The 50553-nt window shown below is 57.0% G+C and carries 53 protein-coding genes and 5 pseudogenes; 6 read left to right on the forward strand and 52 right to left on the reverse strand.

Features of this window, described 5'->3' with window-relative positions; all coding sequences use genetic code 11:
• Positions 1-415, forward strand: a 415-nt coding sequence (locus tag ACP39K_RS23480; RefSeq protein WP_497008924.1) for a DUF4113 domain-containing protein, incomplete at its 5' end; no start/stop codon positions are given.
• A 71-nt stretch (positions 416-486) separates the two neighbouring features.
• Positions 487-831 carry a YebF family protein gene (locus tag ACP39K_RS23485; protein ID WP_411262078.1) on the forward strand — a complete coding sequence of 115 codons (345 nt, stop codon included), beginning with the start codon at positions 487-489 and terminating at the stop codon, positions 829-831.
• A 16-nt stretch (positions 832-847) separates the two neighbouring features.
• Here the strand turns inward: ACP39K_RS23485 and ACP39K_RS23490 are convergent, their stop codons facing one another.
• The 34 genes and pseudogenes from ACP39K_RS23490 to traA all read right to left on the reverse strand — a co-directional run bounded on the left by ACP39K_RS23490 (position 848) and on the right by traA (position 34082).
• Positions 848-1657, reverse strand: coding sequence for a lipid II-degrading bacteriocin (locus tag ACP39K_RS23490; RefSeq protein WP_411262077.1), 810 nt, complete (start codon positions 1655-1657; stop codon positions 848-850).
• 415 nt (positions 1658-2072) lie between these two features.
• Positions 2073-2186 (reverse strand): replication-associated protein RepA4, encoded by a 114-nt coding sequence (locus ACP39K_RS23495; RefSeq protein ID WP_497008947.1) that lies wholly within the window; start codon positions 2184-2186, stop codon positions 2073-2075.
• A gap of 471 nt (positions 2187-2657) precedes the next feature.
• Positions 2658-3605: a Replication protein gene (locus ACP39K_RS23500; RefSeq protein ID WP_310657579.1), complete on the reverse strand. Its 948-nt coding sequence runs from the start codon at positions 3603-3605 to the stop codon at positions 2658-2660.
• Between the two features lie 434 nt (positions 3606-4039).
• Positions 4040-4291 (reverse strand): replication regulatory protein RepA, encoded by a 252-nt coding sequence (repA, locus tag ACP39K_RS23505; RefSeq protein WP_071532852.1) that lies wholly within the window; start codon positions 4289-4291, stop codon positions 4040-4042.
• Positions 4292-4449: 158 nt separating this feature from the next.
• Complete coding sequence (locus tag ACP39K_RS23510; protein WP_048797471.1) at positions 4450-5232, reverse strand: TraX family protein; 783 nt, start codon at positions 5230-5232, stop codon at positions 4450-4452.
• Positions 5233-5245: 13 nt separating this feature from the next.
• Positions 5246-5774, reverse strand: a pseudogene (locus ACP39K_RS23515) (phospholipase D family nuclease).
• A complete protein-coding gene (locus ACP39K_RS23520; protein ID WP_497008925.1) occupies positions 5767-5985 on the reverse strand; it encodes a hypothetical protein in 219 nt (72 codons plus the stop codon). Before ACP39K_RS23520 ends, ACP39K_RS23515 begins: the two are co-directional and overlap by 8 nt.
• 78 nt (positions 5986-6063) lie before the next feature.
• The gene (traI, locus tag ACP39K_RS23525; RefSeq protein WP_497008926.1) at positions 6064-11346 is read right to left on the reverse strand and encodes a conjugative transfer relaxase/helicase TraI; all 5283 of its coding nucleotides are present in this window, start codon (positions 11344-11346) and stop codon (positions 6064-6066) included.
• Positions 11346-13547: a type IV conjugative transfer system coupling protein TraD gene (traD, locus tag ACP39K_RS23530; protein WP_497008927.1), complete on the reverse strand. Its 2202-nt coding sequence runs from the start codon at positions 13545-13547 to the stop codon at positions 11346-11348. Before traD ends, traI begins: the two co-directional genes overlap by 1 nt.
• Positions 13537-13746, reverse strand: coding sequence for a hypothetical protein (locus ACP39K_RS23535; RefSeq protein WP_055313819.1), 210 nt, complete (start codon positions 13744-13746; stop codon positions 13537-13539). Before ACP39K_RS23535 ends, traD begins: the two co-directional genes overlap by 11 nt.
• 2 nt (positions 13747-13748) lie before the next feature.
• The gene (locus ACP39K_RS23540; protein WP_097103260.1) at positions 13749-14282 is read right to left on the reverse strand and encodes a hypothetical protein; all 534 of its coding nucleotides are present in this window, start codon (positions 14280-14282) and stop codon (positions 13749-13751) included.
• Entirely contained in the window at positions 14279-17113 is a 2835-nt protein-coding gene (traG, locus tag ACP39K_RS23545) for a conjugal transfer mating-pair stabilization protein TraG (RefSeq protein ID WP_497008928.1), read from the reverse strand. The genes ACP39K_RS23540 and traG overlap by 4 nt, the downstream gene beginning before the upstream one ends.
• A complete protein-coding gene (gene traH / locus ACP39K_RS23550; protein WP_097103264.1) occupies positions 17113-18483 on the reverse strand; it encodes a conjugal transfer pilus assembly protein TraH in 1371 nt (456 codons plus the stop codon). Before traH ends, traG begins: the two co-directional genes overlap by 1 nt.
• The gene (gene trbB / locus ACP39K_RS23555) at positions 18480-19034 is read right to left on the reverse strand and encodes a type-F conjugative transfer system pilin assembly thiol-disulfide isomerase TrbB (RefSeq protein ID WP_497008929.1); all 555 of its coding nucleotides are present in this window, start codon (positions 19032-19034) and stop codon (positions 18480-18482) included. Before trbB ends, traH begins: the two co-directional genes overlap by 4 nt.
• Positions 19018-19332, reverse strand: coding sequence for a hypothetical protein (locus ACP39K_RS23560; protein ID WP_110147672.1), 315 nt, complete (start codon positions 19330-19332; stop codon positions 19018-19020). The genes trbB and ACP39K_RS23560 overlap by 17 nt, the downstream gene beginning before the upstream one ends.
• Before the next feature lie 10 nt (positions 19333-19342).
• Positions 19343-20092, reverse strand: coding sequence for a type-F conjugative transfer system pilin assembly protein TraF (gene traF / locus ACP39K_RS23565; RefSeq protein WP_497008948.1), 750 nt, complete (start codon positions 20090-20092; stop codon positions 19343-19345).
• Between the two features lie 41 nt (positions 20093-20133).
• Positions 20134-22038 (reverse strand): type-F conjugative transfer system mating-pair stabilization protein TraN, encoded by a 1905-nt coding sequence (traN, locus tag ACP39K_RS23570; RefSeq protein ID WP_497008930.1) that lies wholly within the window; start codon positions 22036-22038, stop codon positions 20134-20136.
• A complete protein-coding gene (gene trbC / locus ACP39K_RS23575; RefSeq protein WP_497008931.1) occupies positions 22035-22709 on the reverse strand; it encodes a type-F conjugative transfer system pilin assembly protein TrbC in 675 nt (224 codons plus the stop codon). The genes traN and trbC overlap by 4 nt, the downstream gene beginning before the upstream one ends.
• 10 nt (positions 22710-22719) lie before the next feature.
• Positions 22720-23718 carry a conjugal transfer pilus assembly protein TraU gene (gene traU, locus ACP39K_RS23580; protein ID WP_497008932.1) on the reverse strand — a complete coding sequence of 333 codons (999 nt, stop codon included), beginning with the start codon at positions 23716-23718 and terminating at the stop codon, positions 22720-22722.
• Positions 23715-24092, reverse strand: coding sequence for a hypothetical protein (locus tag ACP39K_RS23585; protein ID WP_497008933.1), 378 nt, complete (start codon positions 24090-24092; stop codon positions 23715-23717). Before ACP39K_RS23585 ends, traU begins: the two co-directional genes overlap by 4 nt.
• 11 nt (positions 24093-24103) lie before the next feature.
• A complete protein-coding gene (traW, locus tag ACP39K_RS23590; RefSeq protein WP_094141464.1) occupies positions 24104-24739 on the reverse strand; it encodes a type-F conjugative transfer system protein TraW in 636 nt (211 codons plus the stop codon).
• Positions 24739-25455 carry a DsbA family protein gene (locus tag ACP39K_RS23595; RefSeq protein ID WP_497008934.1) on the reverse strand — a complete coding sequence of 239 codons (717 nt, stop codon included), beginning with the start codon at positions 25453-25455 and terminating at the stop codon, positions 24739-24741. The genes traW and ACP39K_RS23595 overlap by 1 nt, the downstream gene beginning before the upstream one ends.
• A 218-nt stretch (positions 25456-25673) precedes the next feature.
• Positions 25674-25907: a hypothetical protein gene (locus ACP39K_RS23600; RefSeq protein WP_172906402.1), complete on the reverse strand. Its 234-nt coding sequence runs from the start codon at positions 25905-25907 to the stop codon at positions 25674-25676.
• A complete protein-coding gene (trbI, locus tag ACP39K_RS23605; RefSeq protein ID WP_142106065.1) occupies positions 25904-26332 on the reverse strand; it encodes a type-F conjugative transfer system protein TrbI in 429 nt (142 codons plus the stop codon). Before trbI ends, ACP39K_RS23600 begins: the two co-directional genes overlap by 4 nt.
• Positions 26329-28959 carry a type IV secretion system protein TraC gene (traC, locus tag ACP39K_RS23610; protein WP_172906404.1) on the reverse strand — a complete coding sequence of 877 codons (2631 nt, stop codon included), beginning with the start codon at positions 28957-28959 and terminating at the stop codon, positions 26329-26331. The genes trbI and traC overlap by 4 nt, the downstream gene beginning before the upstream one ends.
• Before the next feature lie 12 nt (positions 28960-28971).
• A complete protein-coding gene (gene traV / locus ACP39K_RS23615) occupies positions 28972-29511 on the reverse strand; it encodes a type IV conjugative transfer system lipoprotein TraV (protein ID WP_126502376.1) in 540 nt (179 codons plus the stop codon).
• Positions 29512-29535: 24 nt separating this feature from the next.
• The gene (locus ACP39K_RS23620) at positions 29536-29922 is read right to left on the reverse strand and encodes a hypothetical protein (RefSeq protein WP_497008935.1); all 387 of its coding nucleotides are present in this window, start codon (positions 29920-29922) and stop codon (positions 29536-29538) included.
• Positions 29919-30140 carry a hypothetical protein gene (locus tag ACP39K_RS23625; protein ID WP_197790225.1) on the reverse strand — a complete coding sequence of 74 codons (222 nt, stop codon included), beginning with the start codon at positions 30138-30140 and terminating at the stop codon, positions 29919-29921. Before ACP39K_RS23625 ends, ACP39K_RS23620 begins: the two co-directional genes overlap by 4 nt.
• Positions 30137-30709 (reverse strand): hypothetical protein, encoded by a 573-nt coding sequence (locus tag ACP39K_RS23630; RefSeq protein ID WP_342135275.1) that lies wholly within the window; start codon positions 30707-30709, stop codon positions 30137-30139. Before ACP39K_RS23630 ends, ACP39K_RS23625 begins: the two co-directional genes overlap by 4 nt.
• Positions 30709-32106, reverse strand: coding sequence for an F-type conjugal transfer pilus assembly protein TraB (gene traB / locus ACP39K_RS23635; RefSeq protein WP_497008936.1), 1398 nt, complete (start codon positions 32104-32106; stop codon positions 30709-30711). Before traB ends, ACP39K_RS23630 begins: the two co-directional genes overlap by 1 nt.
• Complete coding sequence (traK, locus tag ACP39K_RS23640; RefSeq protein WP_497008937.1) at positions 32093-32839, reverse strand: type-F conjugative transfer system secretin TraK; 747 nt, start codon at positions 32837-32839, stop codon at positions 32093-32095. Before traK ends, traB begins: the two co-directional genes overlap by 14 nt.
• A complete protein-coding gene (gene traE, locus ACP39K_RS23645) occupies positions 32826-33392 on the reverse strand; it encodes a type IV conjugative transfer system protein TraE (RefSeq protein ID WP_342135272.1) in 567 nt (188 codons plus the stop codon). The genes traK and traE overlap by 14 nt, the downstream gene beginning before the upstream one ends.
• A 9-nt stretch (positions 33393-33401) precedes the next feature.
• Positions 33402-33707, reverse strand: coding sequence for a type IV conjugative transfer system protein TraL (traL, locus tag ACP39K_RS23650; RefSeq protein WP_038883523.1), 306 nt, complete (start codon positions 33705-33707; stop codon positions 33402-33404).
• Between the two features lie 9 nt (positions 33708-33716).
• Positions 33717-34082, reverse strand: a complete 366-nt coding sequence (traA, locus tag ACP39K_RS23655; RefSeq protein WP_142106047.1) for a type IV conjugative transfer system pilin TraA — start codon at positions 34080-34082, stop codon at positions 33717-33719.
• A gap of 382 nt (positions 34083-34464) precedes the next feature.
• On the opposite strand from traA, the gene queC reads away from it, so the two are divergent.
• Positions 34465-35166 (forward strand): 7-cyano-7-deazaguanine synthase QueC, encoded by a 702-nt coding sequence (gene queC, locus ACP39K_RS23660; RefSeq protein ID WP_497008938.1) that lies wholly within the window; start codon positions 34465-34467, stop codon positions 35164-35166.
• A gap of 11 nt (positions 35167-35177) precedes the next feature.
• Here the strand turns inward: queC and ACP39K_RS23665 are convergent, their stop codons facing one another.
• Positions 35178-36035 (reverse strand): queuosine precursor transporter, encoded by an 858-nt coding sequence (locus tag ACP39K_RS23665; RefSeq protein WP_387445623.1) that lies wholly within the window; start codon positions 36033-36035, stop codon positions 35178-35180.
• A complete protein-coding gene (locus tag ACP39K_RS23670) occupies positions 36013-36609 on the reverse strand; it encodes a helix-turn-helix domain-containing protein (protein ID WP_042785942.1) in 597 nt (198 codons plus the stop codon). Before ACP39K_RS23670 ends, ACP39K_RS23665 begins: the two co-directional genes overlap by 23 nt.
• Positions 36610-36780: 171 nt before the next feature.
• Here ACP39K_RS23670 and ACP39K_RS23675 point away from each other — a divergent pair, with 171 nt between their 5' ends.
• Positions 36781-37143, forward strand: coding sequence for a helix-turn-helix domain-containing protein (locus ACP39K_RS23675; protein WP_142106045.1), 363 nt, complete (start codon positions 36781-36783; stop codon positions 37141-37143).
• 66 nt (positions 37144-37209) lie between these two features.
• Here ACP39K_RS23675 and traM read toward each other — a convergent pair whose 3' ends face one another.
• Positions 37210-37608 (reverse strand): conjugal transfer relaxosome DNA-binding protein TraM, encoded by a 399-nt coding sequence (traM, locus tag ACP39K_RS23680; RefSeq protein WP_497008939.1) that lies wholly within the window; start codon positions 37606-37608, stop codon positions 37210-37212.
• Positions 37609-38028: 420 nt separating this feature from the next.
• On the opposite strand from traM, the gene ACP39K_RS23685 reads away from it, so the two are divergent.
• Positions 38029-38499, forward strand: a complete 471-nt coding sequence (locus ACP39K_RS23685; RefSeq protein WP_497008940.1) for a transglycosylase SLT domain-containing protein — start codon at positions 38029-38031, stop codon at positions 38497-38499.
• Between the two features lie 287 nt (positions 38500-38786).
• Here ACP39K_RS23685 and ACP39K_RS23690 read toward each other — a convergent pair whose 3' ends face one another.
• From ACP39K_RS23690 to ACP39K_RS23760, 15 genes and pseudogenes are all read right to left on the reverse strand, one after another.
• Complete coding sequence (locus tag ACP39K_RS23690) at positions 38787-39083, reverse strand: DUF5983 family protein (RefSeq protein WP_308326197.1); 297 nt, start codon at positions 39081-39083, stop codon at positions 38787-38789.
• Between the two features lie 101 nt (positions 39084-39184).
• Positions 39185-40009: pseudogene (locus ACP39K_RS23695) on the reverse strand (DUF932 domain-containing protein).
• 56 nt (positions 40010-40065) lie between these two features.
• Positions 40066-40437: a dehydrogenase gene (locus ACP39K_RS23700; RefSeq protein ID WP_126502351.1), complete on the reverse strand. Its 372-nt coding sequence runs from the start codon at positions 40435-40437 to the stop codon at positions 40066-40068.
• A 574-nt stretch (positions 40438-41011) separates the two neighbouring features.
• Entirely contained in the window at positions 41012-41137 is a 126-nt protein-coding gene (locus tag ACP39K_RS23705; protein WP_342135268.1) for a hypothetical protein, read from the reverse strand.
• A gap of 37 nt (positions 41138-41174) precedes the next feature.
• A complete protein-coding gene (locus ACP39K_RS23710; protein WP_342135267.1) occupies positions 41175-41810 on the reverse strand; it encodes an N-6 DNA methylase in 636 nt (211 codons plus the stop codon).
• A 215-nt stretch (positions 41811-42025) separates the two neighbouring features.
• The gene (locus ACP39K_RS23715; RefSeq protein ID WP_497008941.1) at positions 42026-42289 is read right to left on the reverse strand and encodes a hypothetical protein; all 264 of its coding nucleotides are present in this window, start codon (positions 42287-42289) and stop codon (positions 42026-42028) included.
• Positions 42290-42379: 90 nt separating this feature from the next.
• Positions 42380-42727, reverse strand: coding sequence for a hypothetical protein (locus tag ACP39K_RS23720; protein ID WP_497008942.1), 348 nt, complete (start codon positions 42725-42727; stop codon positions 42380-42382).
• A 37-nt stretch (positions 42728-42764) separates the two neighbouring features.
• Positions 42765-43229 carry a protein TraE gene (locus ACP39K_RS23725; protein ID WP_497008943.1) on the reverse strand — a complete coding sequence of 155 codons (465 nt, stop codon included), beginning with the start codon at positions 43227-43229 and terminating at the stop codon, positions 42765-42767.
• 558 nt (positions 43230-43787) lie between these two features.
• Positions 43788-44512: pseudogene (locus tag ACP39K_RS23730) on the reverse strand (plasmid SOS inhibition protein A).
• Entirely contained in the window at positions 44509-44949 is a 441-nt protein-coding gene (psiB, locus tag ACP39K_RS23735) for a conjugation system SOS inhibitor PsiB (RefSeq protein WP_497008944.1), read from the reverse strand. The pseudogene ACP39K_RS23730 and the gene psiB overlap by 4 nt, the downstream one beginning before the upstream one ends.
• A gap of 41 nt (positions 44950-44990) precedes the next feature.
• Complete coding sequence (locus ACP39K_RS23740; protein WP_497008945.1) at positions 44991-47045, reverse strand: ParB/RepB/Spo0J family partition protein; 2055 nt, start codon at positions 47043-47045, stop codon at positions 44991-44993.
• A gap of 92 nt (positions 47046-47137) precedes the next feature.
• Complete coding sequence (locus ACP39K_RS23745; RefSeq protein ID WP_497008946.1) at positions 47138-47428, reverse strand: ribulokinase; 291 nt, start codon at positions 47426-47428, stop codon at positions 47138-47140.
• 839 nt (positions 47429-48267) lie between these two features.
• Positions 48268-48510 (reverse strand): plasmid partition protein ParG, encoded by a 243-nt coding sequence (locus ACP39K_RS23750; protein WP_261169203.1) that lies wholly within the window; start codon positions 48508-48510, stop codon positions 48268-48270.
• Between the two features lie 2 nt (positions 48511-48512).
• The gene (gene parA / locus ACP39K_RS23755) at positions 48513-49136 is read right to left on the reverse strand and encodes a ParA family partition ATPase (protein WP_060441996.1); all 624 of its coding nucleotides are present in this window, start codon (positions 49134-49136) and stop codon (positions 48513-48515) included.
• Between the two features lie 171 nt (positions 49137-49307).
• A pseudogene (locus ACP39K_RS23760) lies at positions 49308-49918 on the reverse strand (tyrosine-type recombinase/integrase).
• Between the two features lie 360 nt (positions 49919-50278).
• Here ACP39K_RS23760 and ACP39K_RS23765 point away from each other — a divergent pair.
• Positions 50279-50383: pseudogene (locus tag ACP39K_RS23765) on the forward strand (helix-turn-helix domain-containing protein); the annotation flags it as partial.
• Positions 50384-50553 lie beyond the last annotated feature (170 nt).

Here is a 50553-nt window from a genome sequence, read left to right on the forward strand (position 1 = left end):
CTACCCCCCCGCCATCTGGGAGTATGCCACGCTACGATCTATGGTTAGGGATCTCAAAAATGGTCGATCCAATCTCCTAACCATGGACAGCCGTGACATCATTCAGGCCGCACGGCGGGCACTCGAACGGATCTTTATCGCTGGCCACCGCTATCACCGCTGCGGCGTGATGCTGGGCGATTTCACCAGCGAACGCGTGGCGCAGTTCGGCCTGTTTGACGACGTACCGCCGCGCAAAAACAGCGATCGGCTGATGCAGCTGATCGACAGCCTCAATCAGGACGGCCGGGCGCCGGTGTGGTTTGCCGGGCAGGGTATTCCCGATCGGGCCGATAGCTGGAAGATGAAACGACAGCGGCTGTCGCCGGCCTGGACCACGCGGCTGAACGATGTGCCTGTCGTGCGTCTGAAATAACGCTCTACTTCACCGTCAGCACACAAAACGGTGCTACTCTTAGCGAGTATCGACATTACTGAGGTCAGATCATGACACTTAACAGGAAGTTTTCCATCTTTATTGTAGCAATAGCCGTACTTATTCTTGGCGTGTTATTTTACCCGAAGAAAAAGTGCAGCGATTACACGCAGGAAGCTGTGATTGAGGCGATCAAGAGCGATTTCATCAACAATAGAATGGCACGTTGGACGGCAGACCCTGAATATTTGGGCACCCGAAAACCTGATATTCTGATAGACCGTAAGGAAGTATCGGTATCGGATGTCTACCAGATTCCCTTTACCGCCAGGGGTCCCGCTCACGAGAAAAAATATTTTGCCATTTACGCCTGCAAAAACGGCAGCATTGAGTATTCCACCAATGAGGGCGGCTAACCGCCCCCATCGAGACTTAACGGAACCCGTTGCCCTGAACGGCAATTTCACCGGGAAGGGCGATCTGATACTCAGTCCCCTTCATTTTATTAAGGACGACTGTTGACGCTTCAGCGATTGGCCCACGGTAATTACTCGGGTTTGCATCGTAAGTATCATTATATCCGCGCACAACCCCGTTATAATTCCAGGCTCCGCTGGTTTCAATTGTTAATGTACCTTCTGTCTTAAGCGTCACGTTCCCGAGATAAGCGGCAGGGATAATACCATCAAGCATCGTGTCTCTATTAAAGCGCTCCGAAATATTGAATGTTCCAACAGCACCGCTATTCACAATTTTCATTACGGGATCGATCTGATTTGGTTGAATGCGGAACCCTACATCCTGCATGTTGACGAATCTTTCACGTCCATTCCCCCATAGATAATGCGCCCAGGCAGTAATAGGTGTGGTTACATCGCCGGTTAGCTGACTGGATGCGTTTTTTACATAATCAAACTCACCTAATGGATGATTATTATACGCTGCCCATACACCTGCTTCACGATTATTTAAAAGGTGATTATCAGCCGCACACATATTCCTGATATTGTTTAATACGACCTGCATCGTCAGTGGGTCATTAAGATCATGCTCATTCATGTACTTTACAAGAAAATTAGCATAATCGACGCAGAATTTAGGGGTGCTAAAATAAGGCATAACAACCTGAATTAATACCTGCTGATTAGTCACTGTGGGGGTGCTTGGAACAAACAAAATTCCACCACCATAACCAGCAGCAGGGGCTGGAGGAGTCGTTGTTACTGTGATTGTATCGCTCATGGTTAATTCCTCTTTTGATTAAACAAGGTGCGTAACTGTATGCACAACCAGTAATTTATCCTGTCGATACCGTTATAGCGATTGAGCCGTGTTGTGCCCTTGCTCTCACAACAGCAGTGGGGTATGCGCGTTAGCGCATGGAGGCGACAGCTGAGCGGCAAGAGAACGCCATCAGGTCAGGGTCGCCGGTAGCGCGGCGAAGCCGCCCTGCTTTGATAGATTTCACCTATCCCATCCCTTGCCCTGTAAGACTAGTACTGCTAAACGCGACGTTAATCGTTGTGTGCGCGGTCGGAGTGGCCATGGCAAGGCGTAGCCGCCGCCGGGGCGTATCTCCGCGTTGGCGGGCCATAAGGGCCGCCTACGGGCGTGTACGATAGAACTTACAGCGATGCTACTCAAAGCGACTCAACTCCTAGTTACAACATCCATCATTTAAAGCGACACTGTTCCGGCCCTTTGGGCCGGGGCGGGGCCGCTTTTCAGCGGTGGTGAGAGGGTTTGTAGGGCTGAGGTTGGTGAGTTTGATTTGCTGATAATTTTCTTCGGTTTAGGCTTAGGGACAGGGTTTTTCGTCTGCAGCTGTTGCTGCAGGAGCTACTTCAGGTTTTGCCGAGTAAGATGGGGATGTTAAGGGTGATGTTGATTTTTGCCCGAGCGAAGTGAGGGAGGCACTCAACAGCAACGGCCCAAGCCGATGCGTTGAGTTACTCCCTTTTTAAAGGGCTTAGTTTGTTCAGAAACAACCTTCGAAATTAAGCATATTACTGAGTACTTTTTCGAAGTTAATGCAGATTACGAAGTTAATGTCGAAATTAAAGGGTTATTCCTCGTCGATCGCTATTGTCTGCGTCTCCGATCGACGCCGGCGGTCGCGAAAATCATGCCGGCATCTGCCGAAACAGGCCGGATCAATGGCCAACCAGGCATCAGCGGCGGGAAACAGGCAGCACAAAATCCCCGCGGGTAAGGCAGGGTAAAGCAAGCTATGTTCGGAAAATTAGGTTGGAATGGCGCCAGCACGCTCCAGCAGCAACCGGTAGAAAGCCTCCGGATCACTGTTCAGCAGTCCAGGCTGTTCACGTTTGAGCGTATTCTCCAGCTGCATCGCCTTCAGCGGCGAGCTGCCCATTGTCCACTGCACCCAGGCCTGATAAAAACCGTTCTGCTTCTGGCGACGGGCGGCGGCCAGCTTTTTGATGCCGGCGGCGGTGTCATCCAGCAGCGTATCCAGCCGCTGCGTGTCCTGTTGCCGCCTGGCCAGTTCGTTGTCAATCACCAGCTCCGCGTTGCGCTTGATGTTTTGCAGATCGGGACTCACCACCCAGCGGCGGATTTTTTTCAGCCGGTTTTTCAGCGAGTGCTTGCGCTCAATGTCGATCCCCAAATGCGCAATGCGCACTAGGTGACGCTCGTATTTCTTGCGCAGGCTTTCCGTCAGTCCGTTTTTGATGGCCCACAGCCGGTACTGGTTCAGCCATTGGCGAATTTCGTCCACCTGGATGCCGCGGCTGGTGAAGAAGTTCTCTGTCAGCCAGATACGCAGTGGTTTGTTCTGGCCGGTATCGGTATCCTGCCCGCGCGACACGATGAGATAGTCCAACTGCTCGAGCACCGACAGCGCGTGCAACGCCACATCATAGGCTTTGCGGCCGCTTTCGTAGACGTGCAGTACCCCCATGGCCTTGGCCACGTCTTCAAACGGCAGCATGATCTCAAATGGGTAGTCGCTGTCCGGGTTATAGTCGCAGTTGGCGCCCAGCACGAGGGAAAGCACTGTCAGCGCCTCACGGCTCTCCGACCGCGCGGCAATACGCATCGGTTTGGGACGGTAGTCGGGGTTGTTTCGCTGTGTGTATGGGATGTAGCCCTGCCGGCGCAGCTCGATCAGATCATCATTACGCCGCCAGTCGTGACTGCTCATGCGAGCAACTACTTTGCTTGCCATGCCCTTCGGCACCCGGCAGCACAGATTGGGCGTATAGCGACGATGAATTTTTTGTTGCCCACGCCGAAGCGCATTAGCCTCGCCACGCCGGGAGCCACGGGATTCATTGATGTGGTGCTCAACATTCGCAAATTGGCTATTCAAGTAGCCCTGCGCTTATGTTGCGCCGAAGGAGTTGACCTTTAAAAGGCATAAAACTATACTCCCTGCATAGAGCAACAGCTTCTATACAGTTTTAGTTAGGGCCCCGATTCTCTTCTCGTTCCGCCAAGATTGAGGAAGATTATCGGGGTTTTTGCTTTCTAGTGTTCCGGCAACAGCTCCCGGAACCACTTCCCTGCCACCTTGCGGCGTGGCCAACCAAAAATTCTGCTAAACGATCAGTAATCTAGCACTCACTGCTACAACGATCAAGAATGTGATGTCGTTGCATTTTAAATGTGTCGTGTTGACTCCATCTCAATCAAGCGCTCAATCATTTCTGCCTGTGTAATGCCTTCTCGTTCACACATGCTTTGAAGTTGATGTTTGAGTGAGTCTCTAACAAAAACACGGACTTCTTTGTGTGTGCTTTTCTTCCGTTCCAGAGAGATTTGCTGCCGTTCAGCGGCGCTCAACGGACTCCCCTTACGATAGGAACGTTTCGTTCTCGATGAGGAAGTTACTACGCTTGCGGCTTGTGTCATTTCAGCCTCCCCAAGGATCTAAAAAGGATCATTTAGCAGAGACTACTACAAAAACCTTGGCTTAGCAGCTTCAAAGCGATCTTTTCTGTCCAGAACATATGATATTGGCGGATATTGCCCTACATACTGAGCTCTGCATCATCGATTTTTTTACCGTCTTATCGAACCAACCAGGCGAGCAACGCCAGCAACAACAAGTGCCCTACATAGCCGTACAAGAAAAACCCCCGCGGCAACAGTCGCCGTTGATTGAACGGCGTCGCCAGAGGCAGCGTCCCCAGGATGAGCACTGCCGGCAGCAGCAGGCCGGCCAGCATCATCGTGCCGCCCAGCTCGGCATTGAGCATCAGCACCAAGAGCGGCCAGGCCACGATCGCCAGACCGCGCACCGGCCAGACGGCCGTCACGTACCCCGGCAGGGAAACGCACAGCCCATAACTGGCCAACAGCAACAGAACGCCGGCAGTACCGTAACTGCCGTCTGTGGCGCCATACGCCCACCACAGCGCCAGCAAAACGCCGCCGGCCAATACCGGGTTAGGTGCGCCCTTGCGCATCGGCAACGACGCCACGGCCAGCGCCTGTGTCACGGCAGCGAACAGGAACAAAATATTCGGATCGGTAAATGCCAGCCCGTCATGACGCATCACCAGCCAATAGCCCGGCTGCGCAACCACAGCCCATATCCACAGCCGAGTCGCCTGCGTCTGCCGGACAGGCCGCGACGCCAGGTTGTACCCCCACAACAAGGCGAACAGCGGAAATGCTCCCCGCCCCAGCAGCAGCAGAACCGGCTCATTTAGCCCCAGCGCGCGGTTGGCGTGATCGACAACCATCAACACCAATGCCAAAAATTTCAGTACGTCCTGCTGCAGGGGGGTGAAGCGCACCACCTCGCGCACCTGCTGCAGTTTTCCGCTGTGCGGATCAAACATCGCCATCCGATTTCCTTTCTCAATAAGTCGACTGCCAGTCCTGGCCCTGCGCCCAGCGGGATTGCCAGTGCGCCAGGTACTGTTTGGCCACCTCCGGCATGTCGCGCAGCACCACCACATTTTCTGAGTTGGCGCGGTGTGCCGATCGGCTGAAATTAAAGCTTCCCGTTTCGGTCGTCACGCCATCCACGACGATCACCTTGTCGTGCAAAATTTTATAGCTGTTCACCGTCCTGACGTTCACGCCGGCGTTGGCCAGCAGGTTCATTGCTGCCCGGCCGGCGCCGCTCTGGTTGGCCTGCGCATCGACCACCACCCAGACAGCCACCCCGCGCCACCTCCGGCGAAGTAAAGGCGTACCCCATCAGGCGAATATCGCGCTGCGCCTCCCCGATAACGCTCAGTACCAGCTGCTGCGCCGACCCTTCCGGCGAAAACCCCACCTGTACCGCCGGCACCGCCAACAGGGGCGATGCCGGCAGCCAGCCGCTGAGCACCAGGGCGGCAACGCCAAACACCCGAGCGGGGAGTCGCGGTGCCTTATTCATGCGGGGCCGCCCTGTTCAGCCGCGCCTGCAGGTGCTTCATGCCCATGTAGACCAACAGCGGCAACGGGATGAGCGCATTGCGCCAATACAGCGGCAGGTCGCTCAGAGTGTCCCACTGCACATATCCCCAGAGCATCACGGCCCCGGACAGCAAGACCGCAGTGGTTAACAAGACGCCCTGCGTCGTTGATACGTTTTGAGTTGTGTTCATCCGTTCTTCCTTTAGGTAATGCCGTGCGGGACAGGGGCTCGTCACCTGTCTCGCACGGCGTTGGACAAGCGCAGCGCGTCAGTCGCCGCCCAGGGTTTTCTCTTTGTTCAGTTCCCGCTCCGCATGGGTATCCCGCACCAGGTTCTGTTCATCCTGCTGCAGCCGGCTGCGTGTCGATACCGGCTCGCGCGCCACCTGGCGGACAGCGGCATCGACCCGCTGTGCCGCATCCTGCCCCATCACCTCCCGCATGACCGCCTCCGGCAGACGCGCTTTCACGTCCTCGGCGCGCAGTTCGCCACGCGCGAACAACGCACGCAGCTGCTCATCGTTAAGCCCAGCCAGCAGCTGCGGGTCAGGGGCGTTCGGTTCACGGCCCAGTTTTTCGGCCTGCGTCTGCAGTTCACGCTGCAGGCGTTCTTCCGGGCTCTCCGGCAATGTGATGGCACTGTCGGACGCGCCGCTCTCCCGTGCAGTGGCCTTGAGCGTCTCATCGTTCACCCACACCCTGCCGCCGGTCATCGCCTGGGGGTTGAACGGCACGTCGTCACCCTGCAGGCGTACCACCACGCCACTGTCGGGATAGCGTGCCGCCAGCCGGATACCGTCCTGCATCGTCCCGGCCAGCCTGGTCTCGTTGTTGCGGCTCCCCTGCAGCGCCACGAACTGCGCGCTGTCACTGCCGAGCACCCGCCCTTGCGTCGGCAGTCCCCCGACGCTTTTCCCCTGGGTGTTCGCCAGAGGCGCCAGCCAGGCGCCGGCCGCTTTGCCGTTGGCGTCATACATCGGCAGCATGGCGTGCGGTTGGGGGTATTTCTTGCCCGGCGACACATAGTGCGCCAGCGTGTCGCCGGTAAGTTGGCTACCGCGCAGCACCGCGCGTCCCAGCGCGTTTTCGGATAACGAGCTCGCTTTGCCGTAGAGATTGGCGGCCGCTTTCTGGCTGCCCGGCGCCATCCCCAGCACCGCATCATGGGCCGTGGTGCGCGCCTTCGCCTTACCGATGGCATTCAGCCACCCGGCTTCGTTGTCGGTGTACACCTGCACGTGCTCCTTGGCGCGCGAGAGCGCCACATAGGCCGACGCCCGGTTGACCAGCGGCTCACGTCCGCCCTCCACCCCCTCGAGCGTGATGGCAAAACGTTCGCTGGCACCCTGGGCACCGTGGGCGGTGATGGCATAGGCCAAATCGACGTGCCGGTCTTGTTGCTGCTCGCGGGGATTGACGGTACGGGTTTGCTGCCCATCGGAAAGCGTGACCATGTCACCTTTTATCGCTTCGACCGTCCAGACGCTGTTGGCCACATGCCCGCGCTCGACGTCCGATTTCGAGAAGCGCATGCGGTCGCCCACGCTCACCTCGATGGTGCGCGGGTTGTACAGCGTGACGCCTTCGCGCACCGCACTGGCCGGGGAAAACTGCCGGGTATTGCCCTCGCTGTCCTGCAGGCTGACGGTACGGGACTGACTGTCGATGTGGGCCATCCGGTAGTAGGTGTTATCCAGCAGGACGACGGCGTCCCGGTGACGCGCCCAGGTGTCCAGCTTGCGCAGCTCGCCGTCACGGATATTGGCGGTCTCAAGGATGGGCAGACTGACGGCTTCCCCCTTCAGCTCGCCCGCCGCTTTACGTTCCTGGTGAATGCCGGCATTGATGATGTGCCGGTCGGCATTAAGGTGAGTGATGATCAGCGTATCGCGCCGGGCCGCCTCGGTGCGTCCCAGGTAATCGCTGACAATCGCGGCATGAATGTCATCCGGCCCCTTGGCAGGGTATTCAACGACCGACTGCGCCGGCACCCAGGCATCGGCTTGTCGGGGCACGTTGGCCGGCGCCACGGTGCGCACCACGTCCAACGCGCCGGGCACATCGTTTTCAATCATCTTGTACACCGCCGGCTTCAGCTCGGGGGTCTGCCGCACAATCTCTTTCATGACCGCCATGTCGATTGCGCTGCGCCCCTGCGCCAGCCGGAACGGCGCGCCCGGCGCAATCGCTTCCAGCTGAGCCTCGTCACCGCTCATCACCGCGCGGCCGTTGCCCTCGGCAATCAGCGCGTAGGCGCGCGCCATGTCGCTGTTGCCCACCATCGAACTCTCATCCACCACAAACAGCGTGTTGCGGTAGTCCGGTTTCTCGCCGCTGGCAACCTTCAGCCCCTCATCGTGCAGGAACGACGCCAGCGTTTGGGCATCGACGCCGGCCGCCTGCATTTCACCCACCGCACGGTGCGTCGGCGCCAGCCCGACCACGCGGGGCCGCTCGCTTTCAGGCAACTGCTCTATCCCGGCGAGTACCGCCTTGAACTGGGTGGTTTTCCCCACACCGGCATAGCCCTGGATGGCCACAAATCGGTCGGTCGTACCGAGAATGAGGTCAACACTCTCTTTCTGCCCCTGCGTAAGCGAGCTTTGACTCGATGCCAGTTGATTTCTCGCCGACTCACTCATCAGCGCCGGCATACTGTCTTTGCCGTCGGCGATCAGACGAATAATGCTTTTCTCCGCCTCGAAGCTGGCGCGCGAGACCAGCAAGTCCGCCCCGACGCCGGGTGCAACATCCACTTTCAGTAGCTCCCCGCGTTTGACCTGCGCCTCGATTTCCGTCTGGATGGCCTCCATCGACACGCCTTTGGCCGCAAAATCGAGACTGCCGGCGAACAGTTTGGCCTGACCAAACGCAACATTATCCCCTTCCAGCGTCGGAACGGCCAAATGAATGGCCTGCTGCGCCGGAGTAAACAGCCCCGATTTTTGCCCGGCGATCGCGGCATCAAGCGCCTCCTCCCCGGCCAGTTGTTTGAGCTGCTCGCCTGCCAGGCGGTACGCCGGATGCTGGGCGACTTTCTCCTGCGTCTTGCGCGCATCGAGCGCTGAATAGAGGGTGATATGCCCGCCACTGCGGGCGATGCCACTCAACGTGGCGCTGTTAAGCTCGTTTTTCTTCACCGCGGCATAGACCGCCGCCGTACTGCTCACCGATGCGCCGAGGCTTTCCACATACGCCGGCGCCACCTTGACGGCGCTGAAAACATCGCTGCCGACCGCAAGCGCTCGGTCCGCCGGCTTCTGCGTCGCATCCGGCTCGCCGGCCACGCGCACCTGCAGCTCGCTGGCGCCGGCACGAACAACCGTCAGCGCCGTGCCTGCCTTCAGCGCATCCTTTCCCCGTCCTTCCTGGCCCAGCACCCGCAGGCGTTCGCCGTCGGCCACCGTCATCGTGCCGGCCCGGAACAACGACCAGTCCTTGTCCACGGCTTTGACGGCAAGCGTGTGCTTTCCACCCTCGGCGTTACGCAACACCAGGTTGCGCGTTTGCGCACCGACCCGGTCGATAACGAACCGCTCGCGCTGCCGGCTCTCCGCATCCCAGCGCTCCATCACCATGCCTTCCCGGTAGGTATCGATGGCACCCCGATTTTTACTGTCCAGCCACACCGGTGTCAGCGTGGCCACATGGGTCTCTTCCCGTCCCAGCAGCCCGGTATCTTTCAGCTCGTCACGGATCATGGCCGTCAACATCCGCTGGTCGGCCGGGCCGTTTACCTGCGCGACCGCCGACCGGTCTTCAGCCAATGCCTGCACCACGCCTTTGGCCAACTGACCGAAGCGCTGGGCCTTGTCCGGCTCGCTTACCACCTCCGCCGGCACAGTCTGACGGCCACTGAACTGATAGCGAGGTACACCGGCCTCCTTCATGACGTCAAGCGCATTGCCCGTCCCCTTGCGCTTTTCGGTATCCATCAGCACCAGCTGCACGTTGTTACGCACGGCGCCATCCAGCAGCGCTACGGTCTCCTTGAGCGTCAGTTTCTCCGCCTGATCAACGACCAGCGTGCTGTTCGGCGCAAACAGCGCCTCGCTGCCGAGCGCGGCGCGCGTTACCACGCGGCCTTCATCGAGATGGACGCTTTGCTGCAGATACTGCTGTGACTGCCGGTCAACGGTCAGCACGGTGGCGTCGCGGCCCTGCTCACGCGCCAGCTCCACCACTTCCGCCACGCGGGAACGGTTTACCGATGCCCCCCCAATGCCCGACAACACCGCCATCGCCGGCGCATGCTGCGCCAACTGCTGCACGCCATCGCTGTAGGTTGGTATGCTGCCGGTGCGCGGGTCAGCCTTTGGCGCGCCTATCACCACCGCGCTCTCGTCAAGGTGCGTGCGGCTCAACTGCGCCACGCTCAGTTCATCGAGCAGATGAATATCGGAGGTAAAGACGCCCTTCTCCTTGTCGAGCGGGATAAGCTGCTCGCGCTCGATGGCGCGGTCAATACCGTCACGCACCGCGTCCAGCATGCCCGGCTCCCCGGAGAGGTAGCTGATGGCCTTGTTGGCCACCTGGTTGTGCGTAAAGTTGACCTGCCGGTCAGAGAGCGCTGAAATGGCCTGTCCCACAGCCTGGTCGACAAGCGCGTCGCCTCCCGCTTCCAGCGGTGTCGGAGACTGCGTCACCATCGTGCGAGACTGCGCCTCCGCCAGATAGGCTTTGGCATCAAAGCCGGCGGACTTCATTTCCTGCAGCCATTCGACCGCCAGGGCGGCCGGGTCGCTGGCGACCTTGGCCTTGCGGGTATCGAGGGTTGCCATATCCCGTGACTTGAGCGAAGCATCAGGGCCGGCGGCAGCGTCGATGGCGTGGTTGCGTTTGGAAAACACGTCAATCACGTTCTCCATACCTTTAAACTCCCACATGCCGTGCGGGCCGACGTTCTCGGTTTGATACCCCATGGCTTCCGTATCCTGGCGCAGCACATGGCGGTATATCTGGCCGAAGGCCACCTGATTCGCATACACACTCTCGATAAACCCGGTTTTGCCGACCGTATCGGAGGACAGCGTCTGCCATTTCCCGTCATGCTGCGTGACGTTGGCCACCACTGCATGCGTGTGCATCTGTGGGTCAAGGTCGCGTGAGGTATCGTGGTTAAACAGCGCCGCCACCAGGTTGCCGGTCAGCCTGGTCTCGGAGACACCCTCGCTCATGCTGCGGGTTGAGGCCAGTTTCTCCACCTCCCGCACCGCGACTTCTACCGCGTGGTTATGCGCGGCAATAAGGCGTTTATCGCCGCCCAACATCGCCATGATGGAGACACTTTTGGGCGCCGAAAACGTCAGGTCATAGCCGGGACGGTGTTTATTCTCACCACCAACCATGCGGGTCAGGTCACTGCCGTCCGGCAATTTACCTTCCAGCACAGCCACGAAATCTTTGACGTCCACCTTGCCAGTTAAACCCAACGCTTCTGCGCCCTGACCTACCCAGCGTTCGTCCATACTCCCCAGCACGTAATAGTTGTCCTGATGGGTGTAGTAGTCGCCGGCTTTACCGGCGGGTCCGACCTGGCCAATGCTCATCATCAGAATTCATCTCCCGGTTCGCTGTCCCCATGATGAACTTCAGCCAGCTCGCGCCGATGCCTGTCGATATTGATGTTGGTCTCTTCCCGGCGCTGCATGGCTTGCTGCCCCATATCCTGCTGCTGCGCCTGCCAGGCTTCATATTGTGCGATGTCCACAACTTCGCCGTCGCCACTGATCCCCGGCGGCAACTGCTCGGCCTCTTCCACTCTGGGCTTGAGTTCTTGTTCCGTACCGCCGCCTGACGTGGCGGCCCCCGTCGTGTTGGCCGCAGTCGATATCGCCGGTTTGTCGCTGTCAACTTGCCCGGTTACAGGCTTCTGATCGCCTTTGTCCGTTATCCTGGCGGTCCCCGGCGCTGTCACGGTCTGAAGGCTCTCTTCCAGCGGCGCGAAGAGCGCACTAACATTGCCGAGCACCAGTTCACGTCCATCCAGCGCTGTCTCCAGACGGTTATCTGCCTCCAGGTCGAGCTTACGCTCGATAAATGGTGGGGCCTTCTGGTTGCGCTTTTGGAACTTGAGGGTCATTTTTATCGCTGGATAGGGGCCAGGAAGCGTGATGTAACAGCACAGATCGGGCAGTGACTGAATATCGCTGTAGCTCACCAACCCTTCGCGCTCTTTGTCCTTACCCAACGACACCCCGTCTCTGACCGGGTCTGCACCGTAGGAGTATTGTTCGGAGGCTTTTTTCTGCTCCTTCTCGCCGATTTCACCGGCGGCGAACTCTGCGGTTTCCTTATCGGGGGAGCGGAAGAAGAATCGGGTGTTGAGAACCTGAATCAGGGAAGCGGCCGACTTGACGCCATAAATGTCCTGCAGCTGGGCATACGACTGGATACCCAGCACGAAACATCCGCCAAACTTGCGTGTCACCGGGATAAGTGAGACCAGATCCGGCAGCTTATGCAGCGTCGGCAGTTCGTCAGCAAAAATCCACACCCGGCGGTTAAGGTTGACGCCCATCGAGAGCAAACTGTGTGAAGCCACCGACAACCACATGGAGATCAGCGGCTTGAGGGATTTGTGGCTGTCATCGTTGGAGGTCAGGAACAGCCAGCCGTTTTTGCCGCCGTCCTGCACGCCGCGCATCCAGTCGCGGATAGTGAACGTGTCACCCAACGACTCGATGCCCTGCAGGTAGCGGATCGATTTGGCGTAGTTGGTCAGCACCGAACGGATGGAGATGGCGGTCTTCTCGATTTTACCGTCCACCAGGTTCGACGCCGGCGTGCCTTCCAGATAGGCGCGCAGACGCGGCAGGTCGATAGACAGCAGCGTATTGAGCAGCTTGGCGTAGCTGCGATCCGGATCGTTACGCATACGGTTGGCCGCTTCCGCAAAGATGGTGCGGGCGGAACCCTGCCAGAACGGATCTTCGCTGCCGCTCATCGGAATAAGAATATCGGCGACGTTCTCAAAGTCCTGCAGCGTCAGGCATTCCGACCACAGATCCCAGGACACGCAGCGCCCATCGAGCGGGTTGAGTACCTTGTCGATTTTGGGGTCATAGTAGTCCTTGATGAAATCACAGGATTTGTCGTACACCACCACCATGTCGCCGCGCGCCCGCGCATAGTCCATCAGCTTGCGCATGGTGACCGATTTACCGGTCCCCACGCTGCCCTGTAGCAGGATATTCTTGATTTCCGAGTCTTTGACCAGCGGCAACGCGTCGATATGGATATCCGACGCCCGGTTGTCGCGCCGGAGCATTTTGGCGACGTCGACAGGCTTGTCGGTCAGTGTGCGGCCCCCGGTGACTTCGTCCTGGCTTTGCTGCTTGCCCTGACGTCCCAACACCCAAATGGTGACGATACCGCCCACCACACAAGCCGCCACGCCCACGCCGGCGGCAAACACGGCCTCACGCCAGACCAGTTGCCCGCAATAGACGACATAGCGGTCGGCCAAGACCTGACTGGCGGTGTAGACCAGCTGCTTGCCGTAGTAGTCGAGGTGATAAACCGACTCGGAAGGCGTAATGCTGGGCCAGCTGTCGAGCATTCGTACCCACCAGTAAATCAGGCCGTTGGTGAGGTTCTGCATCGAAATGCGCCACAGTAGGACGTTGACCGCCACGATAAGAAAGGCGATAAACAGGCCGTAGAAGATCAGGTTACCAATCTGGGCAAACATCCGCAGACGCATAAAGGCGATCTGCCCGCCCTGCGTCATGTCCTTAGCGTTAAAGCTCATCAACGCCTCCCTTCGCCGCGTCCAGAATGCAGGCTTCCCGCTCGCTGTAGGTCAACCGACTGAGTGCCAGCAGGGCGCCACGCATCACATGCGAGGGGTTGTAGAAGGGATTCTCAGCCACCATGCGCTGCAGACGCCCCAATGCGCCGTCATCCAGCCGCAGGGTGGTGGCATGGTTCTTGTTGTGCGCTTTAGCCACCGTTACTCCCCTCCCTGTTTACGGGATTTAAGGAGTTCCAGCACCGAAGTAAAGGCGGATAGACGGTAGCGGCCGATGTCGGCAGAAAAGATAAAAGCCAATATACAAAAAGAAAAAACCGTGGGAAAAAGGTATTGCAAAGCACCCGCCTTGCTATTTTCTGACACCAGTCCGGCCAGCACATTTATTACAATAAAAACAGAAAGATATATCACAATTTTATTGTTGATCATTGCAACTATCTTCGAACTTTTTCGAAATGACTCTGGCAACGACAAATAAAGGCTGCGAACATTAAAAATAGCGATACTGATAATAAATCCAAAAAATACCCCAAACCCCATTGCTATTAAAGTACCTTCACTTGGTGTAGTGAAAAAGCCAAAAGTGAACGCCGGCCAAACAGCTAACCACAGTACAAAAGCGAATCCTGGCCAAGCACAGGCCCAAAAATCGGGGATTCTTATATCACCGCTGTCTACAATTGATTTCAAAATCTCAGTTTCTTCTTTCACTGTTTTGTGTGTAATAGTCATTTTCCACCCCGTTCTTTATTAAATTTTTCTTGCATATCGATTGCGCGCTTCGTTAATTCATCTTGCGATTTAGCCCCAGGCGCAGCACCTTGGCGTTGTTTCTCATCTGCATATGCTTTGTTCTGTGTATCACGAGCAGAAGTATGATTTGTCTCAAGCGCCCCCCTTTGATTACTGATCTGCTGCTGTTGCGACGTGATCTGGCCTTGCGTCTCCCGCTGCTGGGTATGATTATTTTCAATCATCCCCTTAACCTGATCGCCTACATCACTTTTGATCCCCGCCGCTGCGGTTCGCTCGTCTACCGCACTTTGATGGCGTTGATGGTCGCTGGTGATGTCGCCGGCACTACCACCGCCCCCTGTAGAACCCATCGACGCCCCCAGCCCCTCGCGATTGACCTGATATTGTGCGTTCACCTGCGGCGCCACCTGGTCACGTACAAACTCGCGGGCCAGTTGCTGACGCGCAGACACTGCCTCAGATGAATGCCCGGTCAAAATATTTCCGGCCTCATCAGGTGACCGCTGCATCACATACTGCGCAAACTGCTGACTCAGGTTCTCACGCATATCGGCGCTGAGACTTTCGGTACGGGAAGCTTGCTCGGACAGTTCATGGCTGCGGGTGTGCGCGCTGCTGTACTGCTCGTAACTGCTCTTGGCCCCGGACAATGATGCCGACAGCTGATCGACACGCGAGTCCGCGTTGTTGTCGGTATGGCCCCCGGACTGGCTGGTGCGCTGACTGGTCAGATAATCCATCCCCTCCTTAAAGTCAGCAGCAGCCTGAGCGCTCTGATCGTGACGTGCATCCTGGCTGCCACGCGTGCCGCTACTGGCTGAGTGTGAATCGGTGTCAGAACCCCTGATACCTGCGTTTAATCCAGCATAACCTTCTATCGTTGCACCATTACCAAAGACTCTCACGCCGGCAGAACCTCGAGTGCCAATCCTTGATTCAAAACCTGCGGTAGCATCGACAGATTTGGCAGCCAATTCCTGCGTCGCCTGTTCATGGCTGATATTGTTGGCCTTGGCATAGCTGTCCACCGCGCTGGCCATCTTGTGGGCGGCGATACTGGACTGGCTGTTCTGCGCCGTATCGGCGCCACTGGTCATCGTGTCGCTGCTGCCACGCTGACCGGTGAACTGCGACAGTTGCGTCCAGGCGCTGCTGATATTGCTGTTGAAGCCGTGCATCGCCGTTTCTGCCTGGCTCTCCGCTTCACGCGCCATCTGCTGCTGCGCCGTCGAGATTTGACGTGTCACGCCAATATCTACCGGAATGCGCGACGTCGAGCCGGTGGCATCGAACACCTGGCTGCCGTCGGCGGTCCGGGTCTGGCTGCCGCCGGTGCCCAGCTGTTTGGTCATCTGCCCGGTGCGCACCACGCTGTTGGTATCCCAGGTGCTGCCGGTGACGTTATCCGACTGCATGTTATTGAAGCTGTAGTTGGCGTCCGTCGTGGTGCTCGCTGCCGCACTGCTGGCGCCGGCCGCCGCGTTGTTGAACGAGTGGCCGATGCTGTTCAGTGCGTTGCCCAGACCAATGGCGATATACCAGGAGATGAACGGGATAAACATCGAGATATAGCCGGCCGTGGTGGCGATGTCTGAGTAGTTCAGCTGCACCACCGACAGGTTGGCCAGCACCACCGGGCTGCCCATCTTGCGGGCGTAGAAGGTCATGGCACTGTTGAGGATGGCGTACAGCAGCGGCCAACTCATCAGCCACAGCCAGGCGAACACGTAGCCCTTGAATACCTGCCAACCCTGATTAACCAGCCCCACAAGGATGATCATTGGGAATACGCCCATCATGATCCCCATCATCACCACATGCAGGGTCGGTAACATGCGCATCGCCACCTGGCCCATGGTGGCCTGCGACAGCCGCTGTTTCTCCAGCGCCGAGGTGGTAGCGATATTGAGCATGCCGGCGGTGTCGTTACTGCGCGAGGCGTAGCTGAGTATTCCGCTGCGCAGGCCGTTCATCACCACATTTTGCTTGATGATGTCGGAGGCCGAGTTCTTGTTCTGGTAAAAATATTGGTAGCTGTTGCCGAGCAGTTGGCCGAACAGCAGGTCGGCATCCGGTTTTCCGCCGAACAGCTGACGGGCATAGTAATGCCAGGTCGGGCTGCCGGTCTGCCCTTCCAGACCCAGCATGTTCTTGAGCGGCGCAGCCGCCTGCTCGCAGGTCATGAACTTGCCGTCCTTGCCGAACAGGCCGCGCAGCGGGCTCGGCTTACTGAAGATGAGCGTGTACGGGTCAGCCGAGTTCATCAGCTCGTTCAGGCTGTATTTGCGGTTTAGCAGGATGTCGCCAATCACGCAGTTCTGCACATAATCGGCAAACAGGTCGGTCAGCTCCGGGTTTTGCGCGGTAAAGTCGGTGCTGCGCGCCATTAAAGAAGAGCCGAACAGCATGCCGGTTTGACTGTAGGTCGCCACATCCGGCTGACTGAATACCACCTCATAGCCTCGCACCATTAGCATGCCGAACTGGGTAAACAGCGATGCCGGCAGGGTGATGCCCAGCGGCACATTATCGACGACATAGACGTCCCGCGGGTTGGTGATATCGACGACCTGCACCCGCGGTCCACTGCTCACTACTATGGCAACGCCTATCAACACAAAAATCCAGGTTAGGATATGCATGATGTCGTGCGTGCGTATCCACTGCACCATCAGGACATAGAGGCCGGCCAGTGTGCCCACATGACGTATGTAGTACCAGCTGTCGGAATGCAGGAACGCCGCTACCGCATTGAGGGTCTCGCGCATCCAGTCACCGCCGCCGATAACGTAGATTTCTGCTGCCATTATTGACCTCCCCCGAAACGATAATTGTCCTGATAACGCGTCAGCATGCGTGCCGACACCTGCTGGCGCATGTAACGCATCTGCTGGTCAACAACCAGCAGCGCATCGGTCTGCACCTGCACCCGGGACTGCAGCGAGGCCAGCAGCTGGTTGGCCTGAGTGAAGTTGCTGTTGATTTGCTCCATCGTCGCCTCCGGGTAGTTGCCCACCGCCAGCATGGCGCGGGCGCCGCTCATCAGCTCTTGCAGGTACTGCAGCATGATGTCGTAGCCGACGTAATCCGCCAGACTGTAGACCAGCGAGTTATCGACACCCAGCATCTGCGGGTCGACCAGGTAGGTCAGCAACGGCACATGCGTGCCGGAAATCAGCCCCTTTTCCTTTTCGGTCAGCGGCACATCGTCCCGCGCCTTGCTCTTGATGCTGGTCAGCATGTCGAGAATTTGCCCCTTAAGTGCCCGTTCCGGGCTAATGGTGACGCTGCTGTCGGCCACCACTTTCAAGCACTTGTCGCTGTCATTGCAGTGATAGATGCGCGCCGTGCCGCCTTCCATCAGCGCCCGGATAATGCTCTGGTCGGTGGTTTTCGGCGCCAGTGGGGTAATTTCGCCGTTGGCGCCAAAAACCAGTGAGCCGGTCAGCGTCATCACAAACTCTTTCAGCTCCTTGTTGCCGCTGAACATCTGATTTTTGGAAAGCGCATCCCACATGATGTTGATGTTTTTGGAGACGCGTTCCTTGTCCTTCTCTCCGGCACGGTCGCGCACCGATTCGCCCTGCCCGCCCACCGTACAACCCTGACGGGATGCCGCCCAGTCGGCGAAGATGTTCGACTGCCCGGCGATATCCTGACAGACCTTCTGCTGCGAGACCTGGGTGCGCGGGAACAGCCCGCCGACAATACCCTGAGCGGCCTGACAGCTGCTCATGTTCATGCTGTTGATGTCGCTGGCCATCTTCTGGATGAAGTCCTTGGCATCCTTCAGCTCCGGCACCGTAGTCTGCAGCGCAAGGTCAAAGAAGTAGCCGGCGGCGTTCGACATGATCTGTTTGGTAAAGCGCTGCAGCTGTTCGCCATTGATAAAGCTGAACGATCCCAGGTAGGCATCGATACCGCCGCAGCCGGCATTGATATCCGGCAACGTCATCGACACCAGCTGTACCTGACGCACCCCGGTGCGCGCATAGATGGAGCCGCCGGAGGCATAACCGGCGGCCTGCCCCTGCCAGACGCCCGGCATGGTAGTGTTGGATTCAAACCCCAGCTTGTCGAAAAAGTGGTTCATGTCGCTGTTCATGTCGGCCGAGGCGGCGCCGACAAACAACCCGATCACCACGCCACAGCACAACTGTGTCAGCCTGCGTGTCATCGTGCACCTCCCCGCATCGTTGCGTCTTGCAACACCGTATCGAGCCGCGCCATAAAGCCGGCTTCATCCGCCGCCCCCTGGATAAGGGGGTACGTCGCCAGCGTATGCACATTCACCAAAAACGTCGTCGGCGAGGCCACCGGCAGGCCGGGGAAGAAGGTGCGCATCACGTCCGGTGGCGCCGGAATGGCTTCGGGAAACGTCTGGTCGCCCTGGCCGTCGAAGGTGTAAACAAACAGCGGGAAGCCGTGCTGTGCAGACATTGCCTTGATAAGCGGATCGAACTTCTGGCAATAGCCGCAGTGTCCCTGCATGAACAGCACCACCGTCCAGTCATTGAGGTTGACGCGCGCCCCGTTGCTGAGTGTCAGCCACCGTGCCGGTTGAGTGGCGGCGACGCGGCTATCGGTCGCCGTTCCCGCCTGTGCCCGCTGCTGCGCTGAATACTGCAGCTGAGCAATCTCATCGCGCGTGCTCGCGTTGGCTGTCGACATGCCCAAGCCGAGCAGCGCCAGTAATGTCATCATCATTCGCTCAGTGCGTTGGTGCATGGGGCTTCTCCTGAACAGGTTCATCCGCCCGCGACGCATCGGTGCTTTCAGTATCACCATGCTGCGCACGATAGGCCGCCTTCTCAGGTGCCAGCCTTTCATCCGCCACGCGGGTCGCAATAGCATCCAGAATGCGATAGCCGCCGATAACTATCAGGCTGACGGCTAACAGCTTGGCCAGCCCCCAGGCAAAATCCGGCAAAGACCAGACGCAGCCCGCTATCATGTTGCACCACAAACCCAGCCCGACCATCCACATGCCGGCAACGTCAACCTGGGGAAATTTGAATTTACGCATTCACGTTCCTTTAATAGTTCGGTTTGAAATCGGTTAACACGTCGCGGAATTGCCGCGCCAGGTCGTCCTGACTGATAAAGCCGTAGGCCAGTGGCTTGACCGCGCCGCTGCGCGGATCAACCAGCATCAGTGCCGGGAAGTGACTGACACCCAGCCGCTGCGCCTGCCCCGCATCACGCCGGCTCTCCGGCATCGCAGGGTTAACCACCCCGTCAACGGTCACCGGCACCACCGACAGCCCGTAGCTATCCCGAAAGCCCTTCACCACGCTCACCAGCTGGCCGTCGATAGGCTCGGCGCCGCGATAAAACAGCATCACGCCATAACGCTGCGCCAGCTGGCCGATGGCCTCGCGCTGGGCAGCGAAATCGGCCGCCAACTGGCTCTTTACCGTGCCGTTGTAATGACTGTGTTTCAGGTTGTAATCCAGCTCCGGGTGCGCCAGGAACGCGCGCTGCGCGGAGCGCTCAAACAGCCCCGCCTGCTGGGTGAAGTAGTTCTGCATCTGGAAGAACTTCACGAAGTTCTCCGTGCTGGGGTACAGGATGGCGTCAGCAAGCCGCTCCTTGAGCGCCTGCTGCAGCAGCTGCAGCTTTTCCAGTGCGCCGGCCGGGGCTGCCGGGGCTGCAGCCTGCAGTGGCATATCCTCGTCAGCGGGTTTGGATTCCCGCTCATACCACTGCCAGCCGCCGGCCTGCGCAGTGAACGCCGCGCCCAGCAGGCTCAGACCCAACAACGCTGCCGCCCTGCGGTTGGCCAACCCGCGTGCCGCCAAATTGACATTTGAAGTCCCGCGCGTTTTCACTTGGCTGCCTCCTGCATACGTTGTGCAATTTGCTGCTTAACCTTCTCCAGCAGTGCCGCGTCTTCGGGCACCTTCTGGTTCTTCATCAGGTCTTCATAGAAATTGGCGAAGTCCAGCTGGTCGAAGTTGATGCGCTGCAGCTCGTCTACGGTAATGCCCCGGCAGTCCGGTGATTTTGCGTCGCCAAAGCCGATACCCAGCTGCCATGCCCGCCCCTGCTGCTGAACAATCTGCGCCAGCTTGCTGTCGAACTGGCAGTAGCTGCGCTTCTTCTGCAGGCAGACACCCAGCACTTTCTTGCTGCAGTATTCGCCGACGCTGACGGTCAATTTGTTCTCTTTCGCCTTGCCCAGCGCCTTCTCTTCGCTGTCGCAGTGCGCCAGCCCGACGCTGTTACCCCACCCGGAGTCCTTGCAACAGTCGCTGAAACCGGCAAACGCCTTGCGGCAGGACTGTCCCTTACCGGTGAAGGCGCGCACATCGATGCCGTTCAGCGCCGCCACGTCCTTGCCGGCGGCCGCCACCGCGGCCAGCTCGGAAACGGCGTGCGCAAAGTCGTTGCCCTGGGTGCCCTTCTGCGCCTTGTCGCACTCCCCGTCCAGGCAGTACATCTGGCCACCGCACAACATCACATTCCCGGTGGTGCGGGTTTCGCAGGAGTAGGTCACGTTCTCGTGCAGGCACTGGCCATACTCATCGGAGAAGGCACAGCCGTGCGTGGCAATAGTGCAGGCCGGATTGTTGGCATAGGCTTCGCAGCTGCCCTGGCCGGCCTCCTGCAGCCGATAGGTGTCGGTAAAGCGCCAGCAGCTGGCCCACACCGGGTAGGTCTGGCCGTTGACCGTAACGGTTCTCTCGCCGCCCGGCTCACTGCAAACGGTATTGACCTTCACCGCCCCGGCCTCCTGCGCCAGTGGACAGTCGGCCGGTGTCGATGTGGTCGGCACCCAGACCTGCACCGACGAACTGCCGTCGAACTTCACGTAGAACACCATCGGCGAGCCGCCCCCGCCACCGCTCAACTGCCTGACCATCGCATCCAGAAAGGTATCCAGATGGCCACCGGGGTCCATGGTGAGGAATATATCGACCTGCTGACCCTGCGTGAGCGTGACGTTACCGACGTTCAGCGGCCGACTGCCCCAGTCCTGACGACCATAGCGCACCTCATTCCCCAGCAGTGAAAAGGCCAGCGGCACACCATAGCTGTGCAGATCGTCCTGCAGCTCGAGGTATATCGACCCCGTCGTGAGCTTGCCGGTAAACGGCGCCGTAAAGGTGCCGTGAATGCGGTTGCCCTCTTTCCACCAACGGATCATCGATTTATCGATGTGCGCGTTACGGTCTTCATAACGGGTCTCATGGTGGCCACCGATGTCGGTGGCGCGCTCGCAGGTGCGCATCACCGCCGTATCGCGCTCGCACACATGGCGGGTGAACTCACTGCGCGTCACCTGTTCGGCCTTGCAGTCCGGGCCGGTCTTGCCGACGATGCTCTCGGCCTTGCCTTCAATCTCCTTGCCGGCCTGAATAAAGGGCGCATCGTGAGAAATCGGCTCCTTGGGGTTCTTGAGCACCGAATCGGTCACCGCCTGCCCGACCTCGGTCTGGCCCCATGCGGTGCCGCCGTCGGTCTTGAGATTGTTGGCATCCCCGGCCGTCACGCCGCCGTAATAGCCTTTTTCTTTCGGGTTGTCGGTGTAGTTCGGCAACACGTTCGCCGGGTTGGTGTTCTGCAGCGTCCCTGTACCCTGACCGGCGACTTGTTTGGCAAACTCGCTGCCGGTCTGGAACACGTCATCACCTTCCGCCCGGCAATCGCCGGTGGCGAAGATAAACGTCCCCAGCACCAGGGCATGTGTTGCCAGCAGTCCGGGCAGTGACTTCACCAGGTGGGTCATTTTCCGCTCTCCTTGTCCAGCAGCGCCTGAGCCGTGGCGGCACAGTCGCCGTCTTTGGCGACCTTCTTCAGCGCCTGCGCCATCAGCAAGTTGCCGCGCACCACATCGAAGCCGGCCGCGCAGCGCACGACCAGCGCTGGCACGGCGGTGATGCCGAACTGGCTGTAGGGCTGCGGGTCGATTTGCACGCCGTCGATGCCGCCCGCTTCCACCAATTTTTGCACCCGCTGCACCGTTTCGCGCATGTCGCCATTCACCATGCCGCGCAACGTAGCTGGAATGCCGAAGCGACGCGCCTCTTGCAGCATGCGGCGCATTCCCTCCTCGGGAATAGCGAAGGACACGAAGTACAGCGCCCCTTCGGCCGGTTGCTCGGCGGCGTCCTGACGCTTTTTCGCTGCCAGCTGGTCAATAAAGGACTGGTCGTCCTGGGCCAGCGAACGCTGGGGCTGATTGCGCAGGAACTCTGGCACCGGGGTGTTTTGGTGCAGGTCAGCCGAGCGCTTTTCCTGCTCGCGCAGCCATGCCCGGTTGCTGTCCACCTGGACGATCGCCTGCTGCTGTGCAGTAGCAACAGAGTCTGCCGCCGTTTGCCCGACAGCGATCATCGGTACGGTTGCCGCCGTCAGGAGCACTGTCAGCAGCCCTATAGCCTTGCTGTATGTCGTCATGGCCTTCTCCTTATAAAAAGACGCAGTTACGCTTGCGCCACATGACGTAGCCGAAGTTCTTCTTGCTGGCCGGCGAGTTGTGGCCCACTTCCCAGCGCATCACACTGCGCCCCATCGGGTGACAGCGGGCGCTGTCCGGGTACATGTTCACCATCTGATAGCGCCAGCGCTCTTTCGGCATGATCGGCGACGGATACTCGAAGCAGACCGCCCGGTCTTTGCCGATGGACTCCATGATTTGCCCCTGGCGGTGCAGCTTGAACGCCATCTTTTCCGAGACCAGCACCGACGACTGCAGCGGACTGATTTCCTTGGCGACCCAGCCGTTGAACGGGTACATCGACCCCTGACTGCCGGCGCACCAGAACAATGCGTCGAGCGGCAGATGGAAGCCGCTGGCAATGGCGTCGGCCGCGCAGGCGCCCTGCGCCAACGGGTTGGCAAAGACCACCGCCTCCGGGTTGAGAATGGTGGTCAGGCTGCTGTCCACCCAGGTTGGATCGATTTCCGACAGGTAGGCGATATCCATGTCCCCACCCTGCAGACAGCCCGCGGAGGTGATGATGTTCAGCCAGTAGGTCAGCGGGTACTTGTACCAATGGACGTGATAGAACGCGGTGGTCACGTCCCCCTTGCCACTGCTGCCGCCGGTGCCGGTGCCAATCTTGCCGAGGTTGATGCTAAAGCCGCCGAGGTTGACCATACAGCCCGGCGAACGGGTCACGTCAGTCATGGCCATCGGCTCCCAGTACCCCATCGCCATCCCGATACGCTGAAAAATCGGCGGCGGCATGGGGCAGAACTGGATAGGGCTGCCCGGATTGCCGGTATCCGGCAAATCCCCTTTCCCGACCGGAATGCTCCCAATCGAGAGCGGGAAGATGCAGCGCCAGCAGATATCGGTGATCGGGTTAACAAAGCGCCCCTGACAGGCCGCATCCGCTGCCTGAGACGGTGCCGAAAACAGGCCTGCCGCGACCAGCAACGCCGAGAGCCAGCAACGGATCATGCGCGACGCTCCTGGCAATGCGTCGCCCACTGCGTTCCCCGGTAAATCTCTTGCACATCACCGGCGGCAACCATCCGGGCGGTGGGACGTGCCTCATCCTGCGGCGGTAATAACGCAGCCAGGGTGCCCAGCAGACTGTCGATAAGCGCCAGCTTGTCGAACAAATAAGGGCTGTGGCCGTCCTGATCGGCAGGAAGCTGTTCACGCAGCTCATGGGCTACCTCACGGCACTCCAGAATGCATTTGTAGATCCCACCCTTTGCCGACGCCGCCTGGCGGATGGCCATCAACTCGCCGTGGCGCGCGGCCAGCAATTGGCGACAGCTCTGCAGCTGATTCTCGGTCGCAATAAAACGTTTACGTGTCACAAACATACTGGTCCCCTTCAGTTCGCGCTGCCGGCGGCAGGAATGGATTCGATACGCAGCCGCAGGCCGCTCGGCGCCGCCGTGATGCGCACCGGCACCGTCGTCAGCCCGAACCGGCGCGACAGCGCCCCGCCCTGATCGAAGTAGATACGGCTGTCGAGCGCGGCAGAGGTCTTGGGAATGTCGCCGTTGACCAGAATGACCTTCACCATCAGGGTCTCCGGCTGCTGCGCCTTCATCCAGGCAACCTGCTGCGGATCGTCGCCGTCGATGAAATACAGCGTCTGGGCGAACGGCACGGTGGCCAGCGGGTTGATAACGTCGCCCTTGCGAGCAAACACGCGCCCCTTGTCGTCTTTCAGGTCAGAAGAGAGCTGTACGCTTGGGTCGAAGAAACGTTCGGCATAGCGCTCGGTCCTGCCGATGCCGGCGACCGGCTCAGGCCGCTGGCTGTGCTTCACGGTACGCGCTTTGAACGCCGTCATCTCCTGCTCCCAACGGCCGCTGCGCTTCAATTCGGTCAGACGTTCGTGAATGGTCTGCAGCATGTCAGGCTCGGCCACCGGGTACAGGTCGCCCCAGGTGCCGAAGTCTTTGGCCACCGCCATGCAAGGCAGCAGTGATAATGAGAACACTAAGCAGACAAGGCGCATCAGTTGCCTCCTGCTTTTGCCTGTGCGACAGCGGCCCGCAGCGCCGTCACATCCACGGCGCCATACAGCGGTGTCACTTGATCCGCCCGCGCATCTCGGGTCGGCATGACGATAAAGGCGGGGGTGCCGCTGATGTTCAGCTGCTGGGCCAGTTCACGCGTGGCCAGCAGCGTTTTCTCCGTCTCGGGCAGCACGGTCATCGGCGCGGCGCCGGCGCTCTGGAGGGCCACATTAAGCGTGGGTTGGGACAAACGCCCTTCGTTCTCACCGGAGGCAAACACCGCATTGTGGTAGGCCAGATAGGCCTCGCCGCCCTTGAGTTGCCACAGCGTCAGGCCGGTACGTGCCGCCTGCACCGACATCGGCCAGCGGCTGCCAAAAATGGGGAACTCCTTGAACACAAAGCGCACATCGGGATTGTCCCGCACAAAGTCGGCCACCACCGGCGCCATACGCGCGCACCAGATGCACTGATAATCGAAGAACTGCACCACAGTCACGCCGCCGTCAGGATGCACAACCGGCGTCGCCGGATCGTGCAATAACGTCGCCTGCAGTTCCGGCTGCGTGGTCAACGCGGTTTGCACCGTGCGATTGGCCGCCCGTTGCTGCTGCGCCTCCAGCTTCTCGCTCATCTGCATCAGGATTTCCGGGTGCGCCAGCAGGTAATCGCGGGCAAGCGGGCCGATGGCCTCCTGCTGCGCCGGAGTAAACACCGGACTCGGCTCGGGCAAGGCGTTAACGGACGGTAACGTCGGCGGATAATCGATGCCACGCAGTCGAGGTGTCTCCCAGTGAACTTGGGGGGGCGTCGACGTCGCGGCCTCTGGCTGCTTGTTCTTCGACGGTAAGAATTGAAGGGCAACAATGGCGGCAGCCACAGGGAATAGAGCAATAACCGCCAGCAAAAACACCCTATCTCGGAGATTTCGATTCATGGTTGAACTCCTTTCACTGCATTAGCGGGGTTATTCATGTTCCCCTGCTGCCGTATTTCTAATGTCTTGCACATCGGCGCCAGTGCCTCCGGGTGTGCCAGGAGGTACTCGCGAGCCACGTCAACAAACGCGTTCTGGCGTGCGTCGTTATCTTTTGGCCAGTACAACGCCGCCCAGCACACCACGACCACGCCAAGAACCAGCAGCCTGGCGCCAACACTCAGGTTCATGGATGGCCTCCTTCCTGACGCACGGCAGCATTCCCCTGCATGCGACGGGCAATATCCCGCTGCAGTTCGCGCGTCACGTCTTTTGCCCCGCCCACCACCGCCGGCGAGACCAGAATGATCACGTTGTTGCGCTGCTGGTAGTGCGTGATACTGGCTTCCAGCGCACCGGCAAAGCGCGTGGCCAGCTGTTTGCTTTGTTCCGGGGGCAGGGCCTTTTTCCCGGCGCTCTCGTAGAACGCTTCCATGGTCTGCTTCATGTTGAAGGTGACAATCACCGGCTGGCGCTGCACCAGCCACAGCGCCATCAGGCTGCTCAGCAGCACGGCCAGTACCACCGCGCCGCAGCCCCACAGCGCCAGCCGGCGGTCTGACCGTTGTCCGCCCGCGTTCCCCCGCTGAATCACCTGCAGTTCAGTGCCTGTCATGCCGCCATCCTCCGGTTAGCCTGCCGCGCGACCCACTGCTCCAGTCGCGCCATCTCGTCACCAAACTCCTGACAGGCCAGCGCGTAAACGGCATCGTGCACCGACATTCCCTGCGCGCGCCGGCTCTGGATAAACTCAAAGTCTTCCCCGCGCGACGAATAGAGTGCGCGGCTGAGTGGGTCGACAAACAGCCGGTGCCAGGAACTGCGCCCATTCACCATCAACAGGAACGAGCTGAAGCCCTGCGCCACCGCATCGTCGAAGCGATTGATAACGTCCTGTTCCAACTGACTGAAATTGTTCGGGTACTCCTGGTTGTAGTTTTTGAACGCCATCGCCTCCTGCATCAGGATGACCTTGTACGCCGAGTTGGCCCAGGCAGCCCGCGCCGCGCTCGATGCCTCTTCGGAGTCAAAGTCTTTGATGTTCTGCGTGATGGTGATGTAGGCACCGCCGTGTTTACGGGCCACGCGGTAGCCTTTCTCGATGAACTTGCCGACCTTCTTGTTCTCAAAGTCCAGCAGGCGCCAGCCCTCGTCGATGACGCAGAGCTTTTTGGTCTTACGCGACGTCTGATACATCCGACCTTCGATAAAGATGATGAGGGAGAACATCACGGCGACCAGCAGATCGGGCCGGTCTTCCAGACTCCCCATCTCCAGCACCACCATGCGGGCGTCATCATGCAGCGTCGGTTCGTCCGAGTTGAAGAACTCGCCATGAATGCCCCCTCGGGTGTACTTGTCGAGCAGGATGGTCATCTCATGAATACGTGTGCGGATCGGCGGTGACTGGCGGTACTCCTCGGCATCCATGGCTTCTTTCAGAAAATCCACCACGTCATCGATGCGCGCCGAACGCCCCTTGGACAGCCAGGCCGCTTTCGCTGCCATCAGCAGCAGGGACTCGGAGACTTCATCCAGGTTGCCGTCCGGGCTGGCCATCACCGACAGCTGATCGCGCAGGCGTTCCGCGCTTTCATTAATGTTGACGATGTTGGCAAAGGGATTGAACTTGAGCGACTCAGCATCGATATAAACGCCGCCCATGTTCTCGCAAAGCGATTTGTAGCCGGCGCCCATATCAAACACCCAGGCCACACCACCGGCGTCGATCACGCTGCGGATCATCGGCTGAATAAGTCCGGTTTTACCGGCGCCGGACGTCCCGCACACCGCCATGTTGTAGTTGGGGTTTTTCATACCTTTGGCGTAGATATCGATAAACGCCAGCTGGTTGCGGTAGGTGGGGGCCAGCAGGCCGGACGGTGCCAGACGGTTGTCGGCTACCACCGGCATCAGATTGACCACGTTCAGCGTCTTGGCCCGGTGCACGGCGCCGTGTTTGCGCAGGTCATCCAGCACACCGTGATGGGCCATGAACGGCAGGCAGGCCAGGAAATTCCAGTGCTGCTTGAACCGTGGGGCGATCAGGTCGATACCGTTTTTGCGGTAGGTGTTAATGACATCCTGCTCACAGCGCAGCGCCACGTTATCGTTGTCTTCGCAAAATACCGTGACGTTGTAGAAGTAAGAGGCCAGCGCCGTCTGATTGGACGACAGCGCCTCGCGCAGCTCCCCCCACTCTTTGGCTTCCGCCACCACGTTCGGGAACACCTTGGCATAGGATGTGCGGGATTTTTTCTCCAGGTCCAGGTATTTGCGGTTGGCCTCGAACTGGTTCTTCTCCTGCTCTTCGACCACCATCGTCAGCGTGATGATGAACGGGCACGCGATCGACAACTCGGGGTTCAGCAGGTTGCCGTAGTTGTCGGCACTGGCCCACAAAAATGCCATGTCTGGGTTCTTTTCCAGCTGGAAATTCATCACCCGTGCCACGCTCTCGTTCTCACGGCCCGCACTGCGCAAGTTTATCTTGAGGCAGTCAGGGTAAACGTTCATACCGAAGCCGTTGTCGATGCACTGAAAGTTCAAATCCTGATAGGGGTCGAGCGTGCGTTTCGTGTCATACAACTGATCGGGGTCGTGGTTGATCATCTCGCCGACCACGTTGATAAAGGCGCCGGCATCAACCGGCCAGGAAGGTATCTTGGCGCCCATCAGTGACGCACGCAGCACCTTCACCAGGTTCTCCATCTGTAAAAAGGCGGCCTTGTTATTGCGCCTGGCCTTGATGCACATCGAGATGAATACCCGGTAATTACGCAGGGTCAACGGAATATCGACACCGAGGGGCAGCGCAAACCGGTCTTCCGCCGCCGTCAGGTAAAAGGCGCGGGTGATGGCATTGAACTTGTCGGCATCCCGTCCCGACCAGGAGAAATCACGCAGGCCGGACTCGATGTGGTCACCCACGCGCTTGCTGGACATCAGATGGATAGACAGCGGTACGCCGCGCGGCAGTTTGGTACGCAGCAGGCTCTCGATGGCCAGCACCTCGGTCGGACTGGCGCCGGTCAGCGGCTGCACTTCCAGCATAAAACCGATAGAGCCGTCATTGATGAACAGCCCCGAGCTTTCGTCATAATCACGATAAGGCAACAGGCTGCTCAGCTGCGGGAAACGCATATCGCCGAGCAGCTGGTTAGCCTGACTGGACGCATCGGGCATTTTTAGCGCCGACAGCAGGCTGTTTGCCGTATGGGTGACCTTGTCGAGCAAATTCATGAAGGGCTCCTGTCAATACACGGACTGGGGCTTGCCCCAGACGGCCGGTTTAACCACGAACAGCACCTTGCCCGGCTGGTGATAGACGTCCTGGCTGTCAATCCAGGGCGCGATCCACAACTGCGCGGTCTGCTCGGCCTGGCGGGCCGGGCGGGTGCTACCGACACCGGCACAGCGCGGCAAGGTGCAGGTGCTGACGGTCGTCACGATGGAGGCCGGCGCAGCGATCGCCGGATACGCAGGCACCGCTGGCGCCGGGGATACAGCTCCCTGACGGGGCAGCAAGCGTGACGAACGGCCGACCGCAACCGGCACCGGGCCGGTATCCCGACCAATCGCCGCAAAGTCGCCGTCAGCCAGGCGAGGCAATGCGGCCGCAGCCGGCTTTGCTCCGCCGCCCTCTTCCAGTGACTTGGCTTTCTCGTTGGCCTGCTCCATCGTCATGCAGCTGTCGGAGGTGGTGGCGTTACAGCCGAACTCGCTGCTGACGCCGGCACAACCGGCCAGCAGCAGCACGCCACCCAAGGCGGGGAGTAAAAGCAGTGATTTCATGATGTGCGTTTTCATTTCGTCTCCTTAAGACATTTCCACGAGAAAAGCTGCCAACGGCAACATCGGCACCATCGCTATCCCAACCACCGAAATCGCATCCGACAACAGCGACATATCAAATCTCCCGTGAATAAAAGCGTCACCGACGACGAACGCGGTCGAGATGCCCACTGCCGCAGCCAGGACACCCAGCAGTACGTAAACGGCGAATTTTTTCTCGGCGGTCATTATGAAAAGAAAAGCGGAGACCACCGCCGACGCCGTACACCAAAGAAGGTCACGATGAAAACCGGCCCACTTGTCGGCATCGGTCAGCAGGTTCTCAATGCGCCACGCATCGAGCGCAAGCCAGCCGCCCCACCAGGCCAGCAATAAAAAGACATATAACCCCGTCATTTTTCGTTCAGTCATGATTTGGCCTCATCCTCTGAAGGTGGTGTCGGCGCAATAGAAATGCCCTGCCGCACGGCATCCGCACTGTATTCACCCACGATGGAGGACTGCAGCAGCCCCGTTTTCCCTGCGCCGGTTCGGCCAAAGACGATCATGTTTCCCGCATAGGCAGAAACGTCGCCCGTAAAGGGAAAGTCATCGAAATGCCGGATAGTGGGTTTGTCGTTGTTATTCATGGTTTCTCCTCACGTTTCTGTTCGCCGGTGTGTTTGCTCCCTTCAGCGAACACAACCTTTGCCTGGGTGTTATCCCGGATCGACTGCGCCAGTGCCTCCCCTTGTTCTCCCGCGTAAAGCGCACGCGATCGGTTGTCAGCCAAGGGAGAAGACGCCATACGCCCCGCAGCAGCACGCAGCGACTGCGCACGGTCGACGTAGCGGTGCCAAACGCTCATCACCATCCACAGCACCCCGAACGCCGGCGCATATTGGTAAGAGAAGTCGACCAGCAGGGTTTTCAGTGCCGCACGCAGTTGCATGAACCCTGCAAGATCCAGAGCAATAAACTCGGCGTAGAACCGTTCGGGCACCAGGAAAAACAAGACAAACAGCCCGCCACCCAATCCCAGGAGCAATGTCGTCATGGCCAACAGCCAACCTTTAACCAAACGGCTGGCCATCACAGCGAATAGGAAAAAACGCGAGTGGTGCCAGTCATCGCGAACCAACGTCCACGCCTCCCTATTCAGCTGCTTTTGCACAGCTTTATGCTTCATTCGCCACATGGCGCGCATCGCCTTGTCCATTACCTTTCTCCTGTCGTTGAGGCGCCGATACCAAACTGGGCCGGATCAACCTTGCCGAGATGGTTCAGCATCTGATCGGTGTTGAAGCCGTTCAGGTTCTGCCCGGACTTGGACTGATTGCCCCCGTCGGTCTGCGCCTGCTGCCGGTTCTCTTTTTCCGCCGCCACTTCCTCGATGGTTTTCATCTGGAAGCCTTCCTGGAACACCACCGTTACTTCATTGCCGGCGCCGATCGGAATAACCGGGTGATACTGTTCAGCGCGCTTGATGTAGTAATCGCTGAGGGTCGACGCCGCCTTGCTGGCCCCCCCGCCCAGGGCCGATTTGGCAATGTCGCCGGCGCCCATGCTGGCCGTTGCGCCCAGACCAACAGTCGGCTGCGCCGCCCGGCCGGCACCTTCGCCCAACCCGTCAAGGAAACCGGCGCCCCAGGCAAAGCCGAGGATTTTGCCGTTACGCATCACCACTTCTCCCTTAACGCCGTTCTTGCCCATAAAGGAAACGTGGCCATCGATGTCCTGATCGATAATGTCGTCCCCCCGAATGCAGCTGATTTTGCGGGTGCGCACGATGGCACGTTCGCTGGAGACGTCACCGTAGGCCTCCATGCTGATAAAGCAGCCGGTCGCGTCGTAGGTCTTGCTGTTCGGCATCTCGATCCGGCCGGTCAACCGCACCTGCATCGGCACCGTGGCCGTGTTCCCGGTTACCGATGCGTTGGCATCCGCCCCCTCAATCAGGATGGATTTGGCGAAGCTGCCGGTCGGGATATAGGGGTACTTTTTCTTTGGCTTCCCGGCGTCTTTCGGGCGCAGCACCTTGCGATACAGCTGGCCCGGCACCGGAACAGGCGTGTAGTCCACCACCGGCGGAGGAACCGCGCCGCGCCCCGGATAGAAGGCGGTTGGCGGCGGCACCGGGCCGCCTGGCGCCGGAGGGAAAGCTGACGGCATCGGCTCACCTTCCGGCGTCACACCGGCAGCAAGAGGGGGAATGGCGGTGGCGCCGGGCGTGGTGCTCCCTGGTGTTGGGCTCCCGTCGCCACCTGTCTGGTTATTAAGCTTGCGGTTTTCGTCTTCCAGCGTGCTGATGCGCTTCTGGTCTTCCTGGTGCGCCTTACTCAGCATGTCGATCTCCTGACGCAGCGAGGAGAACTGCTTGTTGATTTCGGCCTGCGCCACCTGGGTTTGCGTGATGGCGTTCTCGGTCGCCCGCTCGCCGAAGGTGTTGTCAACCACCCCGGTCATGTCAGGGGCCGGTTCGCTGGCCTGCGTCGGTTCACTCTCACTGTCCTGCGAGACGTACCAGCCCACGCCAACGGCCGCTGCAAGCGCCAGCGCAACGCCGCCAGCCCACAGGAACTGTTTGCGTTTGACGATTACATTAATGTTGGCCATCGGCTGCCTCCCCGGAGAAGGTGATCCACACACCTGCACGACCGCCGGCAACAATCTGGCGGGTTGGCGTGTCGAACATCACCGCCCGCACTCCCGCCGTCCAGAAATCGTGCTCGTTCACCCAGCGCGGGGACGTGCCGGGATTACTGACGGTAAAGCGCACCACCTTGAGGTTGTGGCCTTTCCAGACCTGGGCAGCCTCGGCACGCAGGCCGTAAGGCGCTGCCAGCTGCTCGGCGGTCACAGGCACCTGGCCATAACCTACCGGCAACCGCCCTTCCATCAGTGAGCAGTTGAGGTCGACCAGCATCGACTCATACGGCTGTGACTGTTCCCAGATCCGGGCCGGCTCGGACACGCCACGATCACCACTGACCAACTGGAACGTGCGGCCACTGCCGGCGCGTGGGACTGCGCGAATGGAGAAATTCATCCCGCGCTCGGTTTCAATGACGAAGGTGAAGGGCTTTTTGTTGAGCGTACTGAGCACCAGCCCGCCGTTGGCGGTCGGTTCATACCGCACCAGGTTCTCGTCAACGCCGGATACCGCCAGCACGCTGTCGCCGGGGACGTTGAAAAGGTTGGGTTCGCTGTTGCTGAGCGCCACGGCCGCCTGACTGCCGTTCTGCAAAGGAATGGTGACTGGCGCCAGCACCGTGCCGGCATGTGCAGTGCCGACAGCGGTCAGCGCACAGGCAATCAGCCATCCGTGGACGGGGTTATTTGTTTTCATCGGATACCTCGACAAATTTGGCCAGCCAGGTCACGCCGTCAGTTCTGTCGATATAGAGGGCGTAATGCTTGAGCACCGAGTCCGGCTTGCTGTCGCCGAACCAGGTTTTGAGTTCACCGCGGATGTCGACACGTCCTTCGGCGGGATAGACGCGAACACCGGTTTTAAAGAACGCCGCGTTAACGTCATTCTTTTTGATTTGGTTGGCCTCCTTGGCCATCGTCAGCTTGAGTTCCTTCTGTGCGGCGGGTTTGACCATCGTGAGCAGAAATTGATGCGAGGCATCAACCGTCTCAGGGGAGACGTTGAGACGCAGTGAGACAAAGCTCAGCGCCATCTGCTCTAGATAGCCGGCGTCCATACTGTTCTCTGAAATCGCAAACGGTGCCTTGAACAACATGGGTACGGCGACGACCTGACGATCGCCCTGTAGTTTGTAATTGGTCACGGAGAGAATGACGATAGAAACAATGCTCAGGAATAACAGCACACCGAGTAACACGAAACTCAGGGCGATAATCCTGTTGGAATTAAGTCTGGCTGAATGTTTCATTCCCTCACCCTATTTAATCCATTGCCGAAAACACGAAGGCGGCACTTTTTTATAAAGGTCACGCAACATAAAGGTGGGCAGATACCAGTACGCCAAATCGCGCAACCAGACGCTGCCCTTCCCTTTTTTAACTTTGCGTATTGCCAGATAAACCAGTGCCGCCACGATAATCCCCGCAATCTGTTTGCCCTGCCAAAAGAACCAGCAGGCAGAAAGCACAATGGGAATTAATTCGTCAGGGGTTAAACCAAACCAGCGGCCCTGGTTGTTCAGTGTTTTCGGGAAACGGTAAAGATTGATATCGTCTCCCGACATAACGCCTCCTCAGTAACCGGCGACCTTCATGCCGACGTTGCCGATGATGGACAGGATGATGAAGCCGAACAGGAACTTGAAGCTGTGCGTGAAGACATAGAGGCACAGCCCGGTCACGACCTCACCGAGGATGATCCACTTGTACATGGTGGAGCCGCTGCCGGCGGTCTGCTTAACGGTATCGTCACCCGTTTTAAGCAAGTCACCGGAAGCCCCGGCAGCCAACGCCAGCTGCGGGAATAACGCGGTCAGAACGGCAAAAGGCAGAACGAGTTTGAGGAAATTCACGACGCGTTGCCGAGAAAACAGCTTACGAAGTGAAAACCCCTGACGTTGGGCAACAGAAGACCCCTGAGCGCTTAATAAAGCATTCATTTAAATTATCCTTGAATGAAGTAAATCTATGGATGCAATAGAGAAACATCCTTGGCTTAGTATGAAATGAGATTATTTGAACAGTTAGCAGCACCCCCTTACATTATGAAAATTAAAGATACTTTGATAAAAGCCAAGCTGTTTTTGATGTAACCACTTGAAGTCAAATCACAAAAAAACAATAAAAATCATTCAGTTAAAATTTAATCTCGTGGTATGAGTGTGATGAATTTGCTCTACGAGATGACCATCTACAGCTACCAATGGTTTGACTGATTGAACTAAAACAATGAAACTGTAGAATACATTCAACAACAAAGCAACACAAAACGCACCATATGATGCTTTTTGATTTCATCAAATTGAATAATAAGGAGTTTATATGTCAGGAAAAACAGCAGTAGTTGTATTCAGTGGAGGTCAAGATTCAACTACGTGCTTAGTGAAGGCTCTCGCTGAGTATGACTCCGTGCACTGTTTAACCTTCGACTACGGCCAGCGCCACAGTGAAGAAATTAAAATAGCGGAGCAACTTGCAAAGAAGCTAAACGTAAGCTCACATAAAATTTTAGACGTCAATGTAATCAATGAGTTAGCAATAAGGAGTTTGACTAGAAATGAGATTGAAGTGCCCGAACACAAAAATGCTGATTCGGATGGAATACCATCAACGTTTGTTCCTGGCAGAAACATCGTATTCCTTACCCTTGCCGCCATCTATGCATTTCAAGTAAATGCGGAAGATGTAATAACAGGTGTTTGTGAGACTGATTTTTCAGGATACCCGGACTGCCGTGATGTTTTTGTGAAAGCGTTAAACCACGCAGTAAGTTTAGGAATAGGAAGAGATATCAGGTTTGTAACGCCACTAATGTCATTAAACAAAGCTGAAACATGGGCATTAGCAGACAATATGGGATGTTTGGAACTCATCAGAGATGAAACTTTAACTTGTTACAATGGAGTTAAAAGTTTTGGGTGTGGAAAATGTGACGCATGTTTTCTACGATCGAGGGGGTTTAATGAATACGTACAAAATAAAGAAGAAATAAAAAAAAGCCTGCAAAAAAAACAGGCCATATAACTCATTAAATATTATTCTTGAGTGAGGCATTTATTAAATAGATACCTTGCTCCATACGCAGGAAAAACATTAACAATTGCATACGCCAACTTAATTATTACTTGAACGGCAATAATTCCTATTATTTGTTCGTTTGTCATCAAACCACTGAAAGCGATGAAACAAAAGACAACACTATCTATAACAGAGGCCACAAATATACTGGACAGAATCCTTATATATAAGTAGCGAGAATTCGTCAGCTCTTTGATTTTACAAAGTACATATGAATTAGCCAGCTCGGAGGTAAGAAAAGCTATAGTTGATGCAAGAAATGTTGATTGTATTTGATTAATAAGGCTATTATATGGGCCATTGAATATCCATTCAGGTATAACAGGTAACTTCAGAGAAACATAAAGCAACCCTAATATTGCCGCATTAGCAACAACACACATATAAATGGCTTTTCTTGCCAACCTAAATCCATAAAATTCATTCAGTAGATCTACTACTAAGAATGTAAACGGGTAAACAAAAGTACCAGGCGTAATGATAAGATCAAAGTATTGTATATGAACTGGTTTGACTGCAGCTATATTACTAAATATATAACAAACACTAATAACCAAACAAAAAGCGACATAAGTTAACCACTGCTTTTCATTTCTATCTTTAAACTCATATTCAGTTTTAACACTTTCACCAGAGCTATATATTTTTCGACAAACCGCCGACACTTCTCTAGCGTTGAAATCATCAATCACCTCTGAAGATAGTAGTCTTTCGTATGGCATTGACATAACCCGCCCAGTATTCAACACCATAACGTTAGCTTTTCCATTGAGGATATCAAATCCAATTAGCTTATATTTTATATTCGCTTCCATACCTTTCCTCGATTATTGTACCAACAACATCCTCAGCAACTAAATGAGCCGAACTACCATCAATCACCTTCAAACTTTTGCTTGAAGTAACCACAAGAACATTTGCCTCATGAATGATAGCCTCACGACGAACGATGATCACATCACCTTTATTATAGTATCCTTTTATCTCTTTTGTTAGAAGTATTCCAACTACATTAGGACCTTCACCGAAGAAATAAGTTATAGGTGACGACATAACTAATCGTCCAATTTTTGCATTTACTGCTGAGAGTATAGTTGTATCTTTAATAATCGGAACCGCCAACGGGTTCATGTTACCATCGATGGTTACTAACTTATTAGATAACTCCTTTTCTTGTAAATCAACAGATTGAATTTCTTTAAATGAAACACCAAAGAATCCGGCTACTTTTCGAAGAGTGTTTTCCTGAACGCGCTCTACCCTACCTTCAAGGATCTTATATATAGTAGTTCGATTAACACCGGCACCATCACTCAAAGAAACTTGTGTCTCCTTTCTCGAAGAAAGAAGGTAATTTATATTCTTTTTTATTATCTCGGTATTATTCATGGCATACTCATGATCAAATAATAGTGATGGTTAGTCAAAAGATGATACATGAAAGGCATCAGATGATGAAATAAACATAGCACAGCATGAACTACACATTATCAACAGTTCTTGATTATGTGGATTTCTCACCTCCTAACACTATGTAAAATCATAATAAAGGAGGGGGCCATGATACCAAAAAGACTAAAAGACGCCAGAATATCAAATGGTTATACACAGGAGCAGTTGGCTGAACTTGTAGGTATACAAGGGGCCAATTCAAGCTCAAGACTGTCAAGTTACGAAGTCGGCAGAACAGAACCACCTTTCAGCTTAGTAGTAAAAATAGCCAACTTATTGGATTACCCAGAGTATTACTTCTATACGATAGATGATGATTTGGCGTCAGATCTTCTTGAAATGCATAGAAACAGAACAAATCCCTCCAAAAATAAATTCTACAGTTCAGTAATAGAAGAGAAGAAATTAGCTAAAAAAGTTGAAGATGCTAAAAGATTAGCAATTGAAATAATTGACTGCCTAAACAAATAGAAATCAGCAATCATAATTACCTCACTCCCAAAAGCGGCATGAGGTAATTAAGTTATTGATGATAGCTCATTCGTTAGCACTATCTGAATCAACACCAATAAAAAAACGATCTAACTTGTCATTAACAGATTCATTTATTTCTGAAATGATTTGCTGATAGTTATTAAGTTTTGGTTTATCTGCAACGTGTGGAGCTAGAGTACTTGCACCAAGAACCTTTGCCATTGCAAGTTGAGTTTTCAATACGTTTTCCAAAAGAGTTTTGTTAAACTCCGTCTGATTAAAAGGGTCATCTTTTCTTTCCATCTGTGCCTCATAGACTCTGAGACCGAGTTCAAGAAGCATGGAAATAACACTAGATTTACTTACTTCAGTTTCAGCAGCCCCTTCTTGACGGCGCTGTTCAACAATTGCGTGAATCTTTTCAACCGCCTCCTTGCTGACATATGCTTGAATTCTTGCCATATAATTTTTACTCCATGACATTATTAGCTGACAGATAATCTGTATGTATTTTGAGTTGGCATGCACGAATCAAATTAGACTCTAATTGCGAGTCTAATGATAGCTGTAAAAGCCAAAACAAACAACTCGCCTCTAGGGTCGAGTCTATTTATCTATATGAAATTTATTGATAACTCTATATAGAGTTGTGTATAAACTCTAATAACGACTCTAGTTAGAGTCCTATACGACTCTAGTTTGTCACTAAGTAAAATTAAAAAAATGATATATAGACTATAACTAACTGTTTTAAATAGATAATTCTGCAAAATACAATTTTGCGTGGGGTGTGATGCTGTTCCCCCCAAAGAGCGCGAATTTGTTGACTCGAGATCCCGAAAAGGCTAGATTTTCACCAGGGCTAGGGATTTTAAGGATACCATGAAGAACCTCATCGCAGCGTTAATGTTATTCAGTTCAACGGCCGCTATGGCTGATTGTTTTGACATGGCGGGTCGTGATTATCACATCGACCCGGATCTGCTGCGTGCTATTTCATGGAACGAGTCACGGTTTAATCCCGTGGCTATCGGCCCAAATCCTACAACAGGGTACGGCGTCGGGTTAATGCAAATTGACTCCCAGCACTTTAACTCGCTCTCATCGATAGGGGTTTCAGAACGTCACCTGAAGCAAGATCCGTGCATGAACATCTACACCGGTGCTTATTATCTCGCGATTGCCTTTAAGAAGTGGGGAGCGACCTGGCAGGCAGTGGGGGCTTATAATGCAGGATTTAAAGATTCGCCTAAGCAGGCGCAACGACGTTATAAGTATGCACGCAAAATCGAAAAGACCTACCTGGCGATAAAAGCCAGCAAGCAGCAACCCCTCCTCGTCCAGAACCCGTAGTTTATCCACATATGCACATAAGACAAAGCCAGTGAGGTTTCCCATTCCCCTTAATGGGAAACGAACGGGAGCGGTTATTTCACCGGGGCAAGGTGAAATAACGTCGATTGTGTAGATGTGGGTAAGCGGATCGCAAAGTTAACGAACACCACCAAAAAACGTTACCGTTTTTTGGGTGCTAACCAGGGCGCCCCTTTGGGGCAGCGGGAGCGGGAAATTTATTTCCCGCTGGGCGGGCGGGGAGAATAAGAGACGCCCCCTCGATGGGGACGACTCTTATCAGCGCGCTACCACTCAAAAACCTCGTGGCCGGGAAGAATGGATGCATCACAATCAAAATGGATGTAGCCTGTACGGTGATATTTTATCTGGTGAATTAGAAACCGCCTCAGCGCCTTTGACGCTCCTTGTGACTTTAATACCCGCAGCCTCCAGCGATAATCCGTCAGCACCAGAATATAACCGTACTGGATGTTCACCACCCAGGAACGAAAAGCCGCCTGCCCTGCCATTGTTGCTAACAGTTCGTTATCTTCCGATGTAAAATGTGCCGTACTGCATACCCGTAAATTTTCCGTTTGCATCTTTCACCCCGTTATTTCATACTGTCCGCGTAGTATTAACTGTTCGTTCTGTAGCAGTGTTCGGCCCCGGTATTGATGGGCGTCATTACCGGGGCACCCTGTTACTTCATTCGGTTTTTGAATTCATCCGCAATCAGCCATAACGCACGGTTCAGTTTTATATCGCCATCGATACCGTTGACCGCCCGAGTACGGGTATTTTTCCCGGTCGCGCTTTTACCGGGTAATCCGCCTTTAATCATGTTTTCCTGAACGCGCTGGAATGTCGTCCATAAATCATTGCCGTAATCCTCACGCCGACGCGGACGCAAAACTTGCGACGGCGTGATCGGGGATTTATCTTCGTACTCGTAGCGATAACTTAACGCCGCCCGTGCAAATAATTCCTGATCGCGCTCGGTCAGTGAAATGCATTTCATGGTATCAAGGTCATTATCGACGCGGTCAAATATGCCGAGCACTTCATAGGCGCCCTCAATCACCTGCCCGACTACGTCGCCTTTATGCGGGACACGAACATCACCGAACGATTGACCAAATACCATGCCGTTGGCACAAACATAACGGAACATACCGGGGATCATTTGGTAGCTGCTGCTCCCGTCGTGGCTGTTCAATAATACGATTTCGGGGACTTCCTTATTGCCGGAGACAATCATATTTTCCCGGCGCAGCCTCAGCATGTGTTTGGTATGGCCGCGTTTGCTTTCATCCCGAACGCGGGTCTGACAGGCATAAAACGGCTAACCTTCCTCCCGTAATTTATCCAGCAGCGTAATGGTGGGAATATACGTATAACGGTCACTGCGCGAATCGTGTTTATCTTCAGAAAACACGCTCGGCACCACGTTCATTAATTCGTCGTTGGTTAACGGACGGTCTTTACGGATGGCGTTATAACGGCCAAAACGGGAAGTCAGACGCATGATATTCTCCTTTCTCTTTGAGTAATGCCGGACACTTTTTTTAGACCGGCGATGAATTAACGGTATGAGTGATTGATAGCCAGCTGAAGGTGCAGCCGATAACGCGCATGTTCCCAGGCAACGATGCCGGTCTCGCCAAAATACGTACCGGCCAGACGCTGCGCCTTAATCCAATGTTGAGCGACGGCATACGCAATTTTCGGTTTATCGGACGGCGAGTTATCGACGCCGTTAAACACCACCCGATCCGTCATCGTGTTAAAAATTTCATACAGCGATTGCGCCAGTTCGTCAGGGGACAAATACACGCCGTGCAATTCCTCCATCAATGCCAGTTGACGGATCATGATGTTTTCCGCGTCGGGGTATTTTCCTGCCCATCGTTTGGAAGATTCTTTGGTGGCGGTGTTGACGTTTTGCGTGTTCATCCTGCTCTTGCTCCTCTCTGGTGGTTATTCCATCGTTCGGTGAGTTCCCTGGCGGCAAAGGGCGACGGAGCAACGGCGTAAGGAGACACGCAAGGGGCGAGACGAAAAGTTTTTACCTGGAAAAAGTTTTCGGTGAAGTGCATTTCACCCCTTGCGGGGCGACGCGACGGTGCTACGAACAGCCCTCCGCCGGGGAACGGCCGACCGATGACTCACCGGAAACGCAGCGAGGAGGAACACGGCCGACACGGCGACAAGCCGGGGCGACCTTAGCGTTCCTCGCCTGGGCGAGAAACAGTGAAAAGCGGCGCCGGCACCGCCGGCTGCAAGCGTGCCCATCGCGTGAAGGATGGAAGCCCGCCAGGGGGGAGACGGCGTGCCGGCTCCCTGCGCAGCACGACAGCCGGGCCCGAAGGGCACGCCCAGGCATCCTGCGGAAACCCGATTCACCGAAGAAATACCGGCAGCCAACAAGGGAGAAGTAGGGAAATCGCCACCAGGTCTTTTTGACAGTGTGCGAGAAGGGAAAGAATGGCCGGTGCCGCAGGCTCCGGCCTTTCGTTCTGTTCGTCTTTTACCGCGCGGTGCTGACCGAAGCCACCGTTACCAGGTAGCACACGGCGTCGGCAAAAAATGCCCAGAGGTTCACACCCCGATCGGTAAATTCGCCCGGTAGCGGCAGCGTGTCGTTTTCTGTCATGCGTTATCGGGCAGGATCGCCCTGCCCGCCTCGGGTGTTAGCGATACATCGGCCAGCGCGTGGACGTCACGCGATACCAAAACGGCGTATACATCTCGCGCTGATAGGTCAGTGTCAGGCTGTTACCGATCACCACGCGCGCCGGGATACCCAGCAGCGACAGCTGGATGTAACACATCCGCGCCGCCACCGGATCGATGTCCACGCAGTCGGCACGCAGCTGCGTTTGCGGGTTATACCCGCGCGCCAGCATCACTTTGGCAAACGCGATCACCATCCCACCCGCGCCGCAGGTCGGTTCGGACAGCGTGATATACGGCTCATTGTCCAACGCCGCCAGCCGATCACCGGCTACCAGTCCCGCCATCAGTTCGGAGAGATGGAACGGCGTGAAAAACTGGCCGATGTTGCCGCTGCCCAGCTCCAGCTCCATAAACAGCGAGCCGAGAAAGTCCCCCATGCCCTGATCCAGCCCGATGATCAGCCATGAATACAGCTGCGCCATGCGCTGCTGGTCGGCTTTTTCATAGCGCTGGATGGTGGCCAGATACTCCGCCTCGATGTCCGGCGACTTTAACAGCAAATTTTCCAGCGCACAGGCCGTCAGTTTCACGAAATCGCTGAACACTTCGTAGCGATGGTGATAACGCGCCGTTTCGCGAAACGTACTCAAAAACGCCTTGCGCGGATCATCGCCGGTGATTGGCCGTTTCCGTCCCGGTACAGGGGCGGCGGTTTTTGGCTGTTCTAACGCATCAGCCCTGACGTTCTTTTCCGCCGGGCGTACCGCATCAACAGGCACCGAAAACAGGGCATCAAAAGAGAGTTGTGACATCAATAACCTCCGGGTCAGTGAATAGCCGCCCCGGTACGGGGCGGCTCGCGTTATCAGGCCATCGCCCGCGTTAACTCCAGCGCACGCAGAACGTGCCCCCACTCACTGCCCCGCATCGACGGCACCCGCACCGATTTGCCCTTGCGAACACATCCGGCTATATGACGCCCGAACGACCGCAGATCCGGATCGACGTCGGCGGCGGCTATATCGCCGCGCGCGATCCGCCGCTGGCGCTTTACGTGCTTGCCCTCTGCCTGCAGGCGCTTTACATACTCGTCGGTTACTGTCATGATGCTTGGGTCTGTTGATTTCATGGTTGAGACTCCATGTAGTTTGATAGATACGCCGGTCTAACTTTCCTAGGGGTAAACCGGCATGAGGAAGCAGCGGAAACGCTGCTTTTTTCATTTACGGGCTTGCGTCTCCCGGCTTAACACCTCCTTATTGATCCGCGCCAGAATGGCGCTGTGCGATAACGTCACCACATCGCGGAACTTAAAATAGCGATCGCCGACTTTTGCAAAAATGTAGGCAACGTCCCCGCAGTACATTTCGGCCAGCTTGAAAGTTTCGCTATGTGCGTCGCCCTCCCAGTCTTTCGGGTACATCACCGCGATGGCATCCATAAACGCCGCCAGCGTGATTTCTTCCACGTCGCTGCATGCCTGCTGTTCGCGCCGTTGCCAGTACGCGGCCTCGGTGCTGGCATCCCACGCCATGCGGTTTTCAGTGCTGATTTCGGTCTGATACATCGTTTTTTCTCCTCGGTTAAGGGTGGCTTGCCACCGGTTAAATGCGGGTCAACGTGCCGTAGCAAGGCAACGTGCGGCCATCATCCCCGCGCCGCATCCGGCCATCGTCTGACACATCGACGAAAACGCCGGTATCGAGACACAGCCAGATGAAGCCTTTTTGCATAAAGCGATACCCGGTTGTGCTCAGGCAAACGGGGCGCACAGGCTCGAGCTGTTCCACGGCGTACACCGTGCAGCCCTGCGCGCGGGTTTCGCGCACGAATCGCACCACGGCATCAAACGGATTGCAGGCGTTGGTGATGTGGCTGCAATTGAGGTTCACCGTGCCCCCGATGCAGGGCGCCGAGAATTTGACGGAAAAGCGGCCGATCTCCTGCGTAACGAACAGGCAGGCTTTTACATCCCAATCATCAGACGATCCGGTGGCAGTGGATTTTTTCCCATATCTTTCAGAGCGTTCCTTCGTGGCGGTTTTGACGTTGACGTTTTGTGTGTTCATGCTGCTTTCCTTCCTGGGTGGTTGATTTATCTCTCGTCGGAACCTTGCGCGGCGAAAAGCTGACGTAGCGACGGCGAACGGGGGAACGCAAGGGCGCCGCTTGCGGCGTGCATTTCACCCTTGCGGGCACGCGGGCGACGGTGCGACAAAAGCGGCCGCGTAAGGGCTGATGAGAGATAACCACCGGTGAGATGAGCAGGAACACACCCGACACGGCGATAAGCCGGGGCGTCTTTAGCGTTCCTCGCCAGGGCGAGGAACCGTGAGAAGCGGCGCCGGCCCCGCCGGCTGCAAGCGTGCCTTTCGCGTCAGCGATGGACGCCCGCAGGGGGGCGACGGCTTGCCGGCGCCATGCGCAGCACGACAGCGCGCCCGGACGCCCAGCGCCGCATCGTTTCGCCAGACCAGTCGTTCAGAAGCAGCACATCCATGCCCGACCGTCACCACGGCTCTATCAACAGAAACTGTCTCCCCTGCTGAATGAAGAGACAGGCCTGGCACAGGAATCAGAGAGCAACAAGCCGCAGTTGCAAAGCCACTGCAGCCTGTTGTCCGGGGTTAGCGGCCTACCAGGCGATTCGGTAGTCGCGCCGCGTTATCGATATGCGCTTCAGCGGATAATTCAGCACTGATCAGACTGACCTGAAGACGCGCCTCCCAAAATGGCATGGCCGACCAGAGGTAACTATCCAGTTCGGCCAGACAGGGAAACCGCGCCGTCCACGCCATCACCAGCCCGCTCAGGTCAACCTCGGCCAGTCCCTGCTGCTGCGCACGCCGTACCCAGCGGTCAAGCTCGCCCGGCGTGATGAACGCCAGCTCGATTTCCGCCTGCGCCAGCCGCACCTGGTAACGCCGCCGCTTGTGCCGCCGGAGTGTGGCATCGATGCGCGCCTGACGGGTGTGTTTCATCGTCAGCCGGTGTTCGAAGCGCTGTCGGCGGCGGCGGTTCACTTCCGGGAACAGCGTGTCACGGGTGTCGCCCGGCAACGGGGAATAACAGTGCTCCCCCGGCTGGAAATCAGGATGTCGAGCGCGTCGATACAGTCTTCCTTGCGCGTGGCGCGGCGGCGATCGCCGGGCCGGTAGGTCACGTCTATCATGCGGATGTCCCTGGCTGAAATTGTGAGCCGCCCGGTTAACTGGCGGAAAAACACCGTGGCATACGGGTAGGCGGATAACCGCCTGCCAGCTTCAAGGCGGGCTTCAACCTGTGCGATGGCTTGCCAGACGGCCTGCCGGTACGGGTGCCACGGCACCAGAGCGAGATGGTTCGGGATCACAGGCAATGCCCTCCCATCCGCAGCGCGACCGCCAGCTTTTCCGGCCGCCAGAACCCCAGCCGGTAATAGCCCGCCACGGTTTGCAGCACCCGGTTGACCGTGGCCGGGGTGTAATGCTCATCCAGGTACAACCACGCCAGCGACTGACCGCCGTCAAACGGCAGCGTCATTGACCAGTTCGGCACCTCCGCCCCCGCGCTGCACAAATAGAGCGCCGTCGCCTCATCCCCTGCCGGGCTTATCCGGCACACCACCGGCACGCGCCCGCAGAACTCGCAGCCCTCTTCTGCCACCACATGCCAGCCTTCCGGCAGCGCCAGCTGACCCAGCACCGCGCAGTTGAGCATCACCCGGTACTCCCTGCCCCGCTCGCGGTACTGCTCCAGTTCGTCGGCGCTCATCGCCGTCAGTGTTTCCAGATTGAATGCATTTTTCATCGCTGTTTTCTGCCGCCCGATGGGCGGCAGCTCCCTGTCGGTTAGGCGGCGGCGCTGTTGTCAGCGTCCTGTAAAGTGGTGGTGCCCTCGGCCACCGGCAGCAGGCACTCCGGCACCCAGCCGCTGGCGGTCAGTTCATCCTCGGCCAGCTGCGCGGCGATGCCCTTCTTCATCTTGAGCACCGAGGCCGACTGCGCCACCTTCCCGCCGTCAAGTAGCGCATCGCTCATTAGCTCCTTGCTGATCCGCCCGAAGTAATTGGCCTTGGTCGGTTGCCACCAGTCTCGCAGCGTGAAATCCAGCGCGTGCTCGAGCGGCGTCAGGGCATCGCCGACTTTGCCATCCTTCGCAGGCCATAGTTGCACGGCATCGAGTGACAGGCCGACGCAGTACGTCAGCAGCGCCACGACCTCGGCCTGTTCCCACGTCAGCAACCATGTGAAATCGGTATTCCACTCCGGCGGCAATTTCGCCTCCCACTGCGCGTGCAGCTCGCCCAGCTGGCGATCGGCGCGGCTCCCTTCCGCCGTCGGGGCTTTGCTCAGCAGCTCCCCACGTTTTGGGGTAAGGCTGGTTTGGAGCAGCGATCCGGCGTAACGCGAACCGAACACCTTCACGGCCAGCGTGTGGGTGTGCAGCGTCAGCGCCACGGTCGGGTTCTCGACCAGCGCGCCCATCACCGCCAGCGTGCGCTCCGCCGACAGGCTGGTGATCAGCGCCGACGACAGCCCTTTCTCCTTGGTTTTCGGTGCCGCCGTTTCAGTGGTCGCTGCGCCCTCGCCGTTGTCATCAGCGCCATTCCCGGTCGTTGCTTCGCTCGCCCGCAGCACGATCCCACGCTGGTAAACCACCTCCCCGCCACGCAGGGACGCCACTACCCCGCCGCTGCTGCGCATCCCCTGCGGCCATGCACGGACGATCGCTTGTGCGGTTAACCGCGCAATATCGGCCTGTACCGCATCGCTCTCGACGTTCAGTGCGTGGGTATCGGTATCGGCATCCGCCACCTCAAATGCCGCTTCCAGCTCACTGAACCGCGCTTTCAGGCAGGTGATCTCGGCCTGTTCGTCAGCGGTAAATTCCGGCTGCGGTTCGGCCAGCTCGCGGTACAGCTCCGCATCCTCCCCCCACGTTTTAATGGCCGAAATGCGCCCTTCCGCCCAACTCCAGCCCTCGTCCTCGGCCACCTGCTGCGCCAGCGCGTGCAGTTTTTCACGGGCAAGACGCTCCAGCATCGCCGGTTCGGTCAAAAAGCCCTCGTCGGTAAACAGGTCAAATTTGAAGGTGCCGCCCGCCGCTTCGTAGACCTCGCGCCCGACGAACGCCAGCTGGCTGTTGTCTCTGGCCGAGACTTCACCTTTCAGCACCGCCTCGCGCAGGTGCTGCGGCGCAGCCGCCCAGCCGTGCGCGTTGTCCCACACGTCACACTGACGTTGATGATCTTCGGTGGCCGACAGCGCCTGCAGCTGGTCGAGGGTGATCTGGTCTTCGGCCAGCGCATTGAGCAGCACCGGCGCCATCGTTGCCAGACGCAGACAGCGCTGAACGTGGCGCGTGCTGAACCCCAGCAGATCGCCGATCTGTGCCGGAGTTTGCCCGTCTGCCGACAGGTCGCGGAATGCCGTGACTTGATCGGCCGGGTGCATCTGCTCGCGCTGGCTGTTCTCCATCATCGACACCACGCGCGCCATCGCCCGGCTGACAACCAGCACCTCGACCGGGTAATCGTCGGTCACGATGCCGTCCGGGGTGGTCTTGTCGGCGTCTTTCTCCTGTTCCATCAACCAGCGCAGCGCCAGCGTGCGGCGCTCACCGGCGGCGACGCCGTAGCGGCCATCCTCCATCTCGAACACGACCAGATTCATCAGCAGACCGGCAGAACGGATGGAAGCGGCCAGCCCCTCGATCGACGCCTGCGAGGATTTTTTCTTGCGCACGTTCAGGTCGGTCAGTACCAGCTGGCCGAGCGTGGCGGTTTTGCGCACGGCCTTGGCCAGCGCCGCCTCGATTTTTTCCGTAAGCGCGTTTTTCTTGGTGGTTTTGGCCGGACGGGTTGTCTTGCCCTTGGTTGGTGCTTTAGACTCAGTCATAGACATGGTGTAGCTCCTCATAGTTATTGCCTGTTGAGCCAGCGTCAGAAATGGGGTTTCCGCGCTGGCGGTGAGAAAGCGGCAGCGATGCCGCTTTTTTATTGCCCTGAATTCACGCGCCAGTGGGTCATCGTCATCTGATCGCTGACAGCCACCGGCCAGCCGCCGACGATCCACACCGAAATCGTGTCGAAATCCCCAAAGTCCGCGAACACCTCTTCCGCCCCTGCCGGTACGACCGGCGGTTCAATGGTGCCGGTCGAGTGACCGCACACCGCCTTCACATAACAAAACAGGTCATACACCTGCGGGATGGTCAGAGCACTGTTGGTTTGTGCGGATGCTGCTGTAGGCTTCGTTGTCGCGCCTTTGACGTTTTGTTGAGCCATATTGAAATCCTCCGTGGGGTGATAACTGATGCCGCTGTGAGTATTCGCCGTCGCAATAAACTGATTCAGCACGGCGAAGAGCGGCACCAAGGGGCGGAGACAAAAAGTTTTTTTGAACGAAGGGAGGAAAAAAGTTTTTGGCGGAGTGCATTTCACCCCTTGGTGTTTAAGCGAGGCGTTGTGCTGTTATCAGTTGCGGCGGGAAGACTGACTGCGGCTAAAGCACCCTGGAAGGTTGAATATGGATCAACCCGACACGACGGCGCGACAGCGGCCGGCGGGGCGTCAACAGAGTCCTGCAGCCTGGCTGCAGGACAGTGAGTGCGGCGCCGGCATCGCCGGCTGCAAGCGGGGTTGCGTCAGCGATGGACGCCCGAAGGGTGGCGACGGCTCGACGGCGCCATGCGCAGCACGACAGCGCGCCCGTACGCCCAAATTACGGCATATATGCAAAGTACAAGTAGAATTGAGCGTTATCACCGACGACGCAGTTCTGCACAACGCCTCACCTGCAGAAGGCACGCCAAAAACTCGAATTATCCAACCTGGTTGCCGTCACCAGCGCCGTCCAGGTGAGGCTCACCATGGCCATGATGGGCCTGCACATTGATTTGCGCGAGGGGCGTCCACGAGGGCATAACTGTTACTTATTTCTGTATTTAATGAAATGTGATTTTCATTAAATACAGATAATCGTAACGATAGCGTTTCAAACGGTACGCAGGGAGTTACGGCTCGACAGCAATGATGAGTCGTAACCTGCCTGCCCTACCGTCTCATCCTAAACGCAAAAGCGTTTAATCTTAAAATCGCATAATCGTAAAACATTAAATACAGAATTACTCTTTTCCGTATTTACCATATAACAGTTCGCGCACCTCATCGGCGATCTTGGTGCCCCTCAGGGCACAGGCAGACTTGATGGCCTTATGCAGGCTCTCCGGGATATCAATCGTGAGTCGCTTCATTTTCTCGACCGGCGGCGGTGGCGCTTCTTCGACAGCGCGACTTTCCACCCAGGCATCCGCACTGGGTGCAGGTTTGGTTGGCTTCGCACCGAAAGTCACTTTTTTCCCACTCATACTTATTGCTCCAAAATCTCGTTAACCAGGGCGCCGATCTCTTTTGACGCCGCCGAATCCGGTTCCAGCTCGAACACGGCTTTACCGACAGCCGCCGCTTCAGCGAAGATTACCCGCTGCGACACCGTGGCTTGCAACACCGGTGTTTCATACGTCGACAGCGCCTCGCCGACATCACGTCCAATCGCAGTATTTACGATTTTACGATTAACTGCAAATACAGATTTAAGGTTTTCTTTATAAATCTTGGCTTCCTGGATCAGCGTGACCACTTCCTGTGCCGCCCACACGTCATACGGACTGGGTTGAACAGGGATCACCACCAGGTCGGCCGCCATAATGGCGGAACGGGCCAGATCCGTGACACGGGGCGGGCCATCAATGATGATGTGGTCATAATCCTGGGTGAACTTGCCGATATCCTTGTGCAGCGTGGCGCGCGGCAACCCCAGCACCGGAAAAGCGGACTCATCTTCCCGTGCTGCCGCCCAATCCAGGGCGCTACCCTGAGGATCGGCATCAAGCAGCAATACGCGGGCGCCATCCGCCGCCAAACGGGCAGCAATATTGACGCTGAGAGTGGTTTTGCCAACTCCCCCTTTCTGGTTCAGTACAGAGATAATCATCAGGCACTCCTGGTATGGGTTGTTACGATTTTCAGTAAATCCGTATTTCTTCAAACTAACAATTACGATTCAATTGCAGTGTATGCATAAGCACGGGCAAGGTCAATACTGAAATCATCAAATGCGCTTTTCCGTAAAATCGTATTTGAGATTTATTGTAAAACCAGATGGTTATCTTAGAGAAGGGAGCGCCAGCAGCCCCCACGCCTCGTCAACAGGTAGGGAGAAGGCCAGATCCGGCGTGACATCCAGGGCGAAGATCCGGGTATAGATTTCGGTATTTTCCAGGCGCTTGTGGCCCATCAGCGCCTGGACCTGTTTGACGAGCACATCGTTCATCAGCAGATGCATCGCATAGCTGTGGCGGAACGTGTGCGGGGTGATGGGGCGCACCGAAAAAGTCACGCCATCCTGGGCGGCACGGCGAACCGCCGCCCGGAACGGATCCTCCCGCCGCTGCTGCTCTTCCTTGGTCGGCCAGCGCCGCGGCCGGCTGCGCGTTGCTTCAGCGTGCGCAGCCGGACAAACGGCAGGTCGCCGTTGAAGAACACATCCCCCGGCGTCAGCGCCAGGGCTTCATTGATGCGGGCGCCGGTGTTCCACAGGGTTTCGATCAGCATGCGCTGGCGCAGATCGGGCAGGTAGTCGAGCAAGACCGCAATTTCCGGCGCCAGCAGGTAGCGGGGCTCATCCAGTGAGGCGGCCAGAGCCATTTCGCGCAGCCGCACGGCGCGCGCAAAGCCGCCAGGCAGACTGATCGCGCTACGTGAAATCTGTCCCATCTCGAGGGGGGATTATACTCAATTTTTCATTCTCCGCACTCTGTGCACTTTTCGGCCTTCAAAGGCCGCGATCGCGCTTTGACACCCTCGGCGATCGCCGGGTTGGCGCTCAATGCGCTATTGTGCCGGGTCAGCCGTGGCGCCGTGAAGCCGAATAAATCGGTGATCGGTCAGGACAGCATCGCATAAAAATTTGGGAAAAAACGCAATGCGCGTAAAAAACATAATCATCCTTGATGCCGGTTGGCGCCGACGTGACAGGAGCCACGCGAACACCGTCCCTAATCCGCTGTGATACAAGGGGAAATCAGCCAGAGGTCGGTCGGGCAGGGCGGTTGGGGAGTCTAAGGAAGAAAACCCACCGCTCAGGCGAAAGCGCAGCAGGTGATTGAATTGACGCTGGCCGGACTCACCCGCGAAGCGGTTGCCGACCAATTGGGCATTGGCAGAGCCAGCGTCTACTGAATATTAAAAACCTGGCGGTAGCAACATCCCGACGCTATTCTGCCCGGAGAACGGGTGAAGCCTTCGCTCAGCGATAGTGAGCCGTCGACCGAACATGTTACGATAGCGCCATGAAAAAAAATCCAACGCCCCATGATGCCACTTTCCGGCAATTTCTGACGCAACCCGAG

The organism is Serratia sp. EC4 (genome assembly GCF_059652115.1).

Excerpts from the sequence above, each read along its gene's own strand:
- traI (WP_497008926.1), bottom strand. The coding sequence starts at position 11,346 with ATGATGAGCATTGGCCAGGTCGGACCCGCCGGTAAAGCCGGCGACTAC.
- ACP39K_RS23510 (WP_048797471.1), bottom strand. The coding sequence starts at position 5,232 with ATGGCGATGTTTGATCCGCACAGCGGAAAACTGCAGCAGGTGCGCGAG.
- ACP39K_RS23685 (WP_497008940.1), top strand. The coding sequence starts at position 38,029 with ATGAAGAACCTCATCGCAGCGTTAATGTTATTCAGTTCAACGGCCGCT.
- traN (WP_497008930.1), bottom strand. The coding sequence starts at position 22,038 with ATGACCCACCTGGTGAAGTCACTGCCCGGACTGCTGGCAACACATGCC.
- ACP39K_RS23485 (WP_411262078.1), top strand. The coding sequence starts at position 487 with ATGACACTTAACAGGAAGTTTTCCATCTTTATTGTAGCAATAGCCGTA.
- traL (WP_038883523.1), bottom strand. The coding sequence starts at position 33,707 with ATGTCGGGAGACGATATCAATCTTTACCGTTTCCCGAAAACACTGAAC.
- ACP39K_RS23740 (WP_497008945.1), bottom strand. The coding sequence starts at position 47,045 with ATGTCTATGACTGAGTCTAAAGCACCAACCAAGGGCAAGACAACCCGT.
- ACP39K_RS23750 (WP_261169203.1), bottom strand. The coding sequence starts at position 48,510 with ATGAGTGGGAAAAAAGTGACTTTCGGTGCGAAGCCAACCAAACCTGCA.
- ACP39K_RS23705 (WP_342135268.1), bottom strand. The coding sequence starts at position 41,137 with ATGACAGAAAACGACACGCTGCCGCTACCGGGCGAATTTACCGATCGG.
- ACP39K_RS23700 (WP_126502351.1), bottom strand. The coding sequence starts at position 40,437 with ATGAACACGCAAAACGTCAACACCGCCACCAAAGAATCTTCCAAACGA.
- traU (WP_497008932.1), bottom strand. The coding sequence starts at position 23,718 with ATGATCCGTTGCTGGCTCTCGGCGTTGCTGGTCGCGGCAGGCCTGTTT.
- ACP39K_RS23560 (WP_110147672.1), bottom strand. The coding sequence starts at position 19,332 with ATGCGTAAATTCAAATTTCCCCAGGTTGACGTTGCCGGCATGTGGATG.
- traK (WP_497008937.1), bottom strand. The coding sequence starts at position 32,839 with ATGAAAACAAATAACCCCGTCCACGGATGGCTGATTGCCTGTGCGCTG.
- ACP39K_RS23675 (WP_142106045.1), top strand. The coding sequence starts at position 36,781 with ATGATACCAAAAAGACTAAAAGACGCCAGAATATCAAATGGTTATACA.
- traA (WP_142106047.1), bottom strand. The coding sequence starts at position 34,082 with ATGAATGCTTTATTAAGCGCTCAGGGGTCTTCTGTTGCCCAACGTCAG.
- parA (WP_060441996.1), bottom strand. The coding sequence starts at position 49,136 with ATGATTATCTCTGTACTGAACCAGAAAGGGGGAGTTGGCAAAACCACT.
- ACP39K_RS23665 (WP_387445623.1), bottom strand. The coding sequence starts at position 36,035 with ATGGAAGCGAATATAAAATATAAGCTAATTGGATTTGATATCCTCAAT.
- ACP39K_RS23690 (WP_308326197.1), bottom strand. The coding sequence starts at position 39,083 with ATGCAAACGGAAAATTTACGGGTATGCAGTACGGCACATTTTACATCG.
- traE (WP_342135272.1), bottom strand. The coding sequence starts at position 33,392 with ATGAAACATTCAGCCAGACTTAATTCCAACAGGATTATCGCCCTGAGT.
- traC (WP_172906404.1), bottom strand. The coding sequence starts at position 28,959 with ATGAATTTGCTCGACAAGGTCACCCATACGGCAAACAGCCTGCTGTCG.
- ACP39K_RS23630 (WP_342135275.1), bottom strand. The coding sequence starts at position 30,709 with ATGGACAAGGCGATGCGCGCCATGTGGCGAATGAAGCATAAAGCTGTG.
- traH (WP_097103264.1), bottom strand. The coding sequence starts at position 18,483 with ATGACACGCAGGCTGACACAGTTGTGCTGTGGCGTGGTGATCGGGTTG.
- ACP39K_RS23500 (WP_310657579.1), bottom strand. The coding sequence starts at position 3,605 with ATGGCAAGCAAAGTAGTTGCTCGCATGAGCAGTCACGACTGGCGGCGT.
- traV (WP_126502376.1), bottom strand. The coding sequence starts at position 29,511 with ATGAAATCACTGCTTTTACTCCCCGCCTTGGGTGGCGTGCTGCTGCTG.
- trbB (WP_497008929.1), bottom strand. The coding sequence starts at position 19,034 with ATGCACCAACGCACTGAGCGAATGATGATGACATTACTGGCGCTGCTC.
- ACP39K_RS23625 (WP_197790225.1), bottom strand. The coding sequence starts at position 30,140 with ATGAATAACAACGACAAACCCACTATCCGGCATTTCGATGACTTTCCC.
- ACP39K_RS23725 (WP_497008943.1), bottom strand. The coding sequence starts at position 43,229 with ATGAACACACAAAACGTCAACGTCAAAACCGCCACGAAGGAACGCTCT.
- traW (WP_094141464.1), bottom strand. The coding sequence starts at position 24,739 with ATGCGCCTTGTCTGCTTAGTGTTCTCATTATCACTGCTGCCTTGCATG.
- ACP39K_RS23745 (WP_497008946.1), bottom strand. The coding sequence starts at position 47,428 with ATGGCTCAACAAAACGTCAAAGGCGCGACAACGAAGCCTACAGCAGCA.
- ACP39K_RS23585 (WP_497008933.1), bottom strand. The coding sequence starts at position 24,092 with ATGTTTGTGACACGTAAACGTTTTATTGCGACCGAGAATCAGCTGCAG.
- repA (WP_071532852.1), bottom strand. The coding sequence starts at position 4,291 with ATGACACAAGCCGCAAGCGTAGTAACTTCCTCATCGAGAACGAAACGT.
- ACP39K_RS23540 (WP_097103260.1), bottom strand. The coding sequence starts at position 14,282 with ATGACTATTACACACAAAACAGTGAAAGAAGAAACTGAGATTTTGAAA.
- trbI (WP_142106065.1), bottom strand. The coding sequence starts at position 26,332 with ATGACAGGCACTGAACTGCAGGTGATTCAGCGGGGGAACGCGGGCGGA.
- queC (WP_497008938.1), top strand. The coding sequence starts at position 34,465 with ATGTCAGGAAAAACAGCAGTAGTTGTATTCAGTGGAGGTCAAGATTCA.
- traG (WP_497008928.1), bottom strand. The coding sequence starts at position 17,113 with ATGGCAGCAGAAATCTACGTTATCGGCGGCGGTGACTGGATGCGCGAG.
- ACP39K_RS23670 (WP_042785942.1), bottom strand. The coding sequence starts at position 36,609 with ATGAATAATACCGAGATAATAAAAAAGAATATAAATTACCTTCTTTCT.
- trbC (WP_497008931.1), bottom strand. The coding sequence starts at position 22,709 with ATGACGACATACAGCAAGGCTATAGGGCTGCTGACAGTGCTCCTGACG.
- ACP39K_RS23620 (WP_497008935.1), bottom strand. The coding sequence starts at position 29,922 with ATGACTGAACGAAAAATGACGGGGTTATATGTCTTTTTATTGCTGGCC.
- traB (WP_497008936.1), bottom strand. The coding sequence starts at position 32,106 with ATGGCCAACATTAATGTAATCGTCAAACGCAAACAGTTCCTGTGGGCT.
- ACP39K_RS23490 (WP_411262077.1), bottom strand. The coding sequence starts at position 1,657 with ATGAGCGATACAATCACAGTAACAACGACTCCTCCAGCCCCTGCTGCT.
- ACP39K_RS23715 (WP_497008941.1), bottom strand. The coding sequence starts at position 42,289 with ATGAAATCAACAGACCCAAGCATCATGACAGTAACCGACGAGTATGTA.
- traD (WP_497008927.1), bottom strand. The coding sequence starts at position 13,547 with ATGAGCTTTAACGCTAAGGACATGACGCAGGGCGGGCAGATCGCCTTT.
- psiB (WP_497008944.1), bottom strand. The coding sequence starts at position 44,949 with ATGAAAAATGCATTCAATCTGGAAACACTGACGGCGATGAGCGCCGAC.
- ACP39K_RS23520 (WP_497008925.1), bottom strand. The coding sequence starts at position 5,985 with ATGAACACAACTCAAAACGTATCAACGACGCAGGGCGTCTTGTTAACC.
- traM (WP_497008939.1), bottom strand. The coding sequence starts at position 37,608 with ATGGCAAGAATTCAAGCATATGTCAGCAAGGAGGCGGTTGAAAAGATT.
- ACP39K_RS23720 (WP_497008942.1), bottom strand. The coding sequence starts at position 42,727 with ATGTATCAGACCGAAATCAGCACTGAAAACCGCATGGCGTGGGATGCC.
- ACP39K_RS23600 (WP_172906402.1), bottom strand. The coding sequence starts at position 25,907 with ATGAACCTGAGTGTTGGCGCCAGGCTGCTGGTTCTTGGCGTGGTCGTG.